The organism is Xanthomonas sp. NCPPB 1128 (assembly GCF_001043115.1).
GTDB lineage: Bacteria > Pseudomonadota > Gammaproteobacteria > Xanthomonadales > Xanthomonadaceae > Xanthomonas_A.
On record NZ_LFME01000009.1, the window covers coordinates 1 to 55,969 of the forward strand.

Below are 55,969 nucleotides of genomic sequence, written 5' to 3' on the forward strand. Positions count from 1 at the left end.
GGGGTCGGAGTGGTGTATAAGAGACAGGCCCCATTCCGCTGCCGCGCGCGCCAGCCGTGACGAGGCGCGTCCCAGCCTGGGCGCGATGCATGCCAGCGTGGCCGTGCCGCGAAGCGGCCTGGGCTGGCGGCGCTTCCTGGCCTTCCTCGGCCCCGGCTACATGGTCTCGGTCGGCTACATGGATCCGGGCAACTGGGCGACCGACATCGCCGGCGGCTCGCACTTCGGCTACCTGCTGCTGTCGGTGATCCTGCTCTCCAACCTGATGGCGATCGTGCTGCAGGGCCTGGCTGCGCGCCTGGGCATCGCCACCGGCCTGGATCTGGCCCAGGCCTGCCGCGCGCACTATTCCAAGCCGGTGAACTTCCTGCTGTGGCTGGCCTGCGAGGCGGCCATCGTCGCCTGCGACCTGGCCGAAGTGATCGGTACAGCGATCGCGCTGAAGCTGCTGTTCGGCATTCCGCTCACCGCCGGCGCGATCATCACCTCGATCGACGCGCTGCTGGTGCTGTTCCTGATGCGCCGCGGCTTCCGCGCGCTGGAAGCGTTCGTGATCGCCTTGCTGATGGTGATCTTCGCCTGCTTCCTGGTGCCGATCGTGCTGGCGGCGCCGCCGCTGCGCGAGGTGCTGTCGGGCTTCATCCCACGCGCGCAGGTGGTGACCGACCCGGCGGCGCTGTACCTGGCGATCGGCATCATCGGCGCGACGGTGATGCCGCACAACCTGTACCTGCACTCCTCGATCGTGCAGACCCGCGCCTATGAGCGCAGCGATCAGGGCCGCCGCTCCGCGCTGCGCTGGGCGCTGGCCGACAGCACCATCGCGCTGAGCCTGGCGCTGTTCGTCAACGCCGCGATCCTGATCCTCGCCGCCGCGGTGTTCCATGCGCACGGCCGCACCGACGTCCAGGAGATCGAACAGGCCCACGAACTGCTGGCGCCGATGCTCGGCGTCGGCCTGGCCTCGACCCTGTTCGCGGTGGCGCTGCTGGCCTCCGGTATCAATTCCACCGTCACTGCCACCCTGGCCGGGCAGATCGTGATGGAAGGTTTCCTGCACCTGCGCCTGCCGCCCTGGGCGCGGCGCCTGCTGACCCGCGGCCTGGCGATCGTGCCGGTGGTCGCGGTGACCTCGCTGTACGGCGAACAGGGCACCGCAAAGCTACTGGTGCTGAGCCAGGTGGTGCTTTCGATGCAGCTGCCGTTCGCGGTGATCCCGCTGGTCCGCTTCGTCACCGACAAGCGCCGGATGGGGTCGCTGGTGGTACGCCGCTGGCTGGCCTGGCTGGGCTGGGCGATCGCAGCGCTGATCGTGGTGCTCAATCTGAAGCTGCTGGCGGATACGCTGCTGCACTAAGAGTGGCTAACGAAACGTCGCGAGCAGTCGCCAGGTGGGTGCGGACGGCGCGGAGGAACCGCAATGTACAAGTGGTACATGAGGATTCCGAGCACCGTCCGCGCCCGCCTGGTGGCTGCGCAGTGGTTTTGTTAGCCGCTCTAAGCGCGCTCGGTTACCGCTGGCCGCCTCGGCGTCGTCTTACCGCAGCAGCCCTGCAGCGCGACGACCCCACTGCCCGCGATCGTGCAGTGGGCGATACGGCTCAGGCGCCACTGGCGGGCACGGCCGCGCCATTGCGGGCGAAGAACGCATTTGCCGCCGGGCGGAACAGCAAGAACACGGCCACGGCGAACGGCGGCACGCCCGGGATCATGGCCAGCGTCATCGGCGAGGTGGCCAGGCGATCACCACGCCGATCAGGCTCCAGGCGAGGTAGAGCGAACGTCCCCAGACGAGCCCGTCGAGGATGGCGATCGCGCATGCGCCCTGCACCGAGAGGCCGACATAGCCGATGACGTGCTGGATCGACAGCGGAACGGTCGCATTCCCTCACGTGCGGTAGCGGAACGTCAGTGCAGGCGCTCGGCGATGATCTTCTCGCACAGGAACACGTCGCTGGTGCCATGGCGCACCCGGCAGTACCTGACGAAAGCCTGCCTGCGCTGGGCGTCCAACGTGACGTACGCATCGATGTCCAGTCCATGCCTGGCCGGGTTGTCGAAGCGCAGCGTCCACGTCGGCTCGGACTTGATGAAAGGCTCCCACAGCACCCCGACCTCATGATCACCCACGATCTTGTCGAAGCCGATCCACAGCCAGCCGCCGACCATCAGCAAGATCAGGCCAATGCCTACCTTCTGGCATACGCTCATGGCGACGTTGCCCGGACCGGGCAATTGCCGCGCTGACCGGCGTGCCCAGCATGATGCTGCTGGCGGATACCGCGCTGCACGAAATGCTGCCGTGTCACCGCAAGCGTCGAGGTGTTTATGTCGGCAGCATGTACCGATGCATCAACCACGCTCACAAAACCCAGCCGATGCGCACCGGTTCGCCAGATCACCGCCCGAGCAGGCCGACGACGAAGGCAAGCACGAGCGCGATCGGAACGAAGAACACCAGCACCATCACCAGCTTCTGCGGGACTCTGTTTGCGGACAAGCCGAATTCGCGCGCGAAGCGGAACGCCAACCCCAATGAAAACGGCCAGAACATCAGATGCCTGAGCAGTTCCGGATCATTGTCTATCTCTCCACTGTCGATCTGCGCGCCAAGGCCATACAGAGACAGGCCGACGAAGGTGGACGGCACCAGCAACCACAGCAGCGCGCCAATCGTGGGCGGGACGAAGGTGATAGTGGCCAGGCGCATGGGCTTTCTTCTCGATGACATGACGAACGTGGAGGGAATCCGGCAACGGTCGGCATGCGCCCTATCGCGCACCGCCCAACGCTCCGACTGCCCCCGTGGCGCAGGGGCGATGCGTGTCAGACTGCACTGTGGTACTCGGTTGCTCCACGGCTGGCGAAGAATGCATTGGCTGCTGGGCGAAACAACAGGAAGACGACGACCGCGAACAGCGCCATTCCTGGAATCAATGCCAACGTCATCGGCGAGGCGGCCACGCCGACCGTCGTACCGACCAAGCCCCAGACGACATAGCGCGCGCGTGCGCATCCGAAGCCGCCGAAGATGCCGGCAGCGCATGCGAGCTGCACCACGGCGCCGTGGTAGCCGAGGGCGTACTGGATCGACAAGGGAACCGGGTCATGCCGCATCGCCGCTGCTGCGGCCACATCGCTGTCGTCGAGCGCGGACATCAGCAGCGAAAGCACGCACGAGGCAATCAGCAGGCAGGCGATGGCGGTGAGAGACATGGGACGGCGGCACGACATGCTGGACCTCGACCTGATGGGACACGCTGCTACGAAAGGCTGGATGGCCAACGCGTCGTGGCAGGCAGACCCTTTTCAAGACGCACGACGGCTGCAAATCCCCCACTGCCGGCCAACACCTCGCCTCACCCAATCCTGGATCGACCAGCCCGAGGCTGGCTTGCAGACGCTCCCACGCGCGCTGGACGACGGCGACATGGCCCGTCGAGCGCACCGCGCCCGGCGCAAATCAGCCGCTCTCCGCTGCTTCGATCACACCTTGGCCGACGTATCGAACAGGGCCGTGTAGCGCCGCTGCATCTCCTCCGGCGTCACCGACTCGATCGCGTGGCCGATCAGCCAGCGGTGACCGAAGGGATCGCGCACGGTGCCGGAACGTTCGCCGTAGAAGTGATCCTGCATGCCGCGCTCGAGCGTGCCGCCCGCGGCCACGGCCCGTGCGACCAAGGCGTCGGCATCGTCCACATGCAGGTGCAGCGTGACCGGCGTGGCGCCGAGGTGCTCCGGGCTGCGCACGCCCATGTCCGGATACTCCTCCGACAGCATCAACGTGTGGCCATCGAGATCCACCTCGGCATGGCCGATGCGCCCGTCCGGCTCGGTGAGGCGGAACAGTTCGCGGGCGCCGAACGCGCGGGCATAGAACGCCATCGCGGCAGCCGCGTCGCGCACGCACAGGTAGGCATAGAGCTCGTGGATCGCCATGGCATGTCCTTGTGTGGGCCAAGTGCCCATTGTGGAACCCCACACGCGCCGCGTCTTGCAGGAAATTGACCTGCGCCGCGATCAGCGCGGCACATGCCGCGGGGTGGCAGGATCGGCCATCCGACGCCAGGCAGAGGGAGTGACACCGGCCACGCTGCGGAACGTGTTGGCCAGGTGCGCCTGGTCGGCGAAGCCACAGGCGTGCGCGATCTCGGCCCAGCCCAGCGATCGATCGCAGGCCAGTTCCAACGCCTGCGAGAAGCGCTGCAGCTGCAGCCATGCGTTCGGCGCGAGACCGGTCGCCTGCCGAAACATGGCGATGCAATGCCGGTGGCTGAGTCCGCTGGCGCGCACCATGGTCTCCACGCGCAAGCCCGGATGCCAGCCCCCCGGGAGCAGCACGCGCAGCGCCGGATGCAGCAAGGGCGGACGGCCGCAGGCGCGGTCGATCAGCCAGCGTTCGAATGCAGCCAGCCGCGTCGGCGCATCGGTGCACGCGTGCAGCCGCTCCTGCAGGACATCGACCTCGCCTGCAGGCAGCAGCAGTTCCAGTGGCGTGTGATGCCCGGCCAAGGCCGATTCGGGCACGCCGAGCAGCATACCGGTGGCGCCGGGACGCAACATCGCCCCGACCGAGGCCGCAGGCTGCGCGACATCGCGTACGTGATACGCCGTACGCACCCCGCCGACCACCGCGTGGCCCAGGCAATGGCCGTGCAGGTCGGCCGCGTGGTCGAACACCCGCAATGGTGCGCCGCCGATCCGCACGGCGAGATGCGTGGCACCGGTCGGCAGCACATGTTCGCGCGCAGATGGCCGCGCGACTGTCTGCGCCAGTGCAGGATCGTGCGCCCACACCGATGTCACCAGGTCGCGCAACGCGAAAACGGGAGGCCGATGGACGGAAGCCATGGCGCGATGCTACGCCTCCCTCTCCCCTGCCGGTAGCCTGCCCGACGCCATGCCTTGCCGTCGCTGGGATACGATGATCGGTGGCCGACACATACGCTTGAGCACGTCCCTGCACGATGTCGACACGGCATCGCACCGATGCAGGTGCTGAGAATCCGTGTCGCAGCGGGGTTTGACGCCGCACCGTGAGATCGCGGCATCGAAACCCCTTGAGTCAGGACGCCTGGCGCTTCTCGGCGAAGGCCAGCACGCAACTGTCGCCGCCGTCCGTCGACCGCTACCGGACCTGCAGCGCCGCACCTGCCGTGTTCGCCCGCTCGGCATCGAAGCAGTCCAGGCTGTGTCGCCGCATGCAAAAGCGGCACGCCTGACCACGCTGGCGCGCCATCGCGAATGGAGGACGTGGTGGTGGCGCCATCGCAGACACGTCTGCGCAGACACGGAAAGAACGAACGCGCGCCTGCATCGCTGGTCACTTGCGACGCATCTCACACTGCCGTGCGTACCACCAACTGTCTACCCTCGCCGCAGATCCGGCTTATACAGTAGTCGCGACACACCACGGATGGCGGGGATGGCGGCGGCAAGAGACTTCGCCAAAGGCGTTCTACTGAGCGCCGCTTATTGCGCCACCTTCCTGCTGGCGTGGCGCTGGTCCGTGGACCAGTGGTATCTGCCGGCAGGCGTACGCGTCGCTAGCCTGCTGTTCCTGCCGGCGCGGCGCTGGCCGTGGTTGCTGGCAGGCGATGCCGCCGCGTTGTTGACGCTGCGCATTCCCATGAGCGAGACCTGGGGCGCGAGTGCCGCCTGGGCGTACCTGAGTCCATTCCTGCTGATGCTGGCCGTGGCGCTGGTGCCGGTCCTGGTGCGTCAGCGCGTTCCCGACCTCGCGCGCAACGATCACTGGCTGCTGCCACTGGCGCTGGCGACCGCGCTGTGGAGCACGCTCTGCAACATCGCGATCAACACCGCCTTGGGCGGCCCGGCCGGGCCGGCGCCGCTCGATGTTCTGCTGCGTTACTGGCTCGGCGATTACCTGGGCACCTTGATGTTCGTGCTGCCGGCGTTGCTGTGGTTGCGCCGCGACGAGCCCACGCAGATGTATGCCTCGCTGTTGCGCGAGGGGCTGGCGTCGATCGCCATGGTCGTCGTGCTGTCGGCGTCGATCGCCGGCGTGGACGATGCCCTGCTGCGGCAGTTGCTGATGGTGCTGCTGGTGGTCCCGGCGATCGTACTGACGCTGCGCCATGGTTGGCGGGGCGCGGCGCTCGGCGTGGTCCTGGCGAACGTGGCGGTGGCGCTGTCCATGCCCAAGGTCGTGGCACCCGGGATCCACGACGCCGACGCGTTCGTGGTGCAGATCCTGCTCGCCGCCACGGCCACGATGATGTTCGCGTTCGGATCGCGCATCTCGGCGGCCTATCGGCACCTGCGCGACGACGGGCGCCTGCATGAGCAGGCACTGGCCTTTGCGCAGGCTGGCTACCTGTCCGCCGAACGCACGCTGCGCCGGCGGGTGGTCGACTACACCGATCTCAGTACGCAGATCAACAAGCTGCGCCGCGATGTGGTGCAGGATCTGCGCGCGCGCGGACATCATGCCGCCGCGATGCAGATGACCCGCACCGGCGTGATCCAGGCGCAACTGCTGGACGAGTACGTCACCGCACTCTACCCGCTCGGCATCGAGACCCATGGCCTGTACCCCACCCTGCACTCGCCGACCTTCGCCAACCTGTGTGCGACGGAGTTCCGCTGCCGCCTGCATGGCGATCCGCGGCGTCTGTCGCTGGGCCTGCAACTGGTGGCCTATCGCTGCATCCTCGACGCCATCGAGACGCTGCCGGTGGCCCACACCCACCTGCTGCGGGCGCGGGTCTGGCGTGCCAGAGGGCGGCAGGGCATCGCCATCCGCATCACCGCCGATGCCGCGATGCTGAGCGCGTTGCGGCGGCGACCGGAGGCGCCGGACCGGGAACTGGCGGTCCGCCTGCAGGCGCATGGCGGCACCTGCCGGCGCCGCCATGCGTTGAGCTTCAGCTTCCTGGTCTCCGAAAGCCGCGCCGCCGGCCTCACTCCACCGCCGTGACCTCCCACGCGTCGCCGCGTGCATCCGTGCGCAGCCGCACCACCACATCCGCCGTGCGATAGATCACGCGCGCCGGTACCGCAGGCGATGCCGTCAACGAGACGCGCCCCACGTCGCTGCCCATCGGCAGCACCCACAACGTCTTGCCGATGCGGCCGACCGCGGCACGGACCACGCCGCTGGCGTCGTTGATCTGCAGGTAGTTCACGCCATCGCGCGAGAACTCATAGACGCGCCAGGCCGAATCGGTGGCAAGATTCAGCGCCTTGGGTACGCTTTCCCCCAAACCCTTGCCCACGACCCCATGCCCGCCGGAAGGGCAGCACGACTGCGCCTGCGCCTGAAAGGACAGCGCCAGCCCCGCTGCGACCACGATTGCCATGCCCTTCGCCTTCGTTTCCATTCCATCGATCCTTTCCCACCCGGGGAATTCCGCCTGCATCTCAGGCGCGATCAAGGTACGTGGTCCGGGCCGGGAAGCGGTCGACAAACGTCATCGACAAGACCGTGCGGGGCAACTCGCATCAGGCTGATCCGATAGCGACACCGTGCCGTCGCTGGCGTGCTGAAGGTCAGCCTGCTGCGCTCCAGCCTGAATGGCATGGTCGAATTTCCCTTCGAAACGCCACGGACACGTCGGCGAGCAGGTCGCAAACAACGCTTCGTGTCGGAGATCCGGCGCGGATGCAGCGCCACGCAGCCCTACTGTTCCAGCATGTGGAACACAGCCTGGCATCACGCTCCATTCCACGTGCAGCCGTTCCGCAGTGCGTCGCATCACCCCACAGCACCAACGCAACAGACGCCGCGTGCGACTGCGCCAATCCTGCCCTGGTCACGCGAGCCGGGCAAACAGCCCGTGCAACTCCGCAAATCCCACCGGCTTGACCAGATGCGCGTCGAACCCGGCACGCGCCGAATCCCGGCGATCGCCATCCTGCCCCCAACCGGTCAACGCGACGATGCTGATGTCCCTACCCCAGTCGCATTCGCGGATGCGGCGGCACGCTTCGTGCCCGTCCATGCCGGGCATGCCGATGTCCATCAGGATCACCTCGGGACGCATGCGCGCACCGATCGCCAATGCTTCCTCTCCGCCTCCAGCGGTACGCACGTCGTGCCCATCCAGCTCCAACAAGGCGGCCAGCGCCAGCGCGATATCCGCGTTGTCGTCCACCACCAGGATCCGGCGCGGCGCTTGCGCCGGCCTGACATCCCCCGCAGCCGGCACTGCGACCGGCGCGGCGTCGGCGGGAAGCCGCACGACGAACGCGCTGCCCTTGCCGGCCCCGTCACTGCGCGCTTCGACGGTGCCGCCGTGCATCTCGACCAGTTGTCTGACCAGCATCAGGCCAATACCCAATCCACCCTGGGCACGGTCCAGGGTCCGGTCCACCTGGGTGAACAGTTCGAAGATGGCATCGACCTTGTCGGCCGGAATGCCGGATCCGTTGTCCTGCACCACCACTTCGACGCTCCCCTCGGTCGCATCGATCCGTATCTCGATGTCTCCCCCCCGGAGGCGTGTACTTGCACGCATTGGCGAGCAGATTTCCGAACACCTGGGTGAGACGAACGGCGTCTCCCTGCAGGGGCAACGGCGCCTCAGGCAAAAGGACACGCAAGCGATGCCGCTGCTGATCCAGCGCAGGACGGCAGACCTCGACGGCCTGCTGGATCACCTCCGCCAGCAACAGCGGCTCGCGCCGCAGCTCCAGTTTTCCCTGCTTGATGCGGTTGATGTCGAGCAGATCGTCCACCAGCCGCACCAACTGACGTATCTGTCGCTCCATGACCTCGTGCGCCTTGCGCGACAGCGCCTCGTTGCCCTGGGAGCGCTTGAGCACTTCCAGCATGTTGCGCAACGGCGCCAGCGGGTTGCGCAGTTCGTGGGCGAGCATGGCCAGGAACTCGTCCTTGCGTCGCCGTTCCTGCGCCAGTTCCGCCTCGATCTGATGGCGTTCCACCAGTTCGGCGGCCTGCCGTGCGAGCAGGTCGATGTAGCGCAGCGCGTCCGTGTCGGGGCCACCCGGCCAGCGGTAATGGTTGTTGAGCATGCCGAGCAGCCGTCCGTCGCGGCTGAGCAAGGGCGTGCACTGGATGGAGCGGATCTGGTCCTCCAGCACGATCTCCAGCCCTAGCGTCCCCTGGAGGCCTTCCAGTTTCTCCACATCGGCCACGACCAGGCGCTGGACCTGCTTCGCCGCTTCCCCGCAACTGGCATCCCAACCGTCCTCGCGGAAATGCTCGACCAGCCGCGGCCCCAGGCCCTGGTGCACGACGATCCGCAGGGTCTTTCTGACCGGATCGAAGATCTGGATGTTGCCCTTGTCGGTTTCCGAGATATCGGCTGCCGCCGCGAGAATCTTCTGCAGCAGCGGCTCGAACTCCCCCGGCCCCACCAGCACGGCACTCAGTTCCTGCAGCCGGGCCAGCGCCGCCATCTCCTTGCGCAGATGCGCGGCCGCCCGTTCCCGCTCCACCACGATGCTGGTCGCCAATGCGCCGAACTCGGCGACCTTGCGCTCCCACGCATTGGTCTGCCGCGCTTCCGAAAGACACAGGAAGAACGATCCGACCGCCTTGCCGCCTTGCCCGATGGCCGGATGCGAATAACACGCCAGGATGCCGTTTTCCAGGCAAAGCGCGCGCCAGGGCGCGGCCCATTGCGGCGCATGCGCCACGTCATCGCACTCGACCGGATGCCCCTCATGGATGGCAGTGCCGCAGGTGCCGATGAGCGCTTCCCCGATGGGCAAGCCGCGGATGGCGGCAGCGAACGCAGGTGGAAAATGCGACGAGTACCCATCGCCCATCGTGCGGCGGTCCGGGCTCGCCAGTAGCACGCACGCACGGGCGTCGGGGACAAGGCGACCGACGGCATCGGTGAGCGCATCCAGGCACGCCTCCATGGGCGTGCCGGACGCGATCATGAGCAGCGCCTTTCGCTGCTCCGCATCCAGGCGCGCATCGCGCTGTGCCTGTGCCAGTTCTCGGTACACGCGCACCTATTTACATGACCGCTGCTGTGTTAATGCATAACACTGGAGACGGTTCGTCGTGAAGGAAACCGAGAGCCATTGAAAGAGCGGCTGTCACGGCTCGGCGGAAGGGGCATGGTGGCATAGGTGCCGTGTGAGGCGTGTGCGACATGCGTCAAGGTCTGCAGCGCGCATGCCGGTGGAACCGGTCAACGGCACAGGCTCTACAACGAAGCAGAGGAGCAGGGCCTTTCCGTGATTGTCCCAGAAGGGCCGGACGGAACGGCGGTCAGATGGGCTCACCCGGGACACACCGCACCCAGCGTGCCTTGGCGAAACGTCCTACCTCATCGGCCAACTCCCTGTCCTCCGGCGTATTTCCCATGAAGCCGCCATGGGGCATCGCCTCGAAGACATGCACTTCGGCCGGGACACCGGCCCTGCGCAGTGCGCGGTGCATGCGCACGGTATTGGACAAGAACAGGTCTCGGGTACCCGACTGCAGGAACATCGGGGGAAGGCCGGCGAGATCGCCGAACAGCGGCGAAAGATAGGGATGCGACAGGTCTGCTGCGCCAGCGTACAGCTGATTGTTCCGCATCAGCGAGCCAGGCAGCACGACATCGACCATCTGGTTGACCTGAAAGCTGTCGCCAGACTCGGTCAGATCGACCTCGGGCGACAGCATGATCGCGGCGGCAGGCATGGGAAGCCCCTCGTCTTTCGCGCGCAAGAGCATGGCGAGCGCCACATTGCCGCCCGCCGATCGGCCGCCGACGATGACGCGCGATGCGGCGTGGCGCTCCAGGACATGGCGATACGCTGCGATGGCATCGTCCAGCGCCGCAGGATAGGGATACTCCGGCGGTAACCTGTAATCGACGCCATAGCAAAGCACTCCGTGCTGATCCGACTGCATCCTGGCCTGCGCACGGCAAGCCTCGCCGCCACCGAACACCAGTGCGCCACCATGGAAGTCCAGATAGGCGCAGCCCTGCTGCAAGAGCGTCTCCGGGGTCGCGACGTGGATGGTCGCATCATCGGCGCGAATCGTTTCCACGCTGGACAGCAGCGTCGTGGCAAGTCCTCTGACGGAGGCCGCATAGTGCGCGTCGGCCGCACCCTTGACCGCCATCCAACCCGCATGGTCGTCCGGCAACGGCATCGTGTAGCGAGCGTTCAATGGAACGCCATCCGCATCCACCATGCGTTCGAGGTTCGCACGCGCCTCCGGGCTGACCGACGAGGGGAACGGCACCAGGCGTGCCGGCAAGGAAACGCCCTGTTTCTGATTGCTCATATCGGTTGGACATCCTTCTTTTTTGGAATGTGCGCCAACACGGGACACGGTGCCGTTTCGAGCATGCGTCGCCGAAGCAGAGGGTTCGACCCGTCCTCGCGCGCAAGCGGGGTAGAGCTAAAAACCTCCTGTCGCCGATGGCTGCAGCAGCAGCCGCACCAACGGATTCGGGAAGCGCCGCGACATGGTGACGGCGTGGAAGGTCTCCACGATGTCCGGCAGTTGATCGCCTTCCACCAGCACGCCGGCGGCGATCTCGTCCTTGACCACGATCGGCGGGAGCACGGCCAGGCCGATGTCCTCGCGTGCCAGCAGACGCATCATCGCCATGTCCTCCACTTCCGCGACGATCTGCGGCCGCACGCCCAGGCGATCGGCCAGGGCGTCGAAGCCCGCGCGCACGCTGTTGTCCACCGTCGGCAGGATGATGGGATGCTGGCGCAGGCGATCGGCGATGCTCGCCGCATGGCCCAACCGATCCGGCGTGCCCACCAGGCTGACCGGGCGCTCGGCGAGCCGATGGGTGACGAACGGGGTCAGTGCGTCGCCGGGCGGTGCCTGATTGAGCAGGACCACGTCGAGGTTGAGTGCCTCCAGCGCCCGCAGCAGTTCGCCGGCGCTGCCCGACCGCAGGATCAGGTCGATGTCGGGACGGCCGAGCAGCGGCCGCAGGAACTCCAACTGGAAGTTGCGCGACAGCGTGGCCAGCGAGCCGACGCGCAGCGCCTGCCGTGCGGCGCCAGTTTGCCGCAGCGTGCCCAGCAGTTCATCGCCGGTGGCGAAGATCGCGTCGGCGTGGTCGAGCACGATCTGCCCGGCCTCGGTCAGATGCAGTTGCCGCCCGCGCCGCTCGAACAGCGCATGGCCGAGGCGCTCCTCGAGCTTGCGGATCTGCACCGACAAGGCCGATTGCGTGAGGTTGAGCCGTTGGGCAGTGCGGGTCAGGTTGCCGTCGTGGGCGACGGCCCAGAAGTAGCGCAGGTGGTTGTAGTTCAGGGCGGCCATCGTTCGATAATAACGAACGATATATTTAAAACAATGAATTTTTGTTCGATCCCAGCGATCGCTATCGTGGCGCCGCCCGCCACTGCGCTCGATCCGAGGGGATTGCCTTGTCGCTCTATCTGCTGCCGCTCTTTGCACCGTTTCTGCTGCTGGTCGCCGCCGGGTTCGGCTTCGTTCGCAGCGGCCGACGTCCCCGCCTGCTGCCCGCCTTCGCCGAAGGCGCCGCGCTCGGCGCGCTGTGTGTCGCGATCGCCTCGCTGGCGCTGCTGATCGCCCGAGGCGCCGGCGACAGCGAACTCCTCGGCGGGAGCGGCGTCGGCCTCTCGGTCCGGCTCGACGCGGTGAGCACCACGATGCTGTTGCTGGTCGCCTTCGTCGGCTGGATCGTGGTGCGCTATACCCGCACCTATCTCGATGGCGAGGCACGGCAGGGCTATTTCACCGGCTGGCTGTGCGTCGCGCTCGCGGCGGTGCTGCTGCTCGTCCAGGCGGGCAACCTGGTCCAGGTCGTGGTGGTCTGGATCGCGACCAGCGTCGCGCTCAATCGCCTGCTGTTGTTCTATCCCCAGCGCGTGGCGGCGCAGCGCGCCGCGCGCAAGAAGCGCCTGTTCTCCAGCATCGGCGCCATCGCCCTGGTGAGCGCAGCCGTGCTGATCTGGAACAGCCTGGGCACGACGGACATCGCAACGATCAACACCCTGGCCCGCAGCGGCCAGCACGGCTGGTCGCTGACCGCCGCGGCCGCCCTGCTCGCACTCGCCGCGGTGCTGAAATCGGCGCAGTTCCCGACCCACGGCTGGCTCACCGAGATGATGGAAGCGCCCACGCCGGTGTCGGCGCTGCTGCATGCCGGCGTGGTCAACGGCGGCGGCTTCCTGCTGATTCGCTTCGCCGACCTGATGCTCGCGGCCCCCGGCGTGCTCGCCGTGCTGGCGATGCTGGGCGGGTTCACCGCGCTGTTCGGTGCGCTGGTGATGCTGACCCAGCCCGCGGTCAAGACCTCGCTGGCGTGGTCGACGGTCGCGCAGATGGGCTTCATGATCCTGCAGTGCGGGCTGGCGCTGTTCCCGCTGGCACTGCTGCACATCGTCGCGCACTCGCTGTACAAGGCGCATGCCTTCCTGGCCTCCGGCGGGGCGGTCGAGCAGGTGGCGTCGATTCGCCGGCCCGGATCGGTGGCCGTGCCCGATGGGGCGGCGGTCGGCCGCGCCTTCCTGATCGCGCTGGCGATCTACATCGGCATCGGCGCGGCCTTCGGGTTGGCCTTCGGCTTCGGGCATAAGTCGCCGCAGGCGCTGGCGCTGGGCGCCATCCTGATCTTCGGTGTGGCCTATCTGCTGGCCCAGGGCCTGGCCGATGCGGCGCCGCGCCCGCTCACCCGAACCACCGCGCTCTACGCCAGCACCGCCGCGGTCGGCTACTTCGCGCTGCAGACCGCGGCCGAATGGCTGACCGCCGGCGTGCTGCCGGCAACGCCGGCGCCGGGCCGGCTGGAGTGGACGCTGATGGCGCTGGCGGTGCTGAGCTTCGGCCTGGTGGCGGTGGCGCAGGCGCTGTTCCCGCTGTGGGCGACGCACCCGGCCGCCGCCGGACTACGCGTGCATCTCTCCAATGGGCTGTATGCCAACGCCACGCTCGATCGCCTGCTCGGCGGCTGGTCCGTCCGCAAGCGTTCGTGACTCCCTAACCGCCAGGATATCCCCCATGCTGATGACTACGACCGACGCACCGCCGCTGTCCCTCGCGGCGATCATCGCCGCCGCCCAGCGTGCGGCGCGCGCCATTCCGCCGCTCTGGCCGCTCGCCTCAAGCGTGGCGGTCAATCCCTTCCTCGGCCAGACCGGCGAGCCGCTGGCCACGGCAGCGGCGCGTCTGCGCAGTGCCGCCGGCATTGCGTTGACCATGCCGCGGTCCTGGTATGCAGAGCAATTGCAGTCCGGCGAGATCGCCGAGGAGGATCTGCAGGCAGCCTTGCACAACGCGTCGACGGAGCTGCGCCCGCCGTCTCTGTCCGCACTCAAACACGCTGTCGCGGCCGTTCGCCCTGCCCCACGGGCGATCCCGACCGTCGCCGATCTGGCGCGCGACGCGTCGGCGATCGACTGGCCGGGCATCGTCGACGAGCGCATCGGGCACTGGGCCGCCGCCTACTTCGATCAGGGCCAGGCGCTGTGGGTCGCCGGACAGTCCGGTGGCGCGTACAGCGCGTGGCGACGCGTCGCGACGCACGATCTGACACCGGAAATCGCCGGGCTCACCCGATTCGCCCAGCAGGTCGCGGATGCGCCAGCGAATGCCGAGGACGCGATCGTCGAGGGCATCGCCCGCCTCGGCCTCGCGCCCGACGCCCTGGACGGCTATTTCCACCGACTGCTCACCACGCTGGGCGGCTGGAGCCAGGTCGCCCGCTATCGGCTCTGGCAGGCAGAGTTGAGCGGCGGAACCGATGCCTGCATCACCGATCTGCTCGCCATCCGCATCAGTTGGGAAGCCGCCCTGCTGGGCAAGTTCGGTGTGGCGATCGGACCGCAGTGGCGAAGCGCCATCGCGGCCTACGCCACGCCGGTGGCGGCGACGTCGGACGATGTCGTCGACAGCATCCTGCAGGAAGCAGCGGAACGCGCGGCGCAGCGGCGGCTCGACACCCTGCTTGCAACACCCGCTGCGCTTCCGGCGACGCCCGCCCGGATGAAATTGCAGATGGCCTTCTGCATCGATGTGCGCTCGGAAGTGTTCCGCCGCGCCTTGGAAAGCCTCGATGCCGGCATCCAGACCCTGGGATTCGCCGGGTTCTTCGGACTGGGCATCGGCCATCGGCGATTCGCCTCGGACGTGGTCGAGGCACGCCTTCCGGTGCTGCTGACGCCGGCGCTGCACACCTGCGCGGGAGAGGCGACGCCGTCGATGTCCGAGTCCGACCTCGCCGCACGGATCGCGGCCCGCGCCAAGCGCGCCTGGGGACGCTTCAAGCTGGCCGCCATTTCCTCGTTCGCCTTCGTCGAGGCCACCGGCCCGATCTACGTCGCCAAGCTGCTGCGCGATGGATTGGGACTGGCGCGGCACTCGGCGCCGAACGACCTCGCGCCACGCCCGGCCGAGGCGCTCGACCTCGACACGCGACTGACCATGGCCACGCGCATCCTCAAGGCGATGTCGCTCACCACCGGTTTTGCCCGGCTGGTCGTGATCGCCGGCCATGGCGCAAACGTGGTCAACAATCCGCATGCCAGCGCCCTGCACTGCGGCGCCTGCGGCGGCTACTCCGGCGAAGTGAACGCGCGGCTGCTCGCCGCGCTGCTCAACGACCCAGAGGTACGTACCGGTCTTGCCGAACGCGGCATCGCGATCCCCACCGACACCTTGTTCGTGGGCGCACTGCACGACACCACGACCGATGCGGTCACGTTGTACAGCGCCGACCATCCTTCGCCCGAGCATGCCGCCGACATCGACCAGGTGGCGCGTTGGCTGCACGCCGCCGGCGCGCTGGCGCGGGGCGAGCGCGCGCTGCGCCTGCCGCGCGCGCAGCACAGCCAGGATATCGCGCCTCGCGCCCGCGACTGGGCCGAGCTACGCCCGGAATGGGCGTTGGCCGGCTGCCATGCCTTCATCGCCGCGCCGCGGGCGCGCACGGCGGGTCGCGACCTGGCAGGACGCGCCTTCCTCCACGACTACGACTGGCGTCGCGACGAGGGCTTCGGTGTGCTGGAGCTGATCCTGACCGCTCCGGTGGTGGTCGCCAGCTGGATCAGCCTGCAGTACTACGGATCGACCGTGGCGCCCGAGGTCTTCGGCGCCGGCAACAAATTGCTGCACAACGTCACCGGCGGCATCGGCGTGGTCGAAGGCAACGGCGGCCTGCTGCGTGGCGGGCTGCCCTGGCAATCGGTACACGACGGCGAACGGCTGATCCACGAACCGCTGCGGCTGTCGGTACTGATCGAGGCACCGACCGCCGCAATCACCGACATCCTCGAACGCCATCCGCAAGTTCGCGCACTGTTCGACAATCGGTGGCTGCATCTGTTCGCACTGGACGACCAGGGCCGCATGGCATCGCGCTACACCGGCGGCCTGCGCTGGGAGTCGGGTCATGGCGATGCGCCGTCCAAACACACTCCGGCGTCGGCGCTCGCCTGACGCCGCGTTTCCCCGTCTCCCGTTCGCGCACGCGAGCGGGAGGCGGACGTCGGTTTCTCTGACGCAGCATGCAAATGCAGCGCGCGCGCCGGATCCGCTGGCATCGCCATCGCGTGCCGCACCAGCGTCATGCCGCGGTCTTGCCGGCGCCAGCAACGAGCATCTCGACGAATGCGGTGACCTTGGATGGACGGAAGCGCGCCGTCGGGTAGACCACGTGGATGCCGCCGGCCGGCAACGACCAGTCCGGCAGGACAGCGACCAGCGTTCCTGCCGCCAGGGCGTCTGCCACCAGGAAATCCGGCAAGACCGACACCCCGCCGCCGGCCAGCGTCGCCGCCAGCACCGCCGGCGTCGCATTGGTCGACAAGGCTTGGCGCATGCGCACCGTGCGTCGCTCGAAATCGTCCTTGACGAAGTGCCAGGTCAACGGCTCGCGGAGCGCGCTGTTGGCGACGAACGGAACCTGCGCGAGATCGTCGGGGTCTGCCACCGCCAGGCTCCTGGCCAGTTCCGGCGTGGCGACCAGGCACTGCCGGAAGCCACCGATGCGCCGTGCGTGCAGGCTGGAATCGTCGAGCCAGCCCACCCGGATGGACAGATCGATCTGGCTGGCGACCGGATCGACGCGCGTATCGGCCAGGATCAGCTCGACCTGGCACGCCGGGTGCCGCCGGGTGAAAGCGGCGGCGAGCGGCGCGATCCTGGAGGTCCCGTAGTCGTTTGGAGCAGCCACCCGCAGCACGCCGCTCGGCTCGACATTGGAGCGCGTCACCTCGCCGATGGCATCCTCCACCTGACGCAGCACGCTCACGCTGCGCGCATGCAGCAACCGCCCGGCCTCGGTCGGTTCGACCCGACGGGTGGTACGCATCAACAGCGCCGTCTGCAACTCTGTCTCGAGCTTGGCGACCTGCTGGCTGACCACGGTCTTGGTGATACCCAGCCGTTCGGCCGCGCGCGTGAACGAGCCGGTGTCCACCACGGCCGCGAAATAGGCCAGCCTGTTCAGATTGACGGCTTCCACGCCGGCCTCGCCAAATTGTAAGCCAATGACTTACAGACTGTAGCATTACACATTATTTATCCGTCAATCTCGCTTCGCTAAGGTGGCCGCACCTCCTCAAGCGGATCCCGCCATGCGCATCACCTACCTCTTCGATCCTCTCTGTGGGTGGTGCTACGGCGCCATCCCGGCCCTGGACCAGCTTGCGCAGGTTCCGGGCGTCAGCGTGCGGCTCGCCCCCACCGGCTTGTTCGCCGGCGAGAATGCGCGGCCGATGGACGCGTCCTTCGCCGCCTACGCCTGGCAGAACGACCAGCGCATCGCCCGCCTCACCGGGCAGGCATTTTCCGAGGCCTACCGCAGCCAGGTGCTCGGCGCGACCGGCACGCTGTTCGATTCGGCCCCCGCGACGCTCGGCGTGATCGCGGTTGGTATGACCGCGCCAGAGCGCGAACGCGAGGCGCTGAAGACCCTGCAACGCGCCCGCTATGTCGACGGCCGCAACACCTCCGATCGCGCGGTCGTGGCAGCGGTGCTGTCCGGCGCAGACTTTGCCGATGCCGCACAGCGCGTCGTCTCGCCCGATGCCGACGTGCTCGCCGCCTATCGCGCACGCATCGATGCCGCCCGCGGCGAGATGGCGCGTTTCGGTGCACAGGGCGTTCCCACGCTCGTCGTCGACGACGCGCACGGCAGCCGGCTGTTGCCGAGCGATGTGCTGTTCGGCGACCGCGACGCCCTGGCCGCGCATCTGCGCGCCGCCTGAGCTCCCCCGACCCTTCATTCCCACTTCCTGCACGCTCGAATCCAAGGAGACCTGCAATGACCCACGACCGCCAGACGTCCACCTTGACCTGGACCCATTTTCCCGCCGGCCAGAACGGCTTCTTCCGTGCGCCGGTGCTGTTGACCGGTGCAACCGAAGCGCTGCTGATCGATGGCGGCTTCACCTATCCCGACGGCAAGGCGTTGGCCGAGGCGATCAAGGCCACGGGCAAGACGCTGACGACGATCTACGTCAGCCAGTCGGACCCGGATTACTACTTCAGCCTCAAGCAGGTGCGCGAAGCCTTCCCGCAGGCCAAGGTCGTCGCTGCCTCCGACACGCTTGCCGCCATCCAGGCCAACGTCGCGAAGAAGCTCGCCGTCTGGGGGCCGCAACTCAAGGAAAACGGTCCGCAGACACTCGACGACATCGTCCTGCCCGAGGCGTTCGACGGCGCCTCGCTGTCGGTCGATGGCGAGGCAGTCGAGATCGTCGCGGCGCAGGGCCTGGCCAACCGCCGCTATCTCTGGGTGCCGTCGCTGCACGCCGTGTTCGGCGGCGTCATGATCTTCTCCGGCGTGCATGTCTGGACCGCCGATACGCAGACGCAGGAACAGCGTGCCGCCTGGGTCGCCAATCTCGACGCGATCGCCGCGCGCGCGCCGGCGGTCGTCGTGCCGGGCCATCTGACGCCCGACGCGGCGACCGACCTGTCCGCCATCGCCAACACCAAGGCCTATCTGCTGGCCTTCGAGGAGGAGCTTGCCACGGCCAAGGATGCTGCCTCGCTCAAGGCGGCGATGGAAGCGCGCTTCCCGAACCTCGGTATGGGCATTGCCCTCGAGATCGGCGCCAAGGTCGCCACCGGCGAAATGCCGTGGGGCTGAGATGACCGACAATCGCGAACTGATCCGCAGAACCTACGAAGGGTCCTCCGAGGAGAACGGCAGGCAGCTGTTGGCGGTGCTGTCGCCCGACATCGAATGGACCGAGGCCGAAGGCTTTCCCTACGCCGGTACCTATGTCGGCGTCGAGGCGCTGATGCAGGGCGTCTTCCACCGCCTTGCCACGGAATGGGACGACTACAAGGCCAGCGTCCATACCTATCTCGCCGATGGCGAGCGGGTGGCGGCCTTCGGCGTCTATTCCGGCACCTACAAGGCGACCGGGAAATCCATGACCGCGCACTTCGCGCATCTCTACGAACTGCGCGACGGCCGGATCCTGCGCATGCAGCAGTACGTCGACAGCGCGATGGTGCGGCGTGCGATCGACTGACTGACTTACTGAGACGGCCTGACCGATGCGGGCGGCCAGCCCGCATTCCCGGCCATCCGTCCCCTAGCTGCCGAAAGAAACGGGAACTGCCGTCCGTCGCCTCGGCTCCGACGTCGAGATGATTTGCGCCGCGCGCGCGTTAGTTCGAACGAGTACCAGAGAGGTAATACTCCCGGTTCCTCCGGCCGGCGACGCGACTGCGCAGCGGCCGATGGCACACGCATCACCAGGCAGTGGAAGCGGCTGGGATTGGACCGCTTCGACTGGCGCTTCGGTCCAGGGACAGGCAGCTGGACGATGCGAACAGCACTCCCGATCCACCAGGAACCGCATCAAACGGGAATCGCACCGGAAGCCGCTCGGATTGCCGAAGCAATCTCGTCTTCGCTGCGTCCCCCATTGATGGCAATGCTTTCCGCGAAGACGAAATGGGGAACCGAACGGACACCGGCATCCGCCGACCTGGCCGCTTCTTCCTCGACGTGGCGGTGCTGCGCAGGATCGAGCGCGATGGCACGCGCCTGGTCGCGGTCGAAACCGTAGTCGGCTGCGATGTCGGCCAGCACATCCGCATCGGCGATGTTCTTCGCCGCGATGAAGTAGGCATCGGTGATGGCGACGGCAAGCCGGTGCTGCGTGTCGTGTCCAGTGGCGGCCAGGATCAGCGCATGTGCAGCCTGGGTCGGATAGGTCCAGAGCTGGCGACCGAGATCCAGGTCGAAGCCAGACGCGCGCGCTTCTCCCTCGGGGCGCGCGAAGGCGGCCTTCGGATCGGTGATGCCGTAGCGCGAGCGCAGCAAGTCGGGAATGTAGAGACCGCCCGCCGGCGCATCCGGCAGCAGCAAGACCGGATGCTGCCGAATGTCCACGGCCAGGTCGGGGAAACGCTCCGCCAGCACCTTGTCGAGACGGTGATGTCCGACGAAGCACCAAGGGCAACTGATCTCCGTATAGAGGTCGATTTTCAACATGCCAGATCTCCCTTCGTCAACCATTGGCGATGCCAGGAGCGGCCCGCACGAACTGCTTGTCAGTGATCTGACTCATCAGAAAATCCGCCAGATTTCCGCGGGAAAGTTTCGAACCGAGCTTGGCTTTTCCATACCAACCCGCATCGATCTTTCCGTTCGCAGGGCCATCCTTAAGGAAGGGAATCCGCACCAGTGTCCAGTCCAAATCCGAGTTGGCGATCAGTTCGCCCGTAGCTTTGATGTCGTCGTAAGCTTTGCGGGCAATCACCTTGAACATCAGCGCATTCGCGCGCGAGCCAAGGTCAAAACCGTCCTTGGGATCGCGGTAGGCGGCAGTGGAAATCTGGATAAGGCGGCGCACGCCGGCCTGCTGCATCGCGGCGATGATGTTGGCCAGGCCGTGCATGACCGGCTTGTCGCCCTGCACTTTGAAACCGTTGGGGCCAAGCGCGCTGATGACCGCATCCGCCCCTCGGACGCACTGTGAAATGGCGTTGTGGTCCTGTAGGTCGCCGACCACGAGGGCGACCTTTCCCGCGAACGCCGCGAGCTTCCCGACGTCGCGCGTGTAGACCGACAGGTGATAGCCACGCTTCAAGGCGTCCTCGATGAGGTGCCGCCCCGTCGGTCCGGTCGCACCGAACAAGGCGATGGTCTTGTTCGCGGTCATGTGCTCACGCCGCCTTCGCCAGCAAAGCGGTGATGGCCGTTGCGGCCTTGTCGATGGCGGCGTTCACCGCATCGGGGCCGAGCACCGTGCCCTCGACGCGCACCACCTCGACATCGGTCAGGCCGATGAAGCCGAGCAGGTGCAGCAAATAGTTGGTCTGAAAATCGAACGGCGCCCATGCACCTTCCGAGAACACACCGCCGGTGGCGGCGACGAGATAGACCTTCTTGCCGGTCAGCAATCCTTGCGGGCCGGCCTCGCCATAGCGAAAGGTGACGCCGGGCCAGGTGACGTGATCGAGCCACGCCTTGAGCTGCGAGGGCGGGCCGAAGTTCATCATGCCCGAACCGAGCACGATCACGTCCGCGGCCTGCAACTCATCGACCAATGCCTGCGCGACCTCCACCGCCTCGGCCTGCTCCGGTGTGCGATCTTCGGGGGGCAGAATCCGGCCCTGGATGTAGGCCTGCGTAATGTGCGGCGGCGGATTCGCCGCGAGGTCGCGCACAGTCGGAGAGCCGCCAGAGCGAGCCTGGATGCCCTCGGCGATCTCTGTAGCGAAGCGTGTGGAGAGGCTGTCCGCCCCGCGCGGGCTGGACGTGACAAGTAGCGTACGGCGCATGACGGCTCCTAGGTATAAAATGAGAACTAAGTAATAAATAGATTCTCACTTACGAATCCGTACAAAGAATGGTATGGTCCGTGCCGCTGCCCCACAAGAAGGCACACGCATGTCACCTGGTCACATTGAGCCACCCGCCGAGTCGCCCACGCCTGACGCAGGCGGCTGTCTGGCCACCCGTCAGATCCTGGATCGCATCGGCGACAAGTGGAGTCTCTACATCGTCGCCATGCTGCAGAACGGCCCGCAGCGCTTCAACGCATTGAAACGTGGCATCGACGGCATTTCCCAGCGCATGCTGACGCTGACCTTGCGCGGACTGGAGCGGGACGGACTGATCACGCGCACGCTGTTTCCGACGATCCCGCCGCGCGTCGATTACGAACTCACCGACCTTGGACGCACGCTGTTGAAGCCGGTCATGGCACTGGTCCATTGGGCGAACGAGAACCAGGCCGCCATCGCCAAGGCGCATCAGCGCTTCGACGAGCAGCCGGAGCCGGATCAGGTCTTGGTTCAGGGGGTTGTGTACCAGCGCCGATAAGCGAGCGCAGGACTGTTTGATGACGAAAATTAGCGACTTTGGTGGCGTGGCCTTGCGCCGACACGGGGGCGCAAGGCGCACACGGCGGGTCATCGTCGGTGTGCAAGAGCGAGCACGCGCCGAATCGCACGTCGCGGATGCGCTGCGTTCGTAGCGGCGTGCCACAAGCGTCCGTCCCCTAACCGTTGTCGTCGACGTATCGACGGACCGCAAAACATGATGCCCGGTGGGAGCGCCGCGACGCACTCGCCACCAGCGGTCAAGCCGGCTCCACGCGCAAACGCAGCGAGAGGCCGATGTGCTGTTCAACAAGAGCGGGCGATGTTTGCTTCAGGCAGGGACACGCCAGCATGTGGCGGCGAGCACTAGCGACGAGGGTGCAGCTACAACCGATCGCTGACGGTCGCCAGCGAAGAACCGGGTTTCACTCCCACTCGATCGTCGCCGGCGGCTTCCCCGAAATGTCGTACACCACCCGCGACACACCCCGCAGTTCGTTGATGATGCGGTTGCTCACCGTGCCGAGGAAGTCGTAAGGCAAGTGCGCCCAGTGCGCGGTCATGAAGTCGATGGTCTCCACCGCGCGCAGCGCGATCACCCATTCGTAGGCGCGGGCGTCGCCGACCACGCCGACCGACTTCACCGGCAGGAACACGGCGAAGGCCTGGCTGGTCTTGTCGTAGAGGTCGGCCTTGCGCAGTTCGTCGATGAAGATCGCGTCGGCCTTGGCCAGCAGCTCGGCGTACTCGCGCTTCACTTCGCCGAGGATGCGCACGCCCAGGCCGGGGCCGGGGAACGGATGGCGGTAGACCATGCTGCGCGGCAGGCCGAGTTCCACTCCCAGGCGCCGCACTTCGTCCTTGAACAGTTCGCGCAGCGGTTCGACCAGGCCCAGCTTCATGTGCTCGGGCAGGCCGCCGACGTTGTGGTGACTCTTGATGACGTGGGCCTTGCCGGTCTTGCTGCCGGCCGACTCGATCACGTCCGGGTAGATGGTGCCCTGCGCCAGCCACTTGGCGTTGCTGAGCTTGTTCGACTCTTCGTCGAAGATCTCCACGAACAGGTTGCCGATGATCTTGCGCTTGGCTTCCGGATCGCTGACGCCGGCCAGCGCGGTGAAGTAGCGATCCGCTGCGTTGACCCGGATCACCTTGACGCCCATGTGCTCGGCGAACATCGCCATCACCTGGTCGCCTTCCTGCCAACGCAGCAGACCGGTGTCGACGAACACGCAGGTCAGCTTGTCGCCGATCGCCTTGTGCAGCAGCGCGGCGACCACCGACGAATCCACGCCGCCGGACAGGCCGAGGATCACCTCGTCGTCGCCGACCTGGGCACGCACGCGGGCGATCTGGTCGTCGATGATGTTGGCCGCGGTCCACAGCGTGGCGCAGCCGCACACGTCGACCACGAAGCGGCGCAGCAGGGTCTGGCCCTGCAGGGTGTGGGTGACTTCCGGGTGGAACTGCACGCCGTACCAGCGCTTGGCCTCGTTGGCCATGGCCGCGACCGGGATGCGGTCGGTGACGGCGGTGATGGTGAAGCCCGGCGGCACCTGCGACACGTGGTCGCCATGGCTCATCCACACGTTCAAACGCGACGCGCCTGCGTGGTCGGTCAGCCCGGAGAACAGTGCGTCAGCGGCGACCACCTCGACTTCGGCGTGGCCGAACTCGCGCTGGTCCGCCGCTTCGGTGGCGCCGCCGAGCTGCGCGGCCAGGGTCTGCATGCCATAGCAGATGCCGAAGATCGGCAGGCCGCTGTCGAACACTTCCTGCGGCGCGGCGGGCGCGCCCGGCAGCGTGGTCGATTCCGGCCCGCCGGAGAGGATGATGCCCTTGGCGCCGAAGCCGGCGATCTCGGCCGGATCGTGGTCCCACGCCCAGATCTCGCAATACACGCCGAGTTCGCGGATGCGCCGCGCGATCAACTGCGTGTATTGCGCACCGAAATCGAGGATGAGGATCTTGTCGCTGTGGATGTTGGTCATCTGGGGCCGGGATTGGGGATTCGGGAGTTGGGATTCGCAACAGCGGGTGGCCGCGCTGCGCACGGCCGCTGGAGACGCGGCGGGCGACGAAACCCCAATCCCGAATCCCCAATCCCGCGCATGGGCATCAGCCCATGCGATAGTTCGGCGGTTCCTTGGTGATCTGCACGTCGTGGACGTGGCTCTCGCGCTGGCCGGCACCGGTGATGGTGACGAACTTCGGCTTGGTGCGCATGTCCTCGATGGTGGCGCAGCCCACGTAGCCCATGGTCGCGCGCAGGCCGCCGATCAATTGATGGATGATGCCGCTGAGCGGGCCGCGGTACGGCACGCGGCCTTCGATGCCTTCCGGCACCAGCTTGTCGGCGTCGGAGGCGTCCTGGAAGTAACGGTCCTTGCTGCCCTTCTCCATCGCGCCCAGGCTGCCCATGCCCCGGTAGCTCTTGTAGCTGCGGCCCTGGAACAGTTCGACCTCGCCCGGGGCTTCCTCGGTGCCGGCGAACAGGCCGCCGACCATCACCGTGGAGGCGCCGGCGACCAGCGCCTTGCCGATGTCGCCGGAGTAGCGGATGCCGCCGTCGGCGATCAGCGGGATGCGGTCCTGCAGCGCCTCGGCGACCATGTCGATCGCGGTGATCTGCGGCACGCCGACGCCGGCGACCACACGCGTGGTGCAGATCGAGCCGGGACCCACGCCGACCTTGACCGCGTCGGCACCGGCGTCCATCAGCGCCAGTGCGGCGTCGCCGGTGACGATGTTGCCGCCGATCACCTGCAGCTGCGGGTAGGTCTTCTTGACCCAGGCCACGCGCTCGATCACGCCCTGCGAATGGCCGTGCGCGGTGTCGACGATCACCACGTCCACGCCGGCCGCAGCCAGCAGTTCGATGCGCTGTTCGGTATCGCCACCGACGCCCACCGCGGCGCCGACCAGCAGCCGCGTGGCGACATCCTTGGCGGCGTTGGGATTGTCGGTCTTCTTCTGGATGTCCTTGACCGTGATCAGGCCGCGCAGCTCGAAGCCGTCGTTGACCACCAGGATCTTCTCGATGCGGTGGCGGTGCAGCAGCTGCAGCACTTCCTCGTCGCTGGCGCCTTCGCGCACGGTGACCAGACGATCCTTCTTGGTCATGATGTGGCGGACCGGATCGTCGAGCTTCTTCTCGAAGCGCATGTCGCGGCTGGTGACGATGCCGACCAGCTCGCTGCCGTCCACCACCGGCACGCCGGAGATGTTGCGGGCGCGGGTGAGTTTCAGCACCTCGCCGATGGTGGTCTCCGGACCGACCGTGAACGGCTCGGTGATGACGCCGGCCTCGAACTTCTTGACCTTGGCCACTTCGGCCGCCTGCTGCGCCGGGGTCAGGTTCTTGTGGATGATGCCGATGCCGCCGAGCTGGGCCATGGCCACCGCCAGGCGGTGCTCGGTGACCGTGTCCATCGCGGCCGAGAGGATCGGCAGTTTCAGGCGCAGGTCGCGGGTCAGCCGGGTTTCCAGGCTGACGTCCTTGGGCAGGACGGTCGAATGGGCGGGGACGAGCGAAACGTCGTCGTAGGTGAGAGCTTCAGCCTGGATGCGGAGCATCGGCGGACCCGAGTGTGGGGAAGCGCGGCATTTTAACGCATTGGGGCGGGGATTGGGGAGTCGGGATTAGGGATTCGCAACAGCGGCGCCCTGCGCAGTCGACCATTTGCCTGACTGCCAGATGGCGGATTTCGACGGTCCGCCGGCCACGGTTCGCCCCGGACAAGCCGGGCATGCGCTTTTGCTGTTGCCTTTAACGAATCCCGAATCCCGAATCCTCAATCCCGCGCAGCCTTCAACGAATCCCCAATCCCGAATCCCCAATCCCGGCCGCATCAGCGGCCTCAATGGTGTTCTGCATCAGCGTGGCCACGGTCATCGGTCCGACCCCGCCCGGCACCGGGGTGATCCAGCTGGCGCGCTGCGCCGCCGCGTCGAAGCCGACGTCGCCAACCAGGCGGCCGTCGTCCAGGCGGTTGATGCCGACGTCGATCACCACTGCGCCGGGCTTGACCCACTCGCCCGGGATCAACCCCGGCCGGCCCACCGCCACCACCAGGATGTCGGCGTCGCGCACCCGCGCCTGCAGTACCTCCGGCGGGGTGAACTTGTGGCAGCAACTAACCGTGCAGCCGGCGATCAGCAGTTCCAGCGCCATCGGCCGGCCGACGTGGTTGCTGACGCCGACGATGGTGGCGTTACGCCCGCGCACCGGCTGGTCGGTGTGCGCGAGCAGGGTGACGATGCCGCGCGGCGTGCACGGTCGCAGGCCGAATTCGCGCAGCGCCAGGTGGCCGACGTTCTCGGGATGAAAGCCGTCCACGTCCTTGCGCGGATCGATGCGGTGGATCAGCCGGCTGGCGTCGGGGATGCCCGGCAGCGGCAACTGCACCAGGATGCCGTGGATCTTGGGGTCGGCGTTGAGCCGATCGATCAGCGCCAGCAGGTCGGCTTCGCTGGTGCCCGCCGGCAGGTCGTAGTCGAACGCCTCGATGCCGACCTTCTCGGCCGCGCGACGCTTGTTGCGCACGTACACCGCGGACGCCGGGTCGCCGCCCACCAGCACCACCGCCAGCCCGGGCCGCGGCTGCCCGGCCGCCAGCCGCGCGTCGACGCGCGCCTTCAGTTCGTCGAGCAGGTCTTCGGCGATGCGGCGCCCGTCGAGGATGCGGGCCGGGACGGAGGAGACGGGCGCGGAATCGGTCATCGGGGCGGGCGGGTGTAGAGTCGGGGGAAGTCCATTGTCCCCGATTCCGCCATGACCGACACCACCCGCATCGAGGCCGCCGCCTTCCGCCGCCTGCTGCAGCACCTCAATCAGGACCGCCCCGACGTGCAGAACATCGACCTGATGATCCTGGCCGGGTTCTGCCGCAACTGCCTGGCCGACTGGTACCGCGAGGCGGCAGCCGCCGAAGGCGAGGACCTCAGCAAGGAGCAGGCGCGCGAGCGCGTCTACGGCATGCCGTTCGCCGACTGGAAGGCGCAGCACCAGGCCGAGGCCACCCCGGAGCAGCTGGCCGCCTTCGCCGAAGCGCAACGCAAGCACGGCTAGCGATGCTGCGCTATGTCGGCGTCGCCCTCGCCCTCCTCGCCACCGCCTATCTGGCGGTCTGCGCCCTGCTCTACCTCGGCCAGCGCGACCTGCTGTATTTCCCGCAAGGCACGCGGGTGGCAGCGGCGCAGACCGACTTCGCGCTGCGACGCGGTGCGGGCATGGAGCTGCGTGGCTGGCAGGTCAATCCCGGCCAAGACAAGGTGCTGCTGTACTTCGGCGGCAATGCCGAGGACCTGCGTTCGGCGCGCGCGCAGTTGCAGGCCGCCCTGCCCGACCACAGCCTCTACCTGCTCGCCTACCGCGGCTACGGCGCCAGCGATGGCACCCCTAGCGAGGCCGCGCTGGTCGGCGATGCCGTGGCGCTGTACGACCATGTGCGCGCCGCGCAGCCACACGCGCAGATCGCGGTGCTGGGGCGCAGCCTGGGCAGCGGCGTGGCCAGCCAGTTGGCGGCACGCCGCGCGGTGGCGCGGCTGGCGCTGGTGACGCCGTTCGACAGTCTGGTCTCGGCGGCGCAGGCGCACTATCCGTGGGTCCCGGTGCGCTGGCTGCTGCGCGATCGCTACGAGTCGGCGCGGGCCTTGCGCGCCTATCGCGGTCCACTGTTGATCCTGCGCGCTGGCCGCGATCAGGTGGTGCCGCCGTCCAGCACCGATGCCATGCTCAAGGCGCTGCCGCAGCATCCGACCGTGGTCGCCTTTGCGCAGGCCGACCACAACGACATCAGCGACGATCCCGCCTACGTGCAGGCGCTGCAGGCGTTCTTTCGCTGAGGCTGGGCGCGTGCCGTAGGAGCAGTATTAGCCGCGACCAGGCGTTCCCGGGAAGGCACGGTCGCGGCTGAAGCCGCTCCTACAACTCCCGCCAACGATTGCGGCTATGTGCCGTCACGTTCCTGCGCCGGCTCCGTCAAACGACATCAACGACGATCCTCGCTACTTGCAGGCGTTGCCGTCGTTCTTTCGATGAGATTGGGCGCCGTCGTAGGAGCGGCTTTAGCCGCGACCAGGCGTTCCCGGGAAGGCACTGTCGCGACTGAAGCCGCTCCTGCTACTCCCCGACAACGATGGCGGCTATGTGCCGTCTCGTTCCTGCGCCGGCTCGGTCACCGGCACGCCTTCCGGATTCAGCGTGCGGCTCTCGCGTCGCGGCGGGGTGAACGGGGTCGGCGTGGGCACCGCCGGGGTGATGTTGCCGTACATCAAGCCGGTGCCGGCGCGCACGGTGCCGGCGGCGATCTCCAGTTCCAGCCGCTCGGCATCGCGGCGGCGGATCTCGCGGGCCAGGGAGCGCGCCTCGCTCTCGTCCATGCCCAGTTCGATCAGCGCGGCCTGGCCGAACTCCACCGCGGATTCGAAGGTCTCGCGGATGTGGTAGTCCACGCCGGCGGCGATCAGCTCCAGCGCGTGCTCGCGGTCGTAGGAGCGCACCAGCAGCTTGGCCTGCGGAAACTCGGTCGTGGCCAGTTCGACGATGCGATTTGCGGCTTCGCGGTTGTCGACGCACACCGCGATGGCGCGCGCGCTGTGCGCACCGGAGGCGTGCAGCACGTCCAGGCGGGTGCCGTCACCGTAGTAGATCTTGAAACCGAACTTGGCCGCGCTCTGGATCATCTCGATGTCGTTGTCGATGATGGTCACGTCCACGTCGCGCGCCAGCAGCGACTGGCTGGCGACCTGGCCGAAGCGGCCGAAGCCGATGATCAACACGCTGCCGGTGAGGCCGTCGGCCGCATCCACGCCTTCCATGGAAGGCGCCTCCACCGGTGCCCAACGCCGGTACAGCAGCACGAAAAACGGGGTCAGCGCCATCGACAGCACCACGATGGCGGTCAGGTTGGCATTGATCTGCGCGTCGATGACGCCGGCACCGCTGGCGGCAGCGAACAGCACGAACGCGAACTCGCCGCCCTGCGCCATCAGCACGCCACGATCCAGCGCCTGCGCATGGCCGCTGCCGGTGAGCCGCGCGACCAGGTAGATGCACGCGGCCTTGGCGGCCATGAAGGCGAGCACGCCGCTGAGGATCAGCGTCCAGTTGGCCGCCACCACCGCCAGGTTCAGCGCCATGCCGACACCGAGGAAGAACAATCCCAGCAGGATGCCGCGGAAGGGCTCGATGTCGGCTTCGATCTGGTGGCGGAAGGTCGATTCGGACAGCAGCACGCCGGCCAGGAACGCGCCCATCGCCATCGACAGCCCGCCGAGCTGCATCAGCAGCGCCGCCCCCAGCACCACCAGCAAGGCCGCCGCGGTCATCACCTCGCGCGCCTTGGCCGCGGCCAGCAGCCGGAACAGCGGATTGAGCAGCCAGCGCCCGGCCGCCAGCAGGCCGACGATCGCCGCGGCGCCGATACCGATGCCGATCCAGCGCGACGGCGCCGAAGCGTCCGCCGGCACCGGCGCCATCGAGGCCACCACGGCCAGCAGCGGCACGATCAACAGGTCCTCGAACAGCAGGATCGCCACGATCTTCTGGCCGGCCGGCAAGGCGATGTCGCCGCGCTCGCCGAGCAGTTGCATCACCACCGCGGTGGAGGTCAGCACGAAGCCGGAGGCGGCGATGAAGGCCACCGGCAGCGGGAAGCCGAAGGCTAGTCCGACCCCGGTCAGCACGCTGGCGCAGACGATGATCTGCGCGGTGCCCAGTCCAAAGATCTGCTTGCGCAGGCTCCACAGGTGCGAGGGCCGCATTTCCAGGCCGATCACGAACAGGAACATGACCACGCCCAGTTCGGCGACGTGCAGGATCGCCTGCGGATCGGAGAACCAGCCCAGGCCGAATGGCCCGATCGCCAGGCCGGCGGCGAGATAGCCGAGCACCGAACCCAGGCCGAGCCGGCGGAACACCGGCACCGCCACCACGGCCGCGCCGAGCAGCGCCACCACCTTGATCAATTCGCTGCTGTCGGCTGCACTGGTCATGCGCCGATTCTACGCATAAGGCCGGAGCATCCCCATGGATCGGGATGCGAGGTGAGACACGGTGCACTGCGTGCTGGCACAAGGAGCTTCTTGGGAGACATGCATGCGGTCGCGCGCTGCGCGCCGTACCCTCACCCCAACCCCTCTCCCGATGGGAGAGGGGCTTGAGCGTGCGCCACTGCTGTATCAGCCATCGAGATCCAGCCTCCCTTCTCCCGCCGGGAGAAGGTGCCCCGCAAGGGCGGATGAGGGTGCGGGCGCCGCTCTGTACCACGACAGCTCGTGTGGCGTGGCATCGCGAGGCGCTTCGCGTCCGTACCCTCACCCCACCCCCTCTCCCGACGGGAGACGGACTTGAGCGTGCGCCACTGCTGCATCAGCCATCAACACCGCGCCTCCCTTCTCCCACCGGGAGAAGGTGCCCCCCGCAGGGGCGATGAGGATACGGGCGCCGCTCTGTACCAAGACAGCTAGTGCGGCGTGACATCGCGAGGCGCTTCGCGCCGTACCCTCATCCCAACCCCTCTCCCGACGGGAGAGGGGCTTGAGCGTGCGCCACTGCTGTGTCAGCCATCGAGACCCAGCCTCCCTTCTCCCACCGGGAGAAGGTGCCCCGCAGGGGCGGATGAGGGTGCGGGCGCCGCTATGTACCACGACAGCTCGTGTGGCCTGGTATCGCGAGGCGCTTCGCGCCGTACCCTCACCCCAACCCCTCTCCCGCAGGGAGAGGGGCTTGAGCGTGCGCCACTGCTCATCAGCCATCGACACCGTTATCAACACCGCGCCTCCCTTCTCCCACCGGGAGAAGGTGCCCCGCAGGGGCGGATGAGGGTACGGGCGCCGCCGCGAACAGCTACACCTAGCAGCAGCTAACCCTCAGCGCCGCAGAACCGCGCATAGTCGATGTAACCAGGGAACGACCGCTCCGGCGCGCACAGCGGACACTGCGGATCGGCGGACAGGCGGGTTTCGCGGAAGCGCATCGCTAGGGCGTCGAAGTGCAGCAGGCGGCCGCGCAGCGGCTCGCCGATGTCGAGCAGCAGCTTCAAGACCTCGCTGGCCTGCAGCAACCCGACGATGCCCGGCAGCACGCCGAGCACGCCGGCCTCGGCGCAGTTCGGCGCGAATTCCGGTGGCGGCGGTTCCGGGAACAGGCAGCGATAGCACGGCGCCTGTCCGCGCCGGCGGCCGGCATCGAATACGCTGACCTGGCCCTCGAAGCGCTGTACCGCGCCGTATACCAGCGGCTTGCCCAGCTTCACGCAGGCATCGTTGAGCAGGTAGCGGGCAGGGAAATTGTCTGACCCGTCCAACACCACGTCCACGTCCTGCAACAACCGCTCGACGTTCTCCGCGGTGACCCGCTCGCGCACCGCCTCCACCCGCACGCCAGGATTCAACGCGCCCAGGCTGGCCGCCGCCGAGTCCACCTTGGCCTGGCCGATCCGCGCGTCGCCGTGCAGGATCTGCCGCTGCAGGTTGCTGCGCTCGACCACGTCGTCGTCGGCGATGCGCAACTGCCCCACTCCGGCCGCGGCCAGGTAGAAGCCGGCCGGCGAGCCCAGTCCGCCGGCGCCGACCAGCAGCACGCGCGCGGCCTGCAGCCGGCGCTGGCCCTCGACCCCGACTTCGGGCAGGCGCAGATGGCGCGAATAGCGGTCGAAGAAGTCTTCCTGCTCCGGCGCCAGCGTAGGCCGATGCAGCGGCAACCCCTCGCGCTGCCAGCGCGTCGTGCCGCCCAGCACCGAGGCGACCTGCGGGTAGCCGGCCTGCTCAAGGAACACCGCGGTGTCGTGCGAGCGTTTGCCGCTCTGGCAGATCAGCAGCACCTCGGTCTCGGCACCGAGATAGGCGGCCGGGTCGGCCTGCAACTGCGCCCGGGCCACGCCCTGCGCGCCGGCGGCCATGCCGGTGGCGCGCTCGTGCTCCTCGCGGATGTCGATCAGACGCGCGCCTTGCGCCTGCCGCGCCTGCGCCTGTACGGGAGTCAGTTCTCGAATGCCCATGCGCGCATTATCGGCGCAAATCGGGCCGGCGTCCGCCGTCGGCGGCGCGGTTCAAGGGCGCTTCAACTAACGACGGAAGCGTCCTGTGGAAGTCAACTGTCATGTAGCCGCGAGGAGCGAAGTCCAAAGCCGCCCGGCACCTTCATGCGTCGGGACTGAAGTCCCTCCCACAATGCGGCCTCCCACGAGGCTGGCGCCGCGCCTGTGGGAGCGGCCTCAACCGCGACGCGCTTGACCGCGAACGCCCCTCCGCGGCTGACGCCATTCCCACGGGGCGACCTACATCCGGCTCGATGGTGGCGGATATTGGTGCGTGGTGGGTGCCCTCAGTACGGCACCACCTCGACCACGTCGCCGGCCTGGAACTGGCGTGCGCCCTCCTCCAGCCGCAGCAGCACGTCGCTGTCGGCGGCGCCGCGCAGGCGATGCGAGCCGTCCGCGGGATTCGGTTCCGCCCACAACTGGCCGTGCGCGTCGCAGCGCATGCGCCCGCGCAGGAACTCCAGCCGGTCGTGGCGCTTGTCCCAGCCGGCCGCCAGCCGCGCACGCCAGGCCCGGTGCGGTTCGCTGCGTCGCTGCAATGCATCCAGCAACGGCCGCCCGATCGCCAGGAAGGTCGCCAGCACCGACACCGGATTGCCCGGCAAGCCCAGGAACAGAGCGCGGTCCCACTGGCCGAACAGCAGCGGCATGCCCGGACGCATGCGCACCTTCCAGAACAGGATGCGGCCGTGCTCGGCCAACAGCCGTGGCAAGTAGTCCTTCTCGCCGGCAGACACGCCGCCACAGGTCAGCACCACGTCGAACGCCGAGGCCGCATCGGCGAGCATGGCCTGGATGCGCTGCGGATCGTCCGGCAGGGTCGGCCAGGCGGTCGGCGCCAGGCCGAGCAGGCGCAGCTGGGCCATCAGCATGTCGCGGTTGCTGTTGTAGATCTGCCCCGGCTGCAACGGCAGGCCCGGCTCGACCAGTTCGTCGCCGGTGGCGAACACCGCCACGGTCGGCCGCGCCGCCACGGTCAGTTGGTCCACGCCCAGGGCCGCGGCCAGGCCGATGCGCGAAGGCGTCAGCAGCATGCCGGCCTCGAGCACGCGCTCGCCGGCGCGCACGTCCTCGCCACGCGCCCGCACATGCGCGCCGGCGGCGATGTCGGCCGGGACCTGCACCACGCCATCATGCTCGTGCACGTTCTCCTTGATCACCACCGTGTCCGCGCCGGCCGGCAACGGCGCGCCGGTGGTCACCCGCAGGCATTCGCCCGGCGCGAGCGCCTGCTGCCGATCGGCGCCAGCGAACTGCTCGCCGGCCAGGCGCAAGTCGGTCGGCGCCCCTGGGGTCAAATCGGCATGGCGCAGCGCGAAGCCGTCCATCGCACTGTTGGCGAACGGCGGCAGGTCGATCGGCGCATCCAGCGGTTCCAGCAAGATGCGGCCGTCGGCACGCGAGGCCGCCAGGCGCTCGCTGTTGACGGGACGGGCGCGCGCAGCGGCAGCGACGATCGCCAGCGCATCGGTGTAGGCAATCCGGGAGGGATAGTCGGTCATGGTGGCGGCAGGATACCCGCTGCGGCCAGGTCCTGCGGCGTGTTCAGATTGCCCAGTACGATCCCTGGCAACGCCACGGGGACCATGCGCAGGCGCTGCTGCAAGGCGCGCGGCGCGTAGCGGGCGGCCGCCAGCGCCTCCTCCAGCGCCGGACGCAGCGCGGATAATCGGTACAGCGCGACCAGCGGCTGCGCGCCGGCGGCATCCTCGATCCAGGCGCCGTCATGGTCCGCAGCGGCTGCGACCAGCACGGCAGGCAGGTCCGGCGGCAACCGGCACAGGTCGACCGGGACAGTCAGCAGCCAAGGCGTGGAGCAGGCAGCGGCGAGCGCGTCCAGCCCGGCGATCGGTCCCAGCGAGCGTTCCGCCCCGGCCGGTGCCGCGACCCGGTCCGGCACGGCCTGCAGGCCGATGGCGGCGTAGCGCGGCAAGCTGCGGTTGGCGCTGACCAGCACCGCGGACACCCGCGGCGCCAGCGCCTGCACCAGCCATTGCACCTGCGCCTGCCCGTCGCGTTGCAGCCAGGCCTTGTCGCATCCGCCCAAACGTTGCGCGCGGCCGCCGGCGAGAATGCCGAGGGTGATCGCGCGCTGCGGGTCCATCGTGTAGCTACTTGCCGCGGACGTGCTTCATCAGGCGCCGCTTCTTGGCGATCTGGCGCTCGGTCAGCACGTTCTTCTTGCCTTCGTACGGATTGGCGCCTTCGCGGAACATGAAACGCACCGGCGTGCCGACCAGCTTGAAGCGCTTGCGGAAGAAGTTCTCCAGGTAGCGCTTGTACGATTCCGGCAGCACCTTCAGGCGCGTACCGTGGACGATGAAGGTCGGCGGATTGCTGCCGCCCGGATGCACGTAACGCAGCTTGGAGACGTGGCCGCGGATGCTCGGCGGCGGATTGCTCTCGTAGGCGATTTCCAGCGCCTGGTTGACTTCGCTGGTGCTGAACTCGCGCACCGCCGAGGCGTGCGCGCGATGGATCGCCTGGAACAGCTCGCGCAGGCCGGAGCCATGCTTGGCGGAGATGCGCACCGCCTCGGCCCAGGCCACGAAGCCGAGCTTGCGCGACAGCAGATCTTCGGCCTGGGCGCGCTGGTAGTCGCTCTGCCCGTCCCACTTGTTGATCGCCACCACCAGGGCGCGGCCGGCATCGAGGATCGCGCCGAGCACGGTCGCGTCCTGGTCGGTCACGCCTTCGCCGGCATCGAGCATCAGCACCGCCACCTGGCACTGCTCGATCGCCTGCAGCGTCTTGAACGCGCTGAACTTCTCCACCGCCTCCTCGACCCGGCCGCGGCGGCGCCGGCGGGCGGTGTCGATCAACCGGTACAGGCGGCCGTCGCGTTCCAGGTCCACCGCGATCGAATCGCGGGTGGTGCCGGGCACCTCGGAGGCGATCATGCGCTCCTCGCCCAGCAGGCGATTGACCAGGGTCGACTTGCCCACGTTCGGGCGGCCGACGAAGGCGATGCGCATGCGCGCCGGATCGGTGTCCAGGGTCTCGCCCGCACCCTCTTCCGGCAGCCGCTCCAGCACTTCCTCGAGCAGGTCGTCGATGCCGTGGCGATGCGCGGCGGAGACCGCGATAGCGTCGCCGAGGCCGTAGCGCGCGAATTCGGCGCGCACCTGGTCCTCGTCGGTGCCGTCGATCTTGTTGATCAGCAGCAGGGTCGGCCGCGCCAGCTTGCGCAGCCAGGCCAGGATCTCGTCGTCGAGCGCAGACGATCCCTCGCGACCATCGACCACGAACAGGATCAGGTCGGCCTCGCCGGCGGCGGCGCGCGCCTGCTCGGCGGTGGCGCCGGCCAGGCCTTCCTCTTCGCCGGAGATGCCGCCGGTATCGACGATCACGAACGGGGTGTCCGGCTGCAGCCGGCATACCCCGTAGTGGCGATCGCGGGTGACGCCGGGCTGGTCGTGGACCAGCGCGTCACGGCTGCGCGTCAGCGCATTGAACAGCGTGGACTTGCCGACATTCGGCCGTCCAACCAGGGCGACCAGCGGCAGCATCGCGACATCCTTCTCTTGTTATTGACCCAACCGGAACGCGGTCAGGTCGCCTTTCGTGTTCTGCATCAGCAGGATCCCGTCCGCGACCACCGGCTGCGCCACCAGCGGCTGGCGCCCGACCCGCTCGCGCGCGGCGAACTCGCCGTTGTCGAGCCGGAGCCAGTGCAGATAGCCCTTGTAGTCGCCGACCACGGCGTAATCGCCCTGGATCGCCACGCCGGTCAGCGAACGGCGCGCCAGCGCCGGCTGCGACCACATCGCCGAGCCGGAGGCCTTGTCCAGCGCCCACACGGTGCCGGCGTTGTCGGCCACCACTACATTGCCGGAGCTCACGCCGACGCCGCCGGCGCCGCCATGATCGCGATTCCACAGCGGGCGGCCGCTCGGGCCTTCCAGCGCCACGGTCTCGTTCTTGAAGCTGCTTGCGTACAGCGTGGTGCCGTCGAGCACCGGGGCGCCGTCGACGTCGGCCATGCGCTCCAGCTCGGTGCGGCCTTCCGGCACGCCGATGGTCTGCTCCCACAGCACACGGCCGTCCTGCATCGCCAGCGCGGCCAGGGTACCGTCGTCGTTGCCGATGAACAGCACGCCCGGACCCGCCACCACCGGCGCGTTGCCGCGCACGGTCAGGCTCGGCAGTTCCTGCGCGTTGAACCAGCGCTGCTGGCCGGTGGCGGCATCGAAGGCGGTGGTGCGGCCGTCGTTGCTGCGCACGAACACCATGTTCTGCGCGATCACCGGCGCGGCGATCACTTCGTTGGGCACCTTGGCGCGCCACTTCTCGGTGCCGGTGGCGGCATCGAGTGCGATCACCTCGCCGTCCAGCGCACCGACGACCACCAGGCCATCACCCACGCCCGGGCCACCGGCGAAGCGCGGCAGCGGACGCTTCTTCTCGAGCCGCTTGCGCTCCTTGGCCTGCTGCTTCTCGTTGCGCAGGCGCTGCTTGTAGGCGGCGCGCTCGTCCTTGGACAGGTTCTTGCCGGACTCGCTCTCGACCTGGCTCTTCGGCTGATCCTCGGCCTGCGACAGCTGCTGCTTGCGCGCCTGCTTGGCGTCGTATTCCCAGACCGTCTTGCCGGTCTGCAGGTCCAGCGCGTAGACCGTGCCGGAGGTCGCGGCGGCATACACCTTGCCGTCGGCCACCACCGGGTGCTGGCGCACGCCGATGCGGCGCTCGCCCTTGCCGGCGTCGGTGGACCACAGCTTCACCACCTTCACCGACGGGGTGAACTTCACCAGTTCGGCCGGCTCGGCGGCCTTCTTGGCGGCCGCATCCTTGCCGGCGAACCAGCCCTTGACCGTGGTGCAGCCCGACAAGGCCAGACCCAGCAGGGCCACGGTGGCGACACGCTTGAACATGACTACCTTCATCAGATCGGCTCCGCGGCATTCGGCACGCTGCCGCCCGCATCCATCAATTTCGTTTCGACCACGCGCCGCTGCGGCGAGGCCACGTCCAGGCTGGTCAGCGCCTTGGCGTACGCATCGCGCGCCGCGTCGCGCTTGCCCTGCGCGATCAGCGCATCGCCGCGAATCTCCAGGCCCTGCGAATCGGTGGCCGAGGCCACCAGCGACAGCGCGTCCTGCGGCTTGCCGCCGGAAATCAGCAACCGCGCCACGCGATGGTCGACCATCACCTTCATTTCGCCGTCGGTCTTGAGCCCGCGCAGCGTGGTCAGCGCGGCATCGGACTTGCCGGCATCGACCTGCGCCTTGGCCAGGCGCAGCGCCGCCAGTTCGGCGTAGATGTTGGTCGAGCCCTGCTGCAGTTCGGCCATGTCCTTGGCCGCCTTGTCCAGCTGATTGGCCTGGATGCTCTTGAGCACCGCTTCGTAGCGGGCATTGGCCTGGGCCAGATCGTTGGACCGCTGCTTGGTCCACCACTGCCAACCGATGATCGCGCCAAGGCCGAGGACGATGCCGCCGATCAGGCCGGCGCCGTTCTTCCTGAGCCAAGTGCGGACGCGTTCGCTTTGTTCGTGCTCGTCGAGCAGGTCGTCAATCGCCATGCGTACTCTCGCCCCGCCGCTGCGACGGGACATGGAATGTTGAAAGTGAGGAACCGCGCCGCCGTCACTCGGAGGCGGGCACCACGGAACCGTCAGAGGATACCGCAAAGCGCGCCACGTTCGCGCGCCTGAACGGGGTCAGATCCACGGTACTCCCGGATTGCTGAACCTGGACCGCGGAGGCATTGCCAAGCACCACGCGCCCGACCTGGCCCGGCGCATACGTGCGGGTCTCGCCCGCCTTCAGCAGCGCCTTCTCGACCGGCGTGCCATCCGGAGCGAGGATCTGCACCCAGCTGTCGCCCTGGAACGACAGGCTCAGACTGTTCTTCTCCGGCTCCGCTGCCGGGCGCGGCATCGGCGTCAGCGAGGCGATGTACGGCGCGGCACTCGGCGCCGGCCGTGCGGCCGCCGGCGCGGCCGTTGCTGCCGCAGCGGCGCCATTGGCCGGCGTCGCCGTCGCGGTAGCGGCACCTCCCGGCGCCCCCGGCACCACGTCCAACGAAGCAGTGCTGGGGCCGTTGTCGTCGGCGAAGTGGCTGCGGGTCGCGTACCACACCGGCACCGCCAGTCCGGCGGTGATCACCACGTAGACCATGCGCCGCGTGGCGCTCTCGAGCATGCGTCGCAGCGGCGGGGTATGCGTGTGGCTGATCAATTCGACCGGCTGCACCGGCGCGATCTGCGCGGTCTGCAGCAAGGGCTCCAGATCGACGCCGAGCAGGCGTGCGTAGCTGCGCAACTGCCCGCGGACGAACACCGGCGCGCCGAGGCGCTGCCACTGCTCCGACTCGAGTGCCTGTACCACATGCACCGGCATGCGCAGTCGGCTGCCGACGTCGTCGATGCTCAGGCCGGCCGCTTCGCGCGCTTCGCGGAGCTGTTGCCCGCAGCCTTTGGCGCCTTCGAAAGCGTTCGGATTGGAATCACTGATCACAATGCACTAGCCCCGGGTGTCGTGGTCGCGGCATCGGGAAACTCCTTGCGCAACCGCTGTTGGTAACGGCCGGCGGCAGCCTTGTCGCCCAGCCTTTGCTCAATCTGAATAGCAAGTTGTAACACGGAAGCGGTGGCAGGCGCAGCCGCCAGACGCCGCTCGGAGAAGGCCCGCGCCTCGAAAAAGCGCCCTTTTGCGACCTCGTTGCGGGCCATCGCCTCGAGTGCGTACGCGTTGTCCGGATCCAGGTCCAGCGCCTTGCGCAGGTCACGTTCGCCACGCTCGCGCTGGCCGACCTGCAGCGCGCAGCCGCCGGCATTGGCCAGCGCCGAGGCCGGCGTGGCGTAGTCCTGCAGCGCAAGCGCGCGGTCGAACCAGGTCAGCGACTCAGCCGGCGAGCCGTTCGCGCACAGCCAGGCGCCGTAGTTGTTCAAGGTCGCGCCGTTGCTCGGCGCCAGCTCGGCGGCCTTGCGGTAGTACCCGCCGGCGGTCGCGGCATCGCCGCGGCGATCGGCGACCACCGCGAGCACGGTCAGCGCGTCGACCGACTCGGCGTCCAATGCCAGCGCCTTGCGCGCGTGGGTCTGCGCCGCGTCCAGGTCGTTGGAGGCCAGCCCGTTGGCGGCCAGGCCGAGTTGTTCCTGCAAGGCCACGCGCGACTTCACCGCGCGGCTGTCGCGGAAGGAATAATGCGGCTGCACCTGCTCGGCGGTGCGCACGGTGCCGGTCTTGGCGGCGATCCAGTTGCAGCCCGGCAAGGCCAGCACTGCGATCGCCACCACCGCGATGGAACGCCCTTGGCTACGCCACCGCATCCCGATCCGCCCGCGTCTGCAATTCGCGCTTGAACTCGGCCTGGCGACGGGTGCGGTCCATGACCTGCCCCTTGAGCTGCCCGCAGGCCGCATCGATGTCGTCGCCGCGCGTGCGCCGCACCATGGTCAGCACCTGCGCGTCCAGCAGGATCTTCTGGAACGCGCGGATCTCGGTCTCGCCGGAGCGCTCATAGCGCGTGCCCGGGAACGGATTGAACGGGATCAGGTTGACCTTGCCGGCGTTCGACGCCTGCACCGCGTTGTCGAACTGGCGCATCAGCCGCGCCAGTTGCCGCGCATGCTCGGGCTGGTCGTTGATCCCCTTCATGAGGGTGTATTCGAAGGTCACCGATTCGCGACGCTTGTTGGCGCGCAGATAACGCGCGCAGGCGGCCATCAGCTCGGCGATCGGGTACTTCTTGTTGAGCGGCACCAGAGTCTCGCGCAGCGCGTCGTTGGGCGCGTGCAGCGACACCGCCAGCGACACGTCGCTCTCGCTGGACAGACGGTCGATCTGCGGCACCAGGCCCGAGGTGGACAGGGTCACACGCTTGTTGGCCAGGCCATAGCCCAGATCGTCGCGCATCACGCTCATCGCGCGCACGACGTTGTCGAAATTCATCAGCGGCTCGCCCATGCCCATCATCACCACGTTGGTGAGACGGCGCATCTGGTGCGGCACGTTGCCCAGGTGCCGCGCCGCCACCCACACCTGGCCGATGATCTCGGCGGTGGAGAGGTTGCGGTTGAAGCCCTGGGTGGCGGTGGAGCAGAAGGTGCAGTTGAGGCCGCAGCCGACCTGCGAGGACACGCACAGCGTGCCGCGGGTCTTGTCGGGGATGTACACGGTCTCGATCGCGTTCTTGCCGTCCACACCCATTGCCAGCAACCACTTGTGGGTGCCGTCGGTGGAAGGCTTGTCGAACACGATGTTGGGGACGACGACCTCGGCATGCTGCTGCAGCTTGGCGCGCAGCGCCTTGCCGAGGTCGGTCATCTGGTCGAAGTCGGTGACGTAGCGGTGGTGGATCCACTTCATCACCTGGTGGGCACGGTAGCGCGCTTCGCCAAGGGTCTCGGCGAAGAAACGCTCCAGCCCCTCGCGATCGAGGTCAAGCAGATTCTGCTTGGCCGCCGCGCCGGTCCGCACGGGATCGGCGATGGCCAAGGGAGGATGGACGACCTCGTTCACGACGACCTCGCTTAGCGCGAAACCACTTCGGTGGCGGCGAAGAAATACGCCACTTCGTTGGCGGCGTTCTCGACCGAGTCCGAGCCGTGCGCGGCGTTGGCGTCGATCGAATCGGCGAAGTCGGCGCGGATGGTGCCCGGCGCGGCGTCCTTCGGGTTGGTGGCGCCCAGCAGGTCGCGGTGCGCGGCCACGGCGTTCTCGCCTTCCAGCGCCTGGATCATCACCGGGCCGGAGATCATGAACTCGACCAGCGCGTTGAAGAACGGACGCTCGCGGTGCACGGCGTAGAAGCCCTCGGCCTCGCGGCGCGACAGCTGCTTGTACTTGGCGGCCACGACCTTCAGGCCGGCCTTCTCGAAGCGCGAGTAGATTTCGCCGATGACGTTCTTGGCGACGGCGTCGGGCTTGATGATGGACAGGGTGCGCTCCAGCGCCATGGGAAGTTCTCCGTTGGGCGGGCCACTGAAGGCCCGAGGTTAACATGAAAAAAACCCGCGTCAAAACGCGGGCTTAGCCAGAATTGCGATGGACAATTCTATCCAATCGGCGCCGGCTTTGCACGGCCAGGCTGAATCGTGCTGCAAAGCAGCATGACGCGCCTGCCGCCCAGGCCTAGACTCAAACAATCGTTTGATTGATTCTGGCGGCCGCATGGCAAAGCAAGCGCACTTCTCGACCAAGGACCGCATCCTCAGCGCGGCCGAGGAACTGTTCGCGCAACACGGCTTTTCCGGCACCTCGCTGCGCCAGGTCACCAGCCAGGCCGACGTGAACATCGCCGCGGTGAACTACCACTTCGGGTCCAAGGAAAACCTGGTCAATGAGGTGTTCAGGCGGCGCATGGACGAAATGACCGCCGCGCGCATGGCGCAGCTGGAAGCCGCGCAACGGCAGCATCCCGGCCAGCTCGGCCCGGTGCTGGCCGCCTTCGTCGAACCGGCCCTGGCGATGGCCCAGGAGCGGCAGAGCGGCGGCGCCTTCGTGCGGGTGATCGCCCGCGCCTACGCCGAGAACAACGACAGCCTGCGCCAGTTCCTGTCCGACCACTACGGCCACGTGCTGCGCGAGTTCGGCAAGGCCATCGCCGCCTGCGTGCCCGGGCTGAGCAAGCAGGAACTGTACTGGCGCCTGGATTTCCTGGCCGGCGCCCTGACCTACGCCATGGCCGACTTCGGCCTGATCAAGCGCCCCGCCGGCGTCAGCGAGGGCGCACACCGCGCCCACGCCGCCCGCGAACTCATCCGTTTCGCCGAAGCCGGCTTCCTCGCCCACTCGGTTCCCTGATCCCGCAAACGTTGACCCACAGAGGCTGATCGCTATGTCCAATCCCCTGCTCGTCCGCCGTGCCGCCGTCCTGGGCGCGGGCGTGATGGGTGCGCAGATCGCTGCGCACCTGACCAACGCCGGCGTCGACACCGTGGTATTCGACCTCCCCGCCAAGGAAGGCCCCGCCGATGGCGTGGTGCTCAAGGCGATCGCCAACCTGACCAAGCTCAGCCCGGCACCGCTGGCCAGCACCGCGCTGGCCGAGGCCATCACCCCGGCCAACTACGACTCCGGCCTGGAGCAGTTGCGCGGCTGCGACCTGATCATCGAAGCCATCGCCGAGCGCATGGACTGGAAACAGGACCTGTACAAGAAGATCGCGCCGTTCGTGTCCGACCATGCGGTGCTGGCCTCCAACACCTCCGGCCTGGGCATCAACGCCCTGTCCGACGTGCTGCCGGAACAACTGCGCCACCGCTTCTGCGGCGTGCACTTCTTCAATCCCCCGCGCTACATGCACCTGGCCGAGCTGATCCCGGCCAAGCACACCGAGCCGGCGGTGCTGGAAGGCCTGGAGAGCTTCCTGGTCACCACCCTGGGCAAGGGCGTGGTCTACGCCAAGGACACCCCGAACTTCATCGGCAACCGCATCGGCGTGTTCTCGATCCTGTCCACCATCCACCACACCGAGCAGTTCGGCCTGGGCTTCGACGAGGTCGACGGCCTCACCGGCCCGCTGGTCGGACGTCCCAAGTCGGCGACCTATCGCACCTCCGACGTGGTCGGCCTGGACACCATGGCGCACGTCATCAAGACCATGGGCGACACCCTGCCGAACGATCCCTGGCATGCCTTCTTCAAGGCGCCGAAGTGGCTGGAGGCGCTGATCGGCAAGGGCGCGCTGGGCCAGAAGACCGGCGCCGGCATCTTCCGCAAGGTCGGCAAGGACATCGTGGTGCTGGACCTGCAGAAGCAGGACTACCGCCCGGCCGACCGCGCCGCCGCGCCGGAAGTCGTCGAGATCCTGAAGATCAAGAACCCGGCCGAGAAGTTCGCCAAGCTGCGCGAGAGCCAGCATCCGCAGGCGCAGTTCCTGTGGGCGACCTTCCGCGACCTGTTCCACTACAGCGCCTACCACCTGGCCGACATCGCCGAGACCGCGCGCGACGTGGATCTGGCGATCCGCTGGGGCTACGGCTGGGCGCTGGGTCCGTTCGAGACCTGGCAGGCGGCCGGCTGGAAGCAGGTCGCGCAGTGGATCGCCGACGACATCGCCGCCGGCAAGAGCATGAGCAGCGCGCCGCTGCCGAACTGGGTGTTCGACGGCCGCGACGGCGTGCACGCCGCCGAAGGCTCGTACAGCCCGGCGCGCGACGCCAAGCTGCCGCGCTCGGCGCTGCCGGTGTACAAGCGCCAGCGCTTCCCTGATCCGCTGCTGGGCGAAAAGTTCGCGCAGGGCGAGACCGTGTTCGAGAACGACGGCCTGCGCCTGTGGCACGACGGCGACGACATTGCCGTGGTCAGCTTCAAGACCAAGATGAACACCGTCTCCGACCAGGTGCTGGACGGCCTGCAGGAAGCGGTCGGCCGCGCCGAGAAGGACTTCAAGGGCCTTGTGCTGTGGCAGCACAAGGAACCCTTCTCCGCCGGCGCCGACCTGGCCGGCGCGCTGGGCCTGCTGCAGGCCGGCAAGGTCGACGCATTCGAGGCGATGGTCGCCAACTTCCAGGCCACCAGCCAGCGCATCAAGTATTCGCTGGTGCCGGTGGTCGCGGCGGTGCGCGGGCTGGCGCTGGGCGGCGGCTGCGAGTTCCAGATGCACAGTGCCAAGACCGTGGCCGCGCTGGAGAGCTACATCGGCCTGGTCGAGGCCGGCGTGGGCCTGCTGCCGGCCGGTGGCGGCCTCAAGGAGATCGCGGTGCGCGCGGCGCAGGCTGCCGGTCCCGGCGGCGATGTGTTCGCCGAACTGAAGAAGACCTTCGAGACCGTCGCCATGGCCAAGGTCTCCACGTCGGCGGTCAACGCCAAGGAACTGGGCCTGCTGCGCGGCACCGACAAGGTGGTGTTCAACAGCTACGAATCGCTGTACATCGCCAAGGCCGAGGCGCGCGCCCTGGCCGAGGGCGGCTACCGCCCGCCGCTGCCGGCGCGACGCATCCAGGTCGCCGGCGACGTCGGCATCGCCACCTTCAAGATGCTGCTGGTCAACATGCTGGAAGGCCGCTTCATCAGCGAGTACGACTACGAGATCGCCACCCGCATCGCCACCGTGCTGTGCGGCGGCGAGGTCGACCGCGGGGCGCTGGTGGACGAGGAATGGCTGCTCAAGCTCGAGCGCAAGCACTTCGTCGAACTGGCCCAGCAGGAAAAGACCCAGGCGCGCATCGGGCACATGCTCAAGACGGGTAAGCCCCTCAGGAACTGAGATTCGGGAGTCGGGATTGGGGATTCGTTACGGCGGATCCCCAATACCTGATGCCACCCTCGCCTCCCACTATTTATCAGCCGGGCAAGAAGCATTCGACGCCGGGATCCGCTCTGACGAATCCCGAATCCCGAATCCCCAATCCCGGCTTTCGGAGAAAGCCAAATGAGCAAACAGATCCAGGAAGCCTACATCGTCGCCGCCACCCGCACCCCGGTCGGCAAGGCGCCCAAGGGCATGTTCCGCAACACCCGTCCCGACGACATGCTGGCGCACGTGCTACGCGCGGTGGTGGCGCAGGCGCCGGGCATCGACCCCTCGCGCATCGACGATGCGATCATCGGCTGCGCGATGCCCGAGGGCGAGCAAGGCATGAACGTGGCGCGCATCGGCGTGCTGCTGGCCGGCCTGCCGAACTCGGTGGCCGGGCAGACCATCAACCGCTTCTGCTCCTCGGGCATCCAGGCGGTGGCGCTGGCGGCCGACCAGATCCGCCTGGGCAACGCCGACCTGATGCTGGCCGGCGGCACCGAATCGATGTCGATGGTGCCGATGATGGGCAACAAGGTCGCGCTGTCGCCGAGCGTGTTCGCCGACGACCACGTGGCGATCGCCTACGGCATGGGCATCACCGCCGAGAAGGTGGCCGAGGAGTGGAAGGTGTCGCGCGAGGACCAGGACGCCTTCGCCCTCGCCTCCCACCAGAAGGCCATCGCCGCGATCGCCGCCGGCGAGTTCCGCGACGAGATCAGCCCCTACGAGATCGTCTCGCACCAACCCGACCTGGCCGGCAACGTCATCGCCCTGCGCAAGAAGCTGGTCGACACCGACGAAGGCCCGCGCCCGGATAGCTCCATCGAGGGCCTGGCCAAGCTGCGCCCGGTGTTCCGCAACGGCCAGTCCGGCGGCAGCGTCACCGCCGGCAACTCCTCGCAGATGAGCGACGGCGCCGGTGCGGTGCTGCTGGCCTCCGAGCAGGCGATCAAGGACTACGGGCTGACCCCGCTGGCCCGCTTCGTCAGCTTCTCGGTCGCCGGCGTGCGCCCGGAAGTGATGGGCATCGGCCCGATCGAGGCGATTCCGAAGGCGCTCAAGCAGGCCGGCCTAAGCAAGGACCAGCTGGACTGGATCGAGCTCAACGAAGCCTTCGCCGCGCAGTCGCTGGCGGTGATCCGCGACAGCGGCCTGGATCCGTCCAAGGTCAACCCGCTGGGCGGCGCCATCGCCCTGGGCCATCCGCTCGGTGCCACCGGCGCGATCCGCACCGCCACCCTGGTGCACGGCCTGCGCCGGCGTCAGCAGAAGTACGGCATGGTCACCATGTGCATCGGCACCGGCATGGGCGCCGCGGGGATCATCGAGGCGCTGTAAGCCGCGCACGTGGGTGGGTGGATTAGCTCCTCTCCCGTCGGGAGAGGGATTTGGGTGAGGGCCGGGGGCACTGAAGCGCCCGCGCTGACCTGCCCATGCGAGGCTCGCCCGGACCCTCATCCGCCCCTGCGGGGCACCTTCTCCCGACGGAAGAAGGGACACGCCATAGCCCCTCTCCCGCCGGGAGAGGGGTTTGGGTGAGGACCGGGAGCACTGAAGCGCCCGCGCTGACCTGTACATGCGAGGCTTCGCCCGGACCCGCATCCGCCCCTGCGGGGCACCTTCTCCCGACGGGAGAAGGGACACGCCATAGCCCTTCTCCCGCCGGGAGAGGGGTTTGGGTGAGGGCCGGGGGCACTGAAGCGCCCGCGCTGACCTGTGCATGCGAGGCTTCGCCCGGACCCTCATCCGCCCCTGCGGTGCACCTTCTCCCGACGGGAGAAGGGGACACGCCATCGCCCCTCTCCCTCCGGGAGAGGGGTTGGGGTGAGGGTCCGGCATCAAGTGTTGCTGTACAAACAACGTACAAACAGAAAAGGCAGCCGCGAGGCTGCCTTTTCTGTTTGTCATCTGATTCCACCCATCTGGATCGAATCAGCGGCTTGACGCTCTTGGATCAGCACTCGGCCGCGCGCCGCCCTGCAGCGGCGCGCGGCGCCAGGCTCACTCCTCAGCGAGCATCTGCGTGAGCTTCTCGCGCGCCGGCTTGGCCAGCTTCTTGTTCTCCAGCGCGAAGCGGATGGTCGCCTCGACCAGGCCCAGGTGCGTACCGCAGTCGAAGCGGGTGCCCTCGAAGCGGTAGGCGTCGACCTCTTCGCTCTTCAGCAGCGCAGCGATGGCGTCGGTCAGCTGGATCTCGCCGCCGGCGCCGGTGCCGGTGCTTTCCAGCAGTTCGAAGATCTTCGAGCTGAGCACGTAGCGCCCGACCACCGCCAGATCGCTCGGCGCGTCTTCCGGCTTGGGCTTTTCGACGATCTGCGCGATGCGGCCCTTGCGGCCATCGAAGGCCTCGGTGGCCACGATGCCGTAGCTGGCGGCGTTCTCGTGCGGCACGTCTTCCACCGCGATCACGCTGGCGCCGCTGCGCTCGTTGAGATCGGCCATCTGCTTCAGCGCGCCGTCGCCGCGGTTCCAGATCAGGTCGTCCGGCAGCAGCACCGCAAACGGCTCGTCGCCGATCACCGACTTGGCGCACAGCACCGCGTGGCCCAGGCCCAACGCTTCGGCCTGGGTCACGAAGATCGCGCGCACGCCCTCGGGCAGCACGTGTCGGATCATTTCCAGCTGCTCGTGCTTGCCGGCACGCTCCAGCTTCTGCTCCAGTTCGTAGGCCTTGTCGAAATAATCCGCGACCGCGTGCTTGTAGCGGTTGGTGACGAAAATCAGGGTGTCGCAACCGGCTTCGATCGCCTCGTCCACCGCGTACTGGATCAACGGCCGATCGATGATCGGCAGCATTTCCTTGGGGACGGTCTTGGTGGCGGGAAGGAAGCGGGTACCCAAACCTGCGACCGGGAATACTGCCTTGCGGATTCTCTTGCTCATCAGAGCCTTCTGGCCTCGCGTGCGGGGAATGGAACGATGGTAGCGGAGCCGTCGTGATCCTCTTGCTGACGCAAGGGCGCGAACTCCGGCATGGTCATGCGCAACACCTTCTCGATGGTGTCACTGTCGTAGTCGGCCACCGCCGCGCGCAACTGCTGCACGCCGCGCAACACGTCCTCGCGCGAGAAGCTGCGCACGCCGGCTTCCAGGATCTTCGGATGCGAGGTCGGCCGATAGTGCTCGTCCGAGTAGAACAAGGTCTCGTGCAGTTTCTCGCCCGGCCGCAGGCCGGTGTAGACAATGGCGATGTCGCGTCCGGGCTGCTTGCCCGCCAGGCGGATCATCTGTTCGGCCAGCAAGCGGATCGGCACCGGCTCGCCCATGTCCAGCGTATAGATGGCGCCATGCGACGCCGAGGCCGCGGCCTGCACGATCAGCTGGCTGGCTTCGGGAATGGTCATGAAGTAGCGCGTCACCTGCGGATCGGTGACCGTCACCGGGCCGCCCTGGCGGATCTGCTCGCGGAACAGTGGCACCACGCTGCCGGCCGAATCCAGCACATTGCCGAAGCGCACCGTCACGAAGCGCGTGCTCACCGCCTGGTCGTCCAGCGACTGGCACACCATCTCGGCATAGCGCTTGGACGCGCCCAGCAGGTTGACCGGATTGACTGCCTTGTCGGTGGAGATGAACACGAAGGTCGAAACCTTGGCCGCGACGCAGGCACGCGCCACATTCTCGGTGGCCAGCACGTTGTTGCGCACCGCCTCGCGGCACTGCCGTTCCAGCAGCGGCACCTGCTTGTAGGCGGCGGCATGGAACACCGCGTCCGGCTCGGCGACCTGCATCGCGTGGCGGATCACCGCCGGATCGCCGCAATCACCCAGCACGCAGTCGATTTCCAGATCGGGAAAGGTGCGATGCAGGTCGGCGTGGATGGTGATCAGCGCCAGTTCGTTGATCTCCAGCAGCACGATCTTGCGCGCGCCGTGACGCGCGCACTGCCGGCATAGTTCCGAGCCGATCGAACCGCCGGCGCCGGTGACCAGCACGGTGCGCCCAGACAGCCAGCCCTTGATCAGCTTCCAGTCCGGCGTCACCGGCTTGCGCCCGAGCAGGTCCTCGATCGCGACCTCCTTGAGTTCGCCAGGCAGGTAATGGCCCTCAAGCACGTCGACCAACCGCGGTACCGTGCGGAACGGCAGACCGGTGCTCTCGCAGATCGCCACCACACGCTGCATCCCGGCCGCGTCCAGCGACGGGATTGCGATGACCAGCAACTTGGCCGCGGTTTCCTTGGCGATCGCGCCGGCTTCGTCGATGCGGCCCAGGATCGGCAGGCCCTGCAGCTTGGCGCCGTGCAGGTGGCCGGCGTCGTCGACGAAACCCACGGGCTGGTAGGCACCGGACCGCCGCAGGTCGCGCACCAGCGCCTCGGCCGCGCGGCCGGCGCCGACGATCAGCACGCGCCGTGCGGTGTCGTCCGAATGCGCGATCTGATAATCCTTCCACGCGCGGTACAGCAGGCGCGGCGCGCCCAGCAGCGCCGACAATGCGAACGGGTACACCATCAGCACCGACAGCGGAATGGCGTCGAAACGGCTGTAGGCCAGCCCCAGCACGATCGCCACCAGGCCATAGAAGCTGGCCTTGAAGATATTGAGCAGGTCGGGAACGCTGGCGAAGCGCCACAGGCCGCGGTACAGGCCGACCTTCCAGAACACCAGCCCCTGCGCCACCAGCACGATGGCGGTGTTGAGATTCCACAGCGGCAACGGATGCTCGCCGGGAAGCATGGTGTAGCGCGCGGCGTGCAGCAGTTGCCAGCAGATCCAGACGATGGCCAGATCGTGGACGACCACGGAGGCCTTGGGAAACAACTCGGTGACTCGGTCGCGCGTGGAAAGCATCAGTGATCCGTAAGAGTTCGGCGCATCCGGTTGCGCAAGGCCAGCCAAAGCACACCTGCCGAACAGAACCAGGCGATCGTCAGACCAGCCTGCAAACCCACATCCAGCGGTCTGCCCAGCCGCGCAATTGTAATCGCGACAATGCTGAACAAACCGTAGGCGAGCGTGACGACAGTATGGCTACTGCCGGTGTGTACCCAACGCTGATAGAAATGTTGCGCGTGCGGTTGCCACCAGCGTTCGCCGGCGAGCATGCGCGAGGCGAGCGTGAAGCCCGCGTCGATGGCGAAGGCCGACAGCGGCAAGGCCGGCAGCCACGGCGCCTGTCCACCGGCAACGATGCACCAGGCGAACAGCGCGGCGATCAGGTAGCCGAGCGCGCCGCTGCCGACATCGCCGAGGAAAATGCGCGCCCGGGGGTAGTTGAACGGCAAAAATCCCGCGCAGGCCACCAGCACGACCCAGCATGGCCAACGCAACGGAGCTGGCAGCAAGCTGGCGAATCCCAGGGCGGCGAGCATGGCCTGACTGCCGGCCAGACCATTGATGCCATCCATGAAATTCCAGATATTGATCAACGAAATCGTTGCCAACAACACCAGCGCCACCATCCATGGGGGTTGGTTCGCGTTGTAGACAAGTGCAGCCAGCAAGCTTGCGGCCACTGCATGCACCAGCAGTCGCAGTCCCGCCGACAGCGAGCGGTGGTCGTCCCACCAGCCGATGCCGGCGACCAGCAGCAGGCCGGCCGCAACGATGGCGATGCCTGCGCCATGCTGCGGCCATTGCAGCGCAGCCCAGGCGCAGGCCAGCAGGACCGCCACCACGATCGCCACGCCACCGCCGCGCGGCGTCGCCACGGTGTGACTGCGCCGCTCGCCGGGCGCGTCCATCAGCTTGCGCTTGAGCGCGTATTGGCGCGACAGCCAGGTGCCGACCGCGCTGAACACCCCGAGCGCCAAGAGCAGCGCGGCTCCTGCGATGGGCACTACACCACCGCGTAGTTGAGCAGCGGCTTGACCGTGCCCCACTCCTTGCAACTGGGGCATTGCCAGTGGTGGGTCCGCGCGCCGAAGCCGCAGCGGGTGCAGCGATAGCTGGGATTGCGCACCAACAACTGGTCGGTGATGTGCTTGAGGTCCTGCAGGGTCGCGGTGGAGTCCGCGCCCTCGGCCAGGGTCAGGTCGATCAGTGCCGACTCGCCGCGCACCGACGGCCGGTCCTTGAGCTGCCGGCCCAGATAGGAGCGCGCGGCGGAAATGCCTTCCTGCGACTCCATCAGCCGGGTCAGCGCCAGTACCGGGGCGATGCCGCGGTAATGCTCGGTCATCTCCGACAGGAACGCGCGCGCGCCGCTGAGATCGTTGCCGCGCCGGTAGCACTCCATCAATGCCGGCATGATCTCCGGCAGATAGTCCGGGTCGTGGCGCGCGGCACGCTCGAAGGCGCGGATGGCCGCCTCGTCGTTGCCGTCGTCGACGTCGATGCGCCCTTCCAGGATGCCGGCACGCACCGACTTGGCGTCGGCCTGGTAGGCGCGCGCGATCGCCGCCCGCGCCAGGTCGTTCTTGCCGGAGGCGCGATAGCGGTCGGCCAGCTCGCATTCGAACTGGGCGATCAGCTTGCCCATCGGCTCGCCGGTCACCTCTTCGTAGCGGGTGGCGTTGTCGATGGCCTTTTCCCAGTCGCGTTCGGCCTGGTAGATGCCGATCAGGTGCTTGAGCGCCTGCGGCGCACGCTGGTCGATCTGCGCCAGTTCGGTGAACACGGTTTCGGCGCGGTCCAGCAGCCCCGACTTCATGTAGTCCTCGCCCAGCGCCAGCAAGGCCTGCACGCGCTGCGCGTCGCTCAGGTCGCTGCGCTGGACCAGGCCCTGGTGCAGGCGGATGGCGCGGTCGACCTCACCGCGACGGCGGAACAGGTGGCCCAACGCGACCTGGGTCTCGAAGGTTTCCTTGTCCAGTTCGGCGATGTGCAGGAACAGCTCGATCGCCTTGTCCGGCTGCTCGTTGAGCAGATAGTTGAGGCCGCGGAAATAGGTGCTGGAGAGCCGGCTGACCTGGGTATCGCCATGGCGCTGGCCGCCACGGCGGCCGATCACCCAGCCACTCAGCGCCGCCAGCGGCAGGAACAGGAAGAACCAGAACCACTCGGTCAGAAAGTCCATCGAAGATCAGCGTCCGTCCAAGGGCTGGTGAGCATGGGGAGAGACCGGCGCGACGGCCGGCGCAACGGCGTTCGCGGCCTTGTTGGCGCGACGCAGCTTGGCATACAAAGGAATCACCAGGGCCGCCAGGACCAGCGAGGCGCCGATCAGCACGCCGGCGAACAGCGAGACGATGATGGCGATGCCGGAGGTGGTGGCGATGCTGGAGAACACGAAGTTGATCTGGATCGGCTGCGAATTGAGCGACCCGATGACCAGGCCGGCCAACAGCAACACCAGCAGGATCAGCAGTCGTGCAATCTTCATGAGCAACTCCAGCGTCGGGAGACACTAGATTAGCCGAACAGGCGTGGATTCCGGCAAATGCCGGACGCCGGGCTCAGGGCGTGTCGGATTCGACCGGAACGACGCCGCTGACGCGCTCGCGCAGTTCCTTGCCGGGCTTGAAATGCGGCACGTGCTTGCCGGGAAGCGCGACGGACTCGCCGGTCTTGGGATTGCGTCCCAGGCGCGGCGGCCGGTAATGCAGGGAAAAGCTGCCGAAGCCGCGGATCTCGATGCGAGCGCCGCCGGACAGGGCGCCGCCCATCATTTCCAACAACGACTTCACCGCCAGATCGACGTCGTCCGACTTCAGATGCGCCTGCTTGCGCGCCAGGATTTCGATCAGTTCGGATTTGGTCATTTACGGATGCGTGCAGTGGGGTCGCAACCTGGCACGGCCCGGGAACACCGGGCCGTGCCAGTAACGCTGCGTGTGGCGGATTACTCGGACTTGTTGCCGTTCAGCTGTGCACGCAGCAGCGCGCCCAGCTGGGTGGTGCCGCCCGACGCGGACTGGTATTCCTCCAGCACTTCGCGCATTTCGGCATCGTCCTTGGCCTTGATCGACAGCTGCAGGGTGCGGCCCTTGCGGTCCATGCCCACGAACTTGGCTTCGATCTTGTCGCCGACCTTCAGGTGCTGGCTGGCGTCGTCGACGCGCTCGTTGGCGATGTCGCGTGCGGCGACGTAGCCTTCGATGCCGTCGGCCAGGTCGATGGTGGCGCCCTTGGCGTCCACTTCACGCACCACGCCCTCGACCTTCGAGCCCTTCGGGTTGGCGGCCATGTACTGGCCGAACGGATCCTGCTCCAGCTGCTTGACGCCCAGGCTGATGCGCTCGCGCTCCGGATCCACCGCCAGCACCACGGCTTCCAGCGTGTCGCCCTTCTTGAAGTTGCGCACGATGTCTTCGCCGGTGGTGTTCCAGCTGATGTCGGACAGGTGCACCAGGCCGTCGATGCCGCCGTCCAGGCCGATGAAGATGCCGAAGTCGGTGATCGACTTGATCTGGCCGGACACCTTGTCGTTCTTCTTGTGGGTGGCGGCGAAGGTCTCCCACGGATTGGCGGCGACCTGCTTCATGCCCAGCGAGATGCGGCGACGCTCTTCGTCCACGTCCAGCACCATCACTTCGACTTCGTCGCCGACCTGCACGACCTTGGACGGGTTGACGTTCTTGTTGGTCCAGTCCATCTCGGACACGTGCACCAGGCCTTCCACGCCCGGCTCGATCTCGACGAACGCGCCGTAATCGGTGACGTTGGAGACCTTGCCGAACACGCGGCTGTTGGCCGGGTAACGGCGGGCGATGTTGTCCCACGGATCCTCGCCCAGCTGCTTCAGGCCGAGGCTGACGCGGTTACGCTCGCGATCGAACTTCAGCACGCGCACGTCCAGCTCGTCGCCGACGTTGACCACTTCGGACGGATGACGCACGCGCTTCCAGGCCATGTCGGTGATGTGCAGCAGGCCGTCGATGCCGCCCAGGTCCACGAACGCGCCGTAGTCGGTCAGGTTCTTGACCACGCCCTTCAGGATCGCGCCTTCCTGCAGCTTGTCCATCAGCTGCTCGCGCTCTTCCGAATGCTCGCTCTCGACCACCGCACGACGCGAGACCACCACGTTGTTGCGCTTGCGGTCCAGCTTGATCAGCTTGAACTCCAGTTCCTTGCCTTCCAGGTAGGCCGGGTCGCGCACCGGGCGCACATCCACCAGCGAACCGGGCAGGAACGCGCGGACATCCTTGATGTCCACGGTGAAACCACCCTTGACCTTGCCGCTGATGCGGCCGGTGATGGTCTCGTTCTTTTCCAACGCTTCTTCCAGCTCGTCCCACACCATGGCGCGCTTGGCCTTCTCGCGCGACAGCACGGTCTCGCCGAAGCCGTTCTCGAGCGAGTCGAGCGCGACCTTGACCAGGTCGCCTTCGGCGACGTCGATCTCGCCAGCGTCGTTACGGAACTGCTCGATCGGCACGATGCCTTCGGACTTCAGGCCGGCGTTGATCACCACCACGTCGCCGCGGACTTCCACGACGGTACCGGTGACGATGGCGCCGGGCTTCAGCTTGGCCAGATTGGCTTGGCTGGCTTCGAACAGTTCGGCAAAAGATTCGGTCATTTGAAATTACTCTAGTGGACACACGGACAGGGCGTTTTCTTCTGGAAAACAGCGACTGCCCACCTGTTAGTCGGCCCGAACAGCGGCCGGGTGTGGAATGGAAAAACCGCAGCACGAAATTGCGCAGCGGAGCCTTTGACGCTATCGATGGAACACGGATGTTGCGGGTGTTGCGAGGAACCGGCGGCGTCCATGACGCCACCACTCTGCTGCCCTGCCCTGCGTGCCGCTCAGACCGGCAGCAACTGCAGGACGCGGCCCACCACCTGGTCGATGTCCATGCCGGTGGAATCGAGGAGGACGGCATCGTCTGCCGGCCTCAGCGGGGCCACCGCGCGTTGGGCATCGCGTGCGTCGCGGGCCATGATCTCGCGCAGCAGGTCGTCGAATATAACCGAAACCCCTTTTTCCTTCAACTGCTTATGCCGGCGCTGGGCGCGCTCTTCGGCGCTGGCGGTCAGGAACACCTTGTACGGGGCGTCCGGGAAAATCACGGTCCCCATGTCGCGGCCGTCGGCGACCAGCCCCGGCGGGGTGCGGAAGGCGCGCTGGCGCTGCTTCAGCGCCGCGCGCACCTCGGGGATGGCGGCGATCGCCGAGGCCACCGCGCCGGTGGTCTCCAGGCGCAGCTCGTCGGTGGCGTCGGCGCCGTTGATCCTCACGCGCAGGCCACCGCCGGCGACCTCATCGAACTCCACCCGGGTGTCGAAGGTGCAGCGCACCAGGGCGGCGGCATCGGAAATGTCCAGATTGGCCCAGCTGGCCGCGACCCCGACCGCCCGGTACAGCGCCCCCGAATCCAGGTAATGCCAGCCCAGGCGGGCGGCAACGATGCGGCTGACGGTGCCTTTGCCGGCCCCGGACGGGCCATCGATGGTCAGGACGGGAGCGGGCTCGTTCATGCGGTTCCTCGGACGGGGGGCGGCGCATTGTAGCGCCGACGCCGGCCGGGCTGGCGCAAGCAGTTGAAACCATGAAGAAAACCAGGCTACAATCGCCGGCTTACTGATCCCGCGCCATGGTTTCGGCCGTGCCGCCCTCCTTCGAATCCACAAGTTTACGCCGAGGTGTGCCATGAAAGTCCTGTCCTCCCTGAAGTCGGCGAAGGCCCGTCACCGCGACTGCAAGGTGGTCCGCCGCCGCGGCAAGGTCTTCGTGATCTGCAAGTCCAACCCCCGTTTCAAGGCGCGTCAGCGCTGATCCGACCCGGCCTGCCCTGCCGCGCCGCGCGCAGCGGTGGCCGGTCGTCGACGAAAGCCGCCTTCGGGCGGTTTTTTGTTGCCGAAGTTTGCTGTAATCGGCGTTCGTCCTCTGGGGAGTACACGTGATGAAGCATCGTCTGTCCGTCCTGCCGCTGCTGGCCGTGTTGGGCCTGGCCGGCGGCGCCCACGCCGAGACCCTGCTGGTCGAGCGGGTCAAGGAAGAACCCGCGGCGGCGATGCCGACCCGCGGCCTGAGCATGGCCCAGGTGCAGGCGCGCTACGGCGCCCCGCAACAGAAGCTGGAACCGCGCGGCGGCCAGAAGCGGCAGTGGCCGACCATCAACCGCTGGGTCTACCCGGCCTTCACCGTCTACTTCGAGAAGCAGAAGGTAGTGGACGTGGTCGCCAACAAGGCCGACGCCAACGAGATCGGGCCGAAGCCGGCGATCCGCTGAAGCGCGTTCTTCTTCGCAAGAGCCCGCACAGCCAATGCGCGGGAACGTACACAACAGCCAGGCTTCGGTCCGGCAGCACGTGAGTAGTGGTCGCAATGACTGATCGCCTTCGCCTTCCCGCGGAATGGGAGCCCCAGTCCGCCATCCTGATCGCCTGGCCGCATGCCGGCACCGACTGGGCCGAGCGCCTGGCCGAGGTCGAGGAGACCTACATCGCGCTGGTCGCGGCGATCGTGCGCTTCCAGCGGGTGCTGATCTGCGTGGCCGACGCCGACCTGCAGATCTACGCCGAGGCGCGGCTGCGCTCGGCGCGGGTGGACATGCAGCGGGTGCGCTTCGTCGAGGCCGAGTACGACGACACCTGGCTGCGCGATTCCGGCCCGATCACCCTGGCGCGCGCCGGCGGCGGTTTCCAGTTGCTGGATTTCCGCTTCACCGGCTGGGGCGGCA

General features: G+C 67.6%; 52 protein-coding genes, 1 other RNA gene and 1 pseudogene (1 of these 54 cut by a window edge). 16 read left to right on the top strand and 38 right to left on the bottom strand.

Annotated elements, in window-relative coordinates; genetic code table 11:
* The first annotated feature begins 85 nt into the window (after positions 1–85).
* Positions 86–1,357, top strand: a complete 1,272-nt coding sequence (locus tag ACP93_RS08130) for an Nramp family divalent metal transporter (protein ID WP_275452264.1) — start codon at positions 86–88, stop codon at positions 1,355–1,357.
* 4 nt (positions 1,358–1,361) lie between these two features.
* Here ACP93_RS08130 and ACP93_RS21075 read toward each other — a convergent pair.
* The 7 genes from ACP93_RS21075 to ACP93_RS08155 form a co-directional block, all read right to left on the bottom strand.
* Positions 1,362–1,437: non-coding RNA, sX9 sRNA (locus ACP93_RS21075), on the bottom strand.
* 164 nt (positions 1,438–1,601) lie between these two features.
* On the bottom strand, positions 1,602–1,724 hold the full coding sequence (locus tag ACP93_RS22455; RefSeq protein ID WP_255347930.1) for a hypothetical protein: 123 nt from the start codon (positions 1,722–1,724) through the stop codon (positions 1,602–1,604).
* A gap of 184 nt (positions 1,725–1,908) precedes the next feature.
* Positions 1,909–2,211, bottom strand: a complete 303-nt coding sequence (locus ACP93_RS08135; protein ID WP_048490206.1) for a hypothetical protein — start codon at positions 2,209–2,211, stop codon at positions 1,909–1,911.
* A gap of 187 nt (positions 2,212–2,398) precedes the next feature.
* A complete protein-coding gene (locus ACP93_RS08140) occupies positions 2,399–2,710 on the bottom strand; it encodes a hypothetical protein (protein WP_048490207.1) in 312 nt (103 codons plus the stop codon).
* 116 nt (positions 2,711–2,826) lie between these two features.
* Positions 2,827–3,216 carry a hypothetical protein gene (locus ACP93_RS08145; protein ID WP_053069709.1) on the bottom strand — a complete coding sequence of 130 codons (390 nt, stop codon included), beginning with the start codon at positions 3,214–3,216 and terminating at the stop codon, positions 2,827–2,829.
* 270 nt (positions 3,217–3,486) lie between these two features.
* On the bottom strand, positions 3,487–3,939 hold the full coding sequence (locus ACP93_RS08150) for a VOC family protein (RefSeq protein WP_048490209.1): 453 nt from the start codon (positions 3,937–3,939) through the stop codon (positions 3,487–3,489).
* A gap of 81 nt (positions 3,940–4,020) precedes the next feature.
* Positions 4,021–4,851, bottom strand: coding sequence for a helix-turn-helix transcriptional regulator (locus ACP93_RS08155; RefSeq protein ID WP_048490210.1), 831 nt, complete (start codon positions 4,849–4,851; stop codon positions 4,021–4,023).
* 574 nt (positions 4,852–5,425) lie between these two features.
* On the opposite strand from ACP93_RS08155, the gene ACP93_RS08160 reads away from it, so the two are divergent.
* A complete protein-coding gene (locus ACP93_RS08160; RefSeq protein ID WP_204243659.1) occupies positions 5,426–6,940 on the top strand; it encodes an MASE1 domain-containing protein in 1,515 nt (504 codons plus the stop codon).
* Here the strand turns inward: ACP93_RS08160 and ACP93_RS08165 are convergent.
* The 5 genes and pseudogenes from ACP93_RS08165 to ACP93_RS08180 all read right to left on the bottom strand — a co-directional run bounded on the left by ACP93_RS08165 (position 6,924) and on the right by ACP93_RS08180 (position 12,226).
* Positions 6,924–7,343: a hypothetical protein gene (locus ACP93_RS08165; RefSeq protein ID WP_048490212.1), complete on the bottom strand. Its 420-nt coding sequence runs from the start codon at positions 7,341–7,343 to the stop codon at positions 6,924–6,926. The two genes, ACP93_RS08160 and ACP93_RS08165, sit on opposite strands and share 17 nt — an antisense overlap.
* 432 nt (positions 7,344–7,775) lie before the next feature.
* Positions 7,776–8,480 (bottom strand): hybrid sensor histidine kinase/response regulator, encoded by a 705-nt coding sequence (locus ACP93_RS22255; protein ID WP_228135978.1) that lies wholly within the window; start codon positions 8,478–8,480, stop codon positions 7,776–7,778.
* A gap of 241 nt (positions 8,481–8,721) precedes the next feature.
* Positions 8,722–9,873 (bottom strand): annotated as a pseudogene (locus ACP93_RS22490) (GAF domain-containing protein); the annotation flags it as partial.
* A 337-nt stretch (positions 9,874–10,210) separates the two neighbouring features.
* Positions 10,211–11,221 carry an alpha/beta hydrolase gene (locus ACP93_RS08175; RefSeq protein WP_048490213.1) on the bottom strand — a complete coding sequence of 337 codons (1,011 nt, stop codon included), beginning with the start codon at positions 11,219–11,221 and terminating at the stop codon, positions 10,211–10,213.
* A gap of 117 nt (positions 11,222–11,338) precedes the next feature.
* On the bottom strand, positions 11,339–12,226 hold the full coding sequence (locus tag ACP93_RS08180) for a LysR family transcriptional regulator (protein ID WP_048490214.1): 888 nt from the start codon (positions 12,224–12,226) through the stop codon (positions 11,339–11,341).
* Positions 12,227–12,333: 107 nt separating this feature from the next.
* Between ACP93_RS08180 and ACP93_RS08185 the strand changes: the two genes are divergently transcribed.
* The gene (locus ACP93_RS08185) at positions 12,334–13,905 is read left to right on the top strand and encodes a proton-conducting transporter transmembrane domain-containing protein (RefSeq protein ID WP_048490215.1); all 1,572 of its coding nucleotides are present in this window, start codon (positions 12,334–12,336) and stop codon (positions 13,903–13,905) included.
* Positions 13,906–13,930: 25 nt separating this feature from the next.
* The gene (locus ACP93_RS08190) at positions 13,931–16,366 is read left to right on the top strand and encodes a YbcC family protein (RefSeq protein ID WP_048490216.1); all 2,436 of its coding nucleotides are present in this window, start codon (positions 13,931–13,933) and stop codon (positions 16,364–16,366) included.
* 127 nt (positions 16,367–16,493) lie between these two features.
* Here ACP93_RS08190 and ACP93_RS08195 read toward each other — a convergent pair whose 3' ends face one another.
* On the bottom strand, positions 16,494–17,393 hold the full coding sequence (locus ACP93_RS08195; RefSeq protein WP_048490217.1) for a LysR family transcriptional regulator: 900 nt from the start codon (positions 17,391–17,393) through the stop codon (positions 16,494–16,496).
* Between the two features lie 112 nt (positions 17,394–17,505).
* On the opposite strand from ACP93_RS08195, the gene ACP93_RS08200 reads away from it, so the two are divergent.
* The 3 genes from ACP93_RS08200 to ACP93_RS08210 are packed head-to-tail and all read left to right on the top strand — an operon-like array spanning position 17,506 to position 19,416.
* Positions 17,506–18,138 (top strand): DsbA family protein, encoded by a 633-nt coding sequence (locus ACP93_RS08200; protein WP_048490218.1) that lies wholly within the window; start codon positions 17,506–17,508, stop codon positions 18,136–18,138.
* A 56-nt stretch (positions 18,139–18,194) separates the two neighbouring features.
* A complete protein-coding gene (locus tag ACP93_RS08205; RefSeq protein WP_048490219.1) occupies positions 18,195–19,025 on the top strand; it encodes an MBL fold metallo-hydrolase in 831 nt (276 codons plus the stop codon).
* A gap of 1 nt (position 19,026) precedes the next feature.
* Positions 19,027–19,416 carry a nuclear transport factor 2 family protein gene (locus tag ACP93_RS08210; RefSeq protein WP_048490220.1) on the top strand — a complete coding sequence of 130 codons (390 nt, stop codon included), beginning with the start codon at positions 19,027–19,029 and terminating at the stop codon, positions 19,414–19,416.
* A gap of 332 nt (positions 19,417–19,748) precedes the next feature.
* Here ACP93_RS08210 and ACP93_RS08215 read toward each other — a convergent pair whose 3' ends face one another.
* Genes ACP93_RS08215 through ACP93_RS08225 form a run of 3 tightly spaced genes read right to left on the bottom strand, consistent with a single transcriptional unit; the run spans position 19,749 to position 21,679 of the window.
* A complete protein-coding gene (locus ACP93_RS08215) occupies positions 19,749–20,387 on the bottom strand; it encodes a DsbA family oxidoreductase (RefSeq protein ID WP_048490221.1) in 639 nt (212 codons plus the stop codon).
* A gap of 16 nt (positions 20,388–20,403) precedes the next feature.
* Positions 20,404–21,057 (bottom strand): NAD(P)-dependent oxidoreductase, encoded by a 654-nt coding sequence (locus ACP93_RS08220; protein WP_048490222.1) that lies wholly within the window; start codon positions 21,055–21,057, stop codon positions 20,404–20,406.
* A 4-nt stretch (positions 21,058–21,061) separates the two neighbouring features.
* Positions 21,062–21,679, bottom strand: a complete 618-nt coding sequence (locus tag ACP93_RS08225) for an FMN-dependent NADH-azoreductase (protein WP_048490223.1) — start codon at positions 21,677–21,679, stop codon at positions 21,062–21,064.
* 109 nt (positions 21,680–21,788) lie between these two features.
* Here ACP93_RS08225 and ACP93_RS08230 point away from each other — a divergent pair, with 109 nt between their 5' ends.
* A complete protein-coding gene (locus ACP93_RS08230) occupies positions 21,789–22,223 on the top strand; it encodes a winged helix-turn-helix transcriptional regulator (RefSeq protein WP_082143401.1) in 435 nt (144 codons plus the stop codon).
* A gap of 424 nt (positions 22,224–22,647) precedes the next feature.
* On the opposite strand, the gene guaA is transcribed toward ACP93_RS08230, so the two are convergent.
* The 3 genes from guaA to folD all read right to left on the bottom strand — a co-directional run bounded on the left by guaA (position 22,648) and on the right by folD (position 26,945).
* Positions 22,648–24,213 carry a glutamine-hydrolyzing GMP synthase gene (gene guaA, locus ACP93_RS08235; RefSeq protein WP_048490225.1) on the bottom strand — a complete coding sequence of 522 codons (1,566 nt, stop codon included), beginning with the start codon at positions 24,211–24,213 and terminating at the stop codon, positions 22,648–22,650.
* 127 nt (positions 24,214–24,340) lie between these two features.
* Positions 24,341–25,798: an IMP dehydrogenase gene (gene guaB / locus ACP93_RS08240; protein ID WP_048490226.1), complete on the bottom strand. Its 1,458-nt coding sequence runs from the start codon at positions 25,796–25,798 to the stop codon at positions 24,341–24,343.
* Positions 25,799–26,033: 235 nt separating this feature from the next.
* Positions 26,034–26,945, bottom strand: a complete 912-nt coding sequence (folD, locus tag ACP93_RS08245; RefSeq protein ID WP_048490227.1) for a bifunctional methylenetetrahydrofolate dehydrogenase/methenyltetrahydrofolate cyclohydrolase FolD — start codon at positions 26,943–26,945, stop codon at positions 26,034–26,036.
* Positions 26,946–26,996: 51 nt separating this feature from the next.
* Between folD and ACP93_RS08250 the strand changes: the two genes are divergently transcribed.
* On the top strand, positions 26,997–27,293 hold the full coding sequence (locus ACP93_RS08250; protein ID WP_017913743.1) for a DUF1244 domain-containing protein: 297 nt from the start codon (positions 26,997–26,999) through the stop codon (positions 27,291–27,293).
* 2 nt (positions 27,294–27,295) lie between these two features.
* Complete coding sequence (locus ACP93_RS08255) at positions 27,296–28,069, top strand: alpha/beta hydrolase (protein WP_048490228.1); 774 nt, start codon at positions 27,296–27,298, stop codon at positions 28,067–28,069.
* A gap of 300 nt (positions 28,070–28,369) precedes the next feature.
* Here ACP93_RS08255 and ACP93_RS08260 read toward each other — a convergent pair whose 3' ends face one another.
* The 11 genes from ACP93_RS08260 to ndk form a co-directional block, all read right to left on the bottom strand.
* A complete protein-coding gene (locus tag ACP93_RS08260) occupies positions 28,370–30,220 on the bottom strand; it encodes a monovalent cation:proton antiporter-2 (CPA2) family protein (RefSeq protein WP_048490229.1) in 1,851 nt (616 codons plus the stop codon).
* Between the two features lie 869 nt (positions 30,221–31,089).
* Positions 31,090–32,226 carry a molybdopterin-synthase adenylyltransferase MoeB gene (moeB, locus tag ACP93_RS08265; protein WP_048490230.1) on the bottom strand — a complete coding sequence of 379 codons (1,137 nt, stop codon included), beginning with the start codon at positions 32,224–32,226 and terminating at the stop codon, positions 31,090–31,092.
* A gap of 326 nt (positions 32,227–32,552) precedes the next feature.
* The gene (gene glp, locus ACP93_RS08270) at positions 32,553–33,770 is read right to left on the bottom strand and encodes a molybdopterin molybdotransferase MoeA (protein ID WP_048490231.1); all 1,218 of its coding nucleotides are present in this window, start codon (positions 33,768–33,770) and stop codon (positions 32,553–32,555) included.
* Positions 33,767–34,372, bottom strand: a complete 606-nt coding sequence (locus tag ACP93_RS08275) for a molybdenum cofactor guanylyltransferase (RefSeq protein WP_048490232.1) — start codon at positions 34,370–34,372, stop codon at positions 33,767–33,769. Before ACP93_RS08275 ends, glp begins: the two co-directional genes overlap by 4 nt.
* A 7-nt stretch (positions 34,373–34,379) precedes the next feature.
* Positions 34,380–35,777, bottom strand: a complete 1,398-nt coding sequence (der, locus tag ACP93_RS08280; RefSeq protein ID WP_048490233.1) for a ribosome biogenesis GTPase Der — start codon at positions 35,775–35,777, stop codon at positions 34,380–34,382.
* Positions 35,778–35,795: 18 nt separating this feature from the next.
* The gene (bamB, locus tag ACP93_RS08285) at positions 35,796–37,154 is read right to left on the bottom strand and encodes an outer membrane protein assembly factor BamB (RefSeq protein ID WP_106407078.1); all 1,359 of its coding nucleotides are present in this window, start codon (positions 37,152–37,154) and stop codon (positions 35,796–35,798) included.
* A complete protein-coding gene (locus ACP93_RS08290; protein WP_048490235.1) occupies positions 37,151–37,789 on the bottom strand; it encodes a YfgM family protein in 639 nt (212 codons plus the stop codon). Before ACP93_RS08290 ends, bamB begins: the two co-directional genes overlap by 4 nt.
* 64 nt (positions 37,790–37,853) lie before the next feature.
* On the bottom strand, positions 37,854–38,726 hold the full coding sequence (locus tag ACP93_RS08295) for a helix-turn-helix domain-containing protein (RefSeq protein WP_048490236.1): 873 nt from the start codon (positions 38,724–38,726) through the stop codon (positions 37,854–37,856).
* Complete coding sequence (pilW, locus tag ACP93_RS08300) at positions 38,723–39,514, bottom strand: type IV pilus biogenesis/stability protein PilW (RefSeq protein WP_204243660.1); 792 nt, start codon at positions 39,512–39,514, stop codon at positions 38,723–38,725. The genes ACP93_RS08295 and pilW overlap by 4 nt, the downstream gene beginning before the upstream one ends.
* Before the next feature lie 13 nt (positions 39,515–39,527).
* The gene (gene rlmN / locus ACP93_RS08305) at positions 39,528–40,709 is read right to left on the bottom strand and encodes a dual-specificity RNA methyltransferase RlmN (RefSeq protein WP_048490238.1); all 1,182 of its coding nucleotides are present in this window, start codon (positions 40,707–40,709) and stop codon (positions 39,528–39,530) included.
* 35 nt (positions 40,710–40,744) lie between these two features.
* Positions 40,745–41,170, bottom strand: a complete 426-nt coding sequence (gene ndk, locus ACP93_RS08310; protein WP_002812972.1) for a nucleoside-diphosphate kinase — start codon at positions 41,168–41,170, stop codon at positions 40,745–40,747.
* Between the two features lie 214 nt (positions 41,171–41,384).
* Here ndk and ACP93_RS08315 point away from each other — a divergent pair, with 214 nt between their 5' ends.
* The 3 genes from ACP93_RS08315 (at position 41,385) to ACP93_RS08325 (ending at position 45,795) form a co-directional block, all read left to right on the top strand.
* Complete coding sequence (locus ACP93_RS08315; protein ID WP_017916933.1) at positions 41,385–42,017, top strand: TetR/AcrR family transcriptional regulator; 633 nt, start codon at positions 41,385–41,387, stop codon at positions 42,015–42,017.
* Between the two features lie 34 nt (positions 42,018–42,051).
* The gene (locus tag ACP93_RS08320; protein ID WP_048490239.1) at positions 42,052–44,424 is read left to right on the top strand and encodes a 3-hydroxyacyl-CoA dehydrogenase/enoyl-CoA hydratase family protein; all 2,373 of its coding nucleotides are present in this window, start codon (positions 42,052–42,054) and stop codon (positions 44,422–44,424) included.
* A 165-nt stretch (positions 44,425–44,589) separates the two neighbouring features.
* Positions 44,590–45,795, top strand: coding sequence for an acetyl-CoA C-acyltransferase (locus tag ACP93_RS08325; protein ID WP_048490240.1), 1,206 nt, complete (start codon positions 44,590–44,592; stop codon positions 45,793–45,795).
* A gap of 663 nt (positions 45,796–46,458) precedes the next feature.
* On the opposite strand, the gene galU is transcribed toward ACP93_RS08325, so the two are convergent.
* From galU to cmk, 8 genes are all read right to left on the bottom strand, one after another.
* Positions 46,459–47,340 carry a UTP--glucose-1-phosphate uridylyltransferase GalU gene (gene galU / locus ACP93_RS08330; protein ID WP_048490241.1) on the bottom strand — a complete coding sequence of 294 codons (882 nt, stop codon included), beginning with the start codon at positions 47,338–47,340 and terminating at the stop codon, positions 46,459–46,461.
* The gene (locus ACP93_RS08335; RefSeq protein WP_048490242.1) at positions 47,340–49,250 is read right to left on the bottom strand and encodes a polysaccharide biosynthesis protein; all 1,911 of its coding nucleotides are present in this window, start codon (positions 49,248–49,250) and stop codon (positions 47,340–47,342) included. The genes galU and ACP93_RS08335 overlap by 1 nt, the downstream gene beginning before the upstream one ends.
* Positions 49,250–50,239: an MraY family glycosyltransferase gene (locus ACP93_RS08340; protein WP_048490243.1), complete on the bottom strand. Its 990-nt coding sequence runs from the start codon at positions 50,237–50,239 to the stop codon at positions 49,250–49,252. Before ACP93_RS08340 ends, ACP93_RS08335 begins: the two co-directional genes overlap by 1 nt.
* Complete coding sequence (gene lapB / locus ACP93_RS08345) at positions 50,239–51,417, bottom strand: lipopolysaccharide assembly protein LapB (RefSeq protein WP_048490244.1); 1,179 nt, start codon at positions 51,415–51,417, stop codon at positions 50,239–50,241. The genes ACP93_RS08340 and lapB overlap by 1 nt, the downstream gene beginning before the upstream one ends.
* Before the next feature lie 6 nt (positions 51,418–51,423).
* Entirely contained in the window at positions 51,424–51,723 is a 300-nt protein-coding gene (locus ACP93_RS08350; RefSeq protein ID WP_048490245.1) for a LapA family protein, read from the bottom strand.
* Positions 51,724–51,796: 73 nt separating this feature from the next.
* Positions 51,797–52,102, bottom strand: a complete 306-nt coding sequence (locus ACP93_RS08355; protein ID WP_048490246.1) for an integration host factor subunit beta — start codon at positions 52,100–52,102, stop codon at positions 51,797–51,799.
* Between the two features lie 80 nt (positions 52,103–52,182).
* Positions 52,183–53,862 (bottom strand): 30S ribosomal protein S1, encoded by a 1,680-nt coding sequence (gene rpsA, locus ACP93_RS08360; protein ID WP_010342889.1) that lies wholly within the window; start codon positions 53,860–53,862, stop codon positions 52,183–52,185.
* Positions 53,863–54,092: 230 nt separating this feature from the next.
* On the bottom strand, positions 54,093–54,764 hold the full coding sequence (gene cmk / locus ACP93_RS08365) for a (d)CMP kinase (RefSeq protein ID WP_048490247.1): 672 nt from the start codon (positions 54,762–54,764) through the stop codon (positions 54,093–54,095).
* Positions 54,765–54,936: 172 nt separating this feature from the next.
* Between cmk and ykgO the strand changes: the two genes are divergently transcribed.
* From ykgO to ACP93_RS08380, 3 genes are all read left to right on the top strand, one after another.
* On the top strand, positions 54,937–55,062 hold the full coding sequence (gene ykgO, locus ACP93_RS08370) for a type B 50S ribosomal protein L36 (RefSeq protein WP_010342887.1): 126 nt from the start codon (positions 54,937–54,939) through the stop codon (positions 55,060–55,062).
* Between the two features lie 127 nt (positions 55,063–55,189).
* Entirely contained in the window at positions 55,190–55,519 is a 330-nt protein-coding gene (locus ACP93_RS08375) for a hypothetical protein (protein ID WP_048490248.1), read from the top strand.
* A 95-nt stretch (positions 55,520–55,614) separates the two neighbouring features.
* Positions 55,615–55,969, top strand: the 5' portion of a protein-coding gene (locus tag ACP93_RS08380) for an agmatine deiminase family protein (protein ID WP_048490249.1). The gene runs 683 nt beyond the window's last position; only the first 355 of its 1,038 coding nucleotides appear in the window; the start codon lies at positions 55,615–55,617; its stop codon lies beyond the right edge, outside the window.

What these genes read in the sequence shown, in the direction of transcription:
- ACP93_RS08230 (WP_082143401.1), top strand. Translation starts at nt 21,789, where the DNA reads ATGTCACCTGGTCACATTGAGCCACCCGCCGAGTCGCCCACGCCTGAC.
- ACP93_RS08135 (WP_048490206.1), bottom strand. Translation starts at nt 2,211, where the DNA reads ATGAGCGTATGCCAGAAGGTAGGCATTGGCCTGATCTTGCTGATGGTC.
- ACP93_RS08175 (WP_048490213.1), bottom strand. Translation starts at nt 11,221, where the DNA reads ATGAGCAATCAGAAACAGGGCGTTTCCTTGCCGGCACGCCTGGTGCCG.
- ACP93_RS08210 (WP_048490220.1), top strand. Translation starts at nt 19,027, where the DNA reads ATGACCGACAATCGCGAACTGATCCGCAGAACCTACGAAGGGTCCTCC.
- ACP93_RS08140 (WP_048490207.1), bottom strand. Translation starts at nt 2,710, where the DNA reads ATGCGCCTGGCCACTATCACCTTCGTCCCGCCCACGATTGGCGCGCTG.
- ykgO (WP_010342887.1), top strand. Translation starts at nt 54,937, where the DNA reads ATGAAAGTCCTGTCCTCCCTGAAGTCGGCGAAGGCCCGTCACCGCGAC.
- ACP93_RS08220 (WP_048490222.1), bottom strand. Translation starts at nt 21,057, where the DNA reads ATGACCGCGAACAAGACCATCGCCTTGTTCGGTGCGACCGGACCGACG.
- ACP93_RS08155 (WP_048490210.1), bottom strand. Translation starts at nt 4,851, where the DNA reads ATGGCTTCCGTCCATCGGCCTCCCGTTTTCGCGTTGCGCGACCTGGTG.
- ACP93_RS08250 (WP_017913743.1), top strand. Translation starts at nt 26,997, where the DNA reads ATGACCGACACCACCCGCATCGAGGCCGCCGCCTTCCGCCGCCTGCTG.
- ACP93_RS08130 (WP_275452264.1), top strand. Translation starts at nt 86, where the DNA reads ATGCATGCCAGCGTGGCCGTGCCGCGAAGCGGCCTGGGCTGGCGGCGC.
- lapB (WP_048490244.1), bottom strand. Translation starts at nt 51,417, where the DNA reads ATGGACTTTCTGACCGAGTGGTTCTGGTTCTTCCTGTTCCTGCCGCTG.
- ACP93_RS08180 (WP_048490214.1), bottom strand. Translation starts at nt 12,226, where the DNA reads ATGGCCGCCCTGAACTACAACCACCTGCGCTACTTCTGGGCCGTCGCC.
- ACP93_RS08215 (WP_048490221.1), bottom strand. Translation starts at nt 20,387, where the DNA reads ATGTTGAAAATCGACCTCTATACGGAGATCAGTTGCCCTTGGTGCTTC.
- ACP93_RS08225 (WP_048490223.1), bottom strand. Translation starts at nt 21,679, where the DNA reads ATGCGCCGTACGCTACTTGTCACGTCCAGCCCGCGCGGGGCGGACAGC.
- ndk (WP_002812972.1), bottom strand. Translation starts at nt 41,170, where the DNA reads ATGGCGCTGGAGCGCACCCTGTCCATCATCAAGCCCGACGCCGTCGCC.
- ACP93_RS08320 (WP_048490239.1), top strand. Translation starts at nt 42,052, where the DNA reads ATGTCCAATCCCCTGCTCGTCCGCCGTGCCGCCGTCCTGGGCGCGGGC.
- ACP93_RS08165 (WP_048490212.1), bottom strand. Translation starts at nt 7,343, where the DNA reads ATGGAAACGAAGGCGAAGGGCATGGCAATCGTGGTCGCAGCGGGGCTG.
- moeB (WP_048490230.1), bottom strand. Translation starts at nt 32,226, where the DNA reads ATGGGCATTCGAGAACTGACTCCCGTACAGGCGCAGGCGCGGCAGGCG.
- ACP93_RS08205 (WP_048490219.1), top strand. Translation starts at nt 18,195, where the DNA reads ATGACCCACGACCGCCAGACGTCCACCTTGACCTGGACCCATTTTCCC.
- ACP93_RS08275 (WP_048490232.1), bottom strand. Translation starts at nt 34,372, where the DNA reads ATGGACCCGCAGCGCGCGATCACCCTCGGCATTCTCGCCGGCGGCCGC.
- ACP93_RS08255 (WP_048490228.1), top strand. Translation starts at nt 27,296, where the DNA reads ATGCTGCGCTATGTCGGCGTCGCCCTCGCCCTCCTCGCCACCGCCTAT.
- ACP93_RS08350 (WP_048490245.1), bottom strand. Translation starts at nt 51,723, where the DNA reads ATGAAGATTGCACGACTGCTGATCCTGCTGGTGTTGCTGTTGGCCGGC.
- der (WP_048490233.1), bottom strand. Translation starts at nt 35,777, where the DNA reads ATGCTGCCGCTGGTCGCCCTGGTTGGACGGCCGAATGTCGGCAAGTCC.
- ACP93_RS08145 (WP_053069709.1), bottom strand. Translation starts at nt 3,216, where the DNA reads ATGTCTCTCACCGCCATCGCCTGCCTGCTGATTGCCTCGTGCGTGCTT.
- guaB (WP_048490226.1), bottom strand. Translation starts at nt 25,798, where the DNA reads ATGCTCCGCATCCAGGCTGAAGCTCTCACCTACGACGACGTTTCGCTC.
- ACP93_RS08315 (WP_017916933.1), top strand. Translation starts at nt 41,385, where the DNA reads ATGGCAAAGCAAGCGCACTTCTCGACCAAGGACCGCATCCTCAGCGCG.
- folD (WP_048490227.1), bottom strand. Translation starts at nt 26,945, where the DNA reads ATGACCGATTCCGCGCCCGTCTCCTCCGTCCCGGCCCGCATCCTCGAC.
- glp (WP_048490231.1), bottom strand. Translation starts at nt 33,770, where the DNA reads ATGACCGACTATCCCTCCCGGATTGCCTACACCGATGCGCTGGCGATC.
- guaA (WP_048490225.1), bottom strand. Translation starts at nt 24,213, where the DNA reads ATGACCAACATCCACAGCGACAAGATCCTCATCCTCGATTTCGGTGCG.
- ACP93_RS08200 (WP_048490218.1), top strand. Translation starts at nt 17,506, where the DNA reads ATGCGCATCACCTACCTCTTCGATCCTCTCTGTGGGTGGTGCTACGGC.
- ACP93_RS08325 (WP_048490240.1), top strand. Translation starts at nt 44,590, where the DNA reads ATGAGCAAACAGATCCAGGAAGCCTACATCGTCGCCGCCACCCGCACC.
- ACP93_RS22255 (WP_228135978.1), bottom strand. Translation starts at nt 8,480, where the DNA reads ATGCGTGCAAGTACACGCCTCCGGGGGGGAGACATCGAGATACGGATC.
- ACP93_RS08150 (WP_048490209.1), bottom strand. Translation starts at nt 3,939, where the DNA reads ATGGCGATCCACGAGCTCTATGCCTACCTGTGCGTGCGCGACGCGGCT.
- galU (WP_048490241.1), bottom strand. Translation starts at nt 47,340, where the DNA reads ATGAGCAAGAGAATCCGCAAGGCAGTATTCCCGGTCGCAGGTTTGGGT.
- ACP93_RS08260 (WP_048490229.1), bottom strand. Translation starts at nt 30,220, where the DNA reads ATGACCAGTGCAGCCGACAGCAGCGAATTGATCAAGGTGGTGGCGCTG.
- ACP93_RS08160 (WP_204243659.1), top strand. Translation starts at nt 5,426, where the DNA reads ATGGCGGCGGCAAGAGACTTCGCCAAAGGCGTTCTACTGAGCGCCGCT.
- rpsA (WP_010342889.1), bottom strand. Translation starts at nt 53,862, where the DNA reads ATGACCGAATCTTTTGCCGAACTGTTCGAAGCCAGCCAAGCCAATCTG.
- ACP93_RS08375 (WP_048490248.1), top strand. Translation starts at nt 55,190, where the DNA reads ATGAAGCATCGTCTGTCCGTCCTGCCGCTGCTGGCCGTGTTGGGCCTG.
- ACP93_RS22455 (WP_255347930.1), bottom strand. Translation starts at nt 1,724, where the DNA reads ATGACGCTGGCCATGATCCCGGGCGTGCCGCCGTTCGCCGTGGCCGTG.
- ACP93_RS08355 (WP_048490246.1), bottom strand. Translation starts at nt 52,102, where the DNA reads ATGACCAAATCCGAACTGATCGAAATCCTGGCGCGCAAGCAGGCGCAT.
- cmk (WP_048490247.1), bottom strand. Translation starts at nt 54,764, where the DNA reads ATGAACGAGCCCGCTCCCGTCCTGACCATCGATGGCCCGTCCGGGGCC.
- ACP93_RS08290 (WP_048490235.1), bottom strand. Translation starts at nt 37,789, where the DNA reads ATGGCGATTGACGACCTGCTCGACGAGCACGAACAAAGCGAACGCGTC.
- ACP93_RS08190 (WP_048490216.1), top strand. Translation starts at nt 13,931, where the DNA reads ATGCTGATGACTACGACCGACGCACCGCCGCTGTCCCTCGCGGCGATC.
- ACP93_RS08335 (WP_048490242.1), bottom strand. Translation starts at nt 49,250, where the DNA reads ATGCTTTCCACGCGCGACCGAGTCACCGAGTTGTTTCCCAAGGCCTCC.